57 protein-coding genes (1 of these 57 only partly in view) are annotated in these 56370 nt (G+C 72.0%); 32 read left to right on the plus strand and 25 right to left on the minus strand.

Annotated features, from left to right (window positions below; genetic code table 11):
* Nucleotides 1-1312, minus strand: a 1312-nt coding sequence (gene glyA / locus L0P92_RS03795) for a serine hydroxymethyltransferase (protein WP_234761016.1), incomplete at its 3' end; no start/stop codon positions are given.
* A gap of 96 nt (nt 1313-1408) precedes the next feature.
* On the opposite strand from glyA, the gene L0P92_RS03800 reads away from it, so the two are divergent.
* Nucleotides 1409-2104: a GntR family transcriptional regulator gene (locus L0P92_RS03800; protein WP_234761017.1), complete on the plus strand. Its 696-nt coding sequence runs from the start codon at nt 1409-1411 to the stop codon at nt 2102-2104.
* A gap of 104 nt (nt 2105-2208) precedes the next feature.
* On the opposite strand, the gene L0P92_RS03805 is transcribed toward L0P92_RS03800, so the two are convergent.
* Nucleotides 2209-2715, minus strand: a complete 507-nt coding sequence (locus L0P92_RS03805) for a hypothetical protein (protein ID WP_234761018.1) — start codon at nt 2713-2715, stop codon at nt 2209-2211.
* 89 nt (nt 2716-2804) lie between these two features.
* On the opposite strand from L0P92_RS03805, the gene L0P92_RS03810 reads away from it, so the two are divergent.
* The 8 genes from L0P92_RS03810 (at nt 2805) to acnA (ending at nt 12918) form a co-directional block, all read left to right on the plus strand.
* The gene (locus L0P92_RS03810) at nt 2805-3200 is read left to right on the plus strand and encodes a TOBE domain-containing protein (protein WP_234761019.1); all 396 of its coding nucleotides are present in this window, start codon (nt 2805-2807) and stop codon (nt 3198-3200) included.
* 270 nt (nt 3201-3470) lie between these two features.
* Nucleotides 3471-4298 carry a molybdate ABC transporter substrate-binding protein gene (modA, locus tag L0P92_RS03815; RefSeq protein WP_234761020.1) on the plus strand — a complete coding sequence of 276 codons (828 nt, stop codon included), beginning with the start codon at nt 3471-3473 and terminating at the stop codon, nt 4296-4298.
* Nucleotides 4295-5146 (plus strand): molybdate ABC transporter permease subunit, encoded by an 852-nt coding sequence (gene modB / locus L0P92_RS03820; RefSeq protein ID WP_234761021.1) that lies wholly within the window; start codon nt 4295-4297, stop codon nt 5144-5146. The genes modA and modB overlap by 4 nt, the downstream gene beginning before the upstream one ends.
* 38 nt (nt 5147-5184) lie before the next feature.
* Complete coding sequence (locus tag L0P92_RS03825) at nt 5185-6261, plus strand: ABC transporter ATP-binding protein (RefSeq protein WP_234761022.1); 1077 nt, start codon at nt 5185-5187, stop codon at nt 6259-6261.
* 112 nt (nt 6262-6373) lie between these two features.
* Complete coding sequence (locus L0P92_RS03830) at nt 6374-7708, plus strand: cytochrome P450 (protein ID WP_234761023.1); 1335 nt, start codon at nt 6374-6376, stop codon at nt 7706-7708.
* A gap of 49 nt (nt 7709-7757) precedes the next feature.
* Entirely contained in the window at nt 7758-9155 is a 1398-nt protein-coding gene (locus tag L0P92_RS03835; protein WP_234761024.1) for a M1 family metallopeptidase, read from the plus strand.
* Nucleotides 9156-9213: 58 nt separating this feature from the next.
* Nucleotides 9214-10104 carry a GntR family transcriptional regulator gene (locus L0P92_RS03840; RefSeq protein WP_234761025.1) on the plus strand — a complete coding sequence of 297 codons (891 nt, stop codon included), beginning with the start codon at nt 9214-9216 and terminating at the stop codon, nt 10102-10104.
* Nucleotides 10105-10278: 174 nt separating this feature from the next.
* Nucleotides 10279-12918: an aconitate hydratase AcnA gene (gene acnA, locus L0P92_RS03845; protein ID WP_234761026.1), complete on the plus strand. Its 2640-nt coding sequence runs from the start codon at nt 10279-10281 to the stop codon at nt 12916-12918.
* Nucleotides 12919-12936: 18 nt separating this feature from the next.
* Here the strand turns inward: acnA and L0P92_RS03850 are convergent, their stop codons facing one another.
* From L0P92_RS03850 to L0P92_RS45925, 7 genes are all read right to left on the minus strand, one after another.
* Entirely contained in the window at nt 12937-13227 is a 291-nt protein-coding gene (locus tag L0P92_RS03850) for a hypothetical protein (RefSeq protein WP_234761027.1), read from the minus strand.
* A 79-nt stretch (nt 13228-13306) separates the two neighbouring features.
* Complete coding sequence (locus L0P92_RS03855; protein ID WP_234761028.1) at nt 13307-14287, minus strand: sugar kinase; 981 nt, start codon at nt 14285-14287, stop codon at nt 13307-13309.
* The gene (locus tag L0P92_RS45395) at nt 14284-14712 is read right to left on the minus strand and encodes a hypothetical protein (RefSeq protein WP_308289612.1); all 429 of its coding nucleotides are present in this window, start codon (nt 14710-14712) and stop codon (nt 14284-14286) included. Before L0P92_RS45395 ends, L0P92_RS03855 begins: the two co-directional genes overlap by 4 nt.
* Nucleotides 14709-15341 carry a bifunctional 4-hydroxy-2-oxoglutarate aldolase/2-dehydro-3-deoxy-phosphogluconate aldolase gene (locus L0P92_RS03865; RefSeq protein WP_234761029.1) on the minus strand — a complete coding sequence of 211 codons (633 nt, stop codon included), beginning with the start codon at nt 15339-15341 and terminating at the stop codon, nt 14709-14711. The genes L0P92_RS45395 and L0P92_RS03865 overlap by 4 nt, the downstream gene beginning before the upstream one ends.
* The gene (locus tag L0P92_RS03870) at nt 15332-15493 is read right to left on the minus strand and encodes a hypothetical protein (protein ID WP_234761121.1); all 162 of its coding nucleotides are present in this window, start codon (nt 15491-15493) and stop codon (nt 15332-15334) included. Before L0P92_RS03870 ends, L0P92_RS03865 begins: the two co-directional genes overlap by 10 nt.
* Nucleotides 15490-16230 (minus strand): FadR/GntR family transcriptional regulator, encoded by a 741-nt coding sequence (locus tag L0P92_RS03875; RefSeq protein ID WP_234761030.1) that lies wholly within the window; start codon nt 16228-16230, stop codon nt 15490-15492. The genes L0P92_RS03870 and L0P92_RS03875 overlap by 4 nt, the downstream gene beginning before the upstream one ends.
* Before the next feature lie 42 nt (nt 16231-16272).
* Nucleotides 16273-16497 (minus strand): hypothetical protein, encoded by a 225-nt coding sequence (locus L0P92_RS45925; protein ID WP_505016535.1) that lies wholly within the window; start codon nt 16495-16497, stop codon nt 16273-16275.
* A gap of 416 nt (nt 16498-16913) precedes the next feature.
* Between L0P92_RS45925 and mgrA the strand changes: the two genes are divergently transcribed.
* From mgrA to L0P92_RS03895, 3 genes are all read left to right on the plus strand, one after another.
* On the plus strand, nt 16914-17957 hold the full coding sequence (mgrA, locus tag L0P92_RS03885; protein WP_234761031.1) for an L-glyceraldehyde 3-phosphate reductase: 1044 nt from the start codon (nt 16914-16916) through the stop codon (nt 17955-17957).
* Nucleotides 17958-18105: 148 nt separating this feature from the next.
* Nucleotides 18106-19266, plus strand: coding sequence for a S1 family peptidase (locus tag L0P92_RS03890; protein WP_234761032.1), 1161 nt, complete (start codon nt 18106-18108; stop codon nt 19264-19266).
* A gap of 47 nt (nt 19267-19313) precedes the next feature.
* The gene (locus L0P92_RS03895; protein ID WP_234761033.1) at nt 19314-19643 is read left to right on the plus strand and encodes an antibiotic biosynthesis monooxygenase family protein; all 330 of its coding nucleotides are present in this window, start codon (nt 19314-19316) and stop codon (nt 19641-19643) included.
* A 57-nt stretch (nt 19644-19700) separates the two neighbouring features.
* On the opposite strand, the gene L0P92_RS03900 is transcribed toward L0P92_RS03895, so the two are convergent.
* Complete coding sequence (locus L0P92_RS03900) at nt 19701-20492, minus strand: DUF817 domain-containing protein (protein WP_234761035.1); 792 nt, start codon at nt 20490-20492, stop codon at nt 19701-19703.
* A 146-nt stretch (nt 20493-20638) separates the two neighbouring features.
* On the opposite strand from L0P92_RS03900, the gene L0P92_RS03905 reads away from it, so the two are divergent.
* Nucleotides 20639-21565 carry a GNAT family N-acetyltransferase gene (locus L0P92_RS03905; RefSeq protein WP_234761037.1) on the plus strand — a complete coding sequence of 309 codons (927 nt, stop codon included), beginning with the start codon at nt 20639-20641 and terminating at the stop codon, nt 21563-21565.
* Between the two features lie 30 nt (nt 21566-21595).
* Here L0P92_RS03905 and L0P92_RS03910 read toward each other — a convergent pair whose 3' ends face one another.
* The 6 genes from L0P92_RS03910 to L0P92_RS03935 form a co-directional block, all read right to left on the minus strand.
* The gene (locus L0P92_RS03910; protein WP_234761039.1) at nt 21596-23365 is read right to left on the minus strand and encodes a PP2C family protein-serine/threonine phosphatase; all 1770 of its coding nucleotides are present in this window, start codon (nt 23363-23365) and stop codon (nt 21596-21598) included.
* Nucleotides 23362-24435, minus strand: coding sequence for an ATP-binding SpoIIE family protein phosphatase (locus L0P92_RS03915; protein ID WP_234761115.1), 1074 nt, complete (start codon nt 24433-24435; stop codon nt 23362-23364). Before L0P92_RS03915 ends, L0P92_RS03910 begins: the two co-directional genes overlap by 4 nt.
* The gene (locus L0P92_RS03920) at nt 24435-24878 is read right to left on the minus strand and encodes an anti-sigma regulatory factor (RefSeq protein ID WP_234761040.1); all 444 of its coding nucleotides are present in this window, start codon (nt 24876-24878) and stop codon (nt 24435-24437) included. The genes L0P92_RS03915 and L0P92_RS03920 overlap by 1 nt, the downstream gene beginning before the upstream one ends.
* Nucleotides 24875-25303, minus strand: coding sequence for an STAS domain-containing protein (locus L0P92_RS03925; protein WP_234761041.1), 429 nt, complete (start codon nt 25301-25303; stop codon nt 24875-24877). The genes L0P92_RS03920 and L0P92_RS03925 overlap by 4 nt, the downstream gene beginning before the upstream one ends.
* Complete coding sequence (locus L0P92_RS03930) at nt 25300-26193, minus strand: STAS domain-containing protein (protein ID WP_234761042.1); 894 nt, start codon at nt 26191-26193, stop codon at nt 25300-25302. Before L0P92_RS03930 ends, L0P92_RS03925 begins: the two co-directional genes overlap by 4 nt.
* A gap of 220 nt (nt 26194-26413) precedes the next feature.
* Complete coding sequence (locus tag L0P92_RS03935; RefSeq protein ID WP_234761043.1) at nt 26414-26815, minus strand: STAS domain-containing protein; 402 nt, start codon at nt 26813-26815, stop codon at nt 26414-26416.
* A gap of 337 nt (nt 26816-27152) precedes the next feature.
* On the opposite strand from L0P92_RS03935, the gene L0P92_RS03940 reads away from it, so the two are divergent.
* Nucleotides 27153-27623 carry an ATP-binding protein gene (locus L0P92_RS03940; protein ID WP_234761044.1) on the plus strand — a complete coding sequence of 157 codons (471 nt, stop codon included), beginning with the start codon at nt 27153-27155 and terminating at the stop codon, nt 27621-27623.
* 50 nt (nt 27624-27673) lie between these two features.
* Here L0P92_RS03940 and L0P92_RS03945 read toward each other — a convergent pair whose 3' ends face one another.
* On the minus strand, nt 27674-28552 hold the full coding sequence (locus tag L0P92_RS03945) for an RNA polymerase sigma factor SigF (RefSeq protein WP_234761045.1): 879 nt from the start codon (nt 28550-28552) through the stop codon (nt 27674-27676).
* 334 nt (nt 28553-28886) lie between these two features.
* On the opposite strand from L0P92_RS03945, the gene L0P92_RS03950 reads away from it, so the two are divergent.
* On the plus strand, nt 28887-29708 hold the full coding sequence (locus tag L0P92_RS03950) for a SigB/SigF/SigG family RNA polymerase sigma factor (RefSeq protein WP_234761046.1): 822 nt from the start codon (nt 28887-28889) through the stop codon (nt 29706-29708).
* A gap of 204 nt (nt 29709-29912) precedes the next feature.
* On the plus strand, nt 29913-30353 hold the full coding sequence (locus L0P92_RS03955) for an ATP-binding protein (RefSeq protein ID WP_234761047.1): 441 nt from the start codon (nt 29913-29915) through the stop codon (nt 30351-30353).
* 25 nt (nt 30354-30378) lie between these two features.
* Here L0P92_RS03955 and L0P92_RS03960 read toward each other — a convergent pair whose 3' ends face one another.
* Nucleotides 30379-30816, minus strand: a complete 438-nt coding sequence (locus L0P92_RS03960) for an ATP-binding protein (protein WP_234761048.1) — start codon at nt 30814-30816, stop codon at nt 30379-30381.
* 556 nt (nt 30817-31372) lie between these two features.
* Here L0P92_RS03960 and L0P92_RS03965 point away from each other — a divergent pair.
* From L0P92_RS03965 to L0P92_RS03975, 3 genes are read left to right on the plus strand one after another with little or no spacing between them, the layout of a single operon-like run.
* A complete protein-coding gene (locus tag L0P92_RS03965) occupies nt 31373-33187 on the plus strand; it encodes an ABC transporter ATP-binding protein (protein ID WP_234761050.1) in 1815 nt (604 codons plus the stop codon).
* Nucleotides 33188-33245: 58 nt separating this feature from the next.
* The gene (locus L0P92_RS03970) at nt 33246-33926 is read left to right on the plus strand and encodes a class I SAM-dependent DNA methyltransferase (protein ID WP_234761051.1); all 681 of its coding nucleotides are present in this window, start codon (nt 33246-33248) and stop codon (nt 33924-33926) included.
* 52 nt (nt 33927-33978) lie between these two features.
* A complete protein-coding gene (locus L0P92_RS03975) occupies nt 33979-35841 on the plus strand; it encodes an ATP-binding SpoIIE family protein phosphatase (RefSeq protein WP_308289613.1) in 1863 nt (620 codons plus the stop codon).
* A 1-nt stretch (nt 35842) separates the two neighbouring features.
* Here the strand turns inward: L0P92_RS03975 and L0P92_RS03980 are convergent, their stop codons facing one another.
* Nucleotides 35843-37525 (minus strand): tetratricopeptide repeat protein, encoded by a 1683-nt coding sequence (locus L0P92_RS03980; RefSeq protein WP_234761052.1) that lies wholly within the window; start codon nt 37523-37525, stop codon nt 35843-35845.
* A 280-nt stretch (nt 37526-37805) separates the two neighbouring features.
* Here L0P92_RS03980 and L0P92_RS03985 point away from each other — a divergent pair, with 280 nt between their 5' ends.
* The 11 genes from L0P92_RS03985 to tgmB all read left to right on the plus strand — a co-directional run bounded on the left by L0P92_RS03985 (nt 37806) and on the right by tgmB (nt 50685).
* Nucleotides 37806-40331, plus strand: a complete 2526-nt coding sequence (locus tag L0P92_RS03985; protein ID WP_234761053.1) for a SpoIIE family protein phosphatase — start codon at nt 37806-37808, stop codon at nt 40329-40331.
* Between the two features lie 165 nt (nt 40332-40496).
* Nucleotides 40497-43277, plus strand: a complete 2781-nt coding sequence (locus L0P92_RS03990) for a SpoIIE family protein phosphatase (protein ID WP_234761054.1) — start codon at nt 40497-40499, stop codon at nt 43275-43277.
* Between the two features lie 136 nt (nt 43278-43413).
* Complete coding sequence (locus tag L0P92_RS03995) at nt 43414-44247, plus strand: chitosanase (protein ID WP_234761055.1); 834 nt, start codon at nt 43414-43416, stop codon at nt 44245-44247.
* Nucleotides 44248-44407: 160 nt separating this feature from the next.
* Nucleotides 44408-45772: an FAD-dependent oxidoreductase gene (locus L0P92_RS04000; RefSeq protein ID WP_234761056.1), complete on the plus strand. Its 1365-nt coding sequence runs from the start codon at nt 44408-44410 to the stop codon at nt 45770-45772.
* Nucleotides 45773-45787: 15 nt separating this feature from the next.
* Complete coding sequence (locus tag L0P92_RS04005) at nt 45788-45925, plus strand: hypothetical protein (protein ID WP_234761057.1); 138 nt, start codon at nt 45788-45790, stop codon at nt 45923-45925.
* A 23-nt stretch (nt 45926-45948) separates the two neighbouring features.
* Entirely contained in the window at nt 45949-46914 is a 966-nt protein-coding gene (locus L0P92_RS04010; RefSeq protein ID WP_234761058.1) for a DUF1152 domain-containing protein, read from the plus strand.
* A gap of 102 nt (nt 46915-47016) precedes the next feature.
* On the plus strand, nt 47017-47511 hold the full coding sequence (locus L0P92_RS04015; protein ID WP_234761059.1) for a lamin tail domain-containing protein: 495 nt from the start codon (nt 47017-47019) through the stop codon (nt 47509-47511).
* Nucleotides 47512-47734: 223 nt separating this feature from the next.
* On the plus strand, nt 47735-48811 hold the full coding sequence (locus tag L0P92_RS04020; protein ID WP_234761060.1) for an HAD family hydrolase: 1077 nt from the start codon (nt 47735-47737) through the stop codon (nt 48809-48811).
* Nucleotides 48812-49088: 277 nt separating this feature from the next.
* A complete protein-coding gene (locus tag L0P92_RS04025; RefSeq protein WP_234761062.1) occupies nt 49089-49385 on the plus strand; it encodes a DUF1232 domain-containing protein in 297 nt (98 codons plus the stop codon).
* Nucleotides 49386-49502: 117 nt separating this feature from the next.
* The gene (gene tgmA, locus L0P92_RS04030; protein ID WP_217206879.1) at nt 49503-49694 is read left to right on the plus strand and encodes a putative ATP-grasp-modified RiPP; all 192 of its coding nucleotides are present in this window, start codon (nt 49503-49505) and stop codon (nt 49692-49694) included.
* 16 nt (nt 49695-49710) lie between these two features.
* Nucleotides 49711-50685, plus strand: coding sequence for an ATP-grasp ribosomal peptide maturase (gene tgmB, locus L0P92_RS04035; RefSeq protein ID WP_234761063.1), 975 nt, complete (start codon nt 49711-49713; stop codon nt 50683-50685).
* A 16-nt stretch (nt 50686-50701) separates the two neighbouring features.
* On the opposite strand, the gene L0P92_RS04040 is transcribed toward tgmB, so the two are convergent.
* Together L0P92_RS04040 and L0P92_RS04045 are read right to left on the minus strand one after the other, a co-directional pair.
* Nucleotides 50702-50932 (minus strand): hypothetical protein, encoded by a 231-nt coding sequence (locus tag L0P92_RS04040; protein ID WP_234761064.1) that lies wholly within the window; start codon nt 50930-50932, stop codon nt 50702-50704.
* Between the two features lie 157 nt (nt 50933-51089).
* Complete coding sequence (locus tag L0P92_RS04045; RefSeq protein ID WP_234761065.1) at nt 51090-51551, minus strand: DUF2269 family protein; 462 nt, start codon at nt 51549-51551, stop codon at nt 51090-51092.
* Nucleotides 51552-51708: 157 nt separating this feature from the next.
* Here L0P92_RS04045 and L0P92_RS04050 point away from each other — a divergent pair, with 157 nt between their 5' ends.
* Nucleotides 51709-52674 (plus strand): GlxA family transcriptional regulator, encoded by a 966-nt coding sequence (locus L0P92_RS04050; protein ID WP_234761066.1) that lies wholly within the window; start codon nt 51709-51711, stop codon nt 52672-52674.
* Nucleotides 52675-52747: 73 nt separating this feature from the next.
* The gene (locus L0P92_RS04055; protein ID WP_234761067.1) at nt 52748-53095 is read left to right on the plus strand and encodes a hypothetical protein; all 348 of its coding nucleotides are present in this window, start codon (nt 52748-52750) and stop codon (nt 53093-53095) included.
* 89 nt (nt 53096-53184) lie between these two features.
* Here the strand turns inward: L0P92_RS04055 and L0P92_RS04060 are convergent, their stop codons facing one another.
* The 4 genes in view from L0P92_RS04060 to L0P92_RS04075 are tightly spaced (at most 56 nt apart) and all read right to left on the minus strand, a layout consistent with a single transcriptional unit that may run on beyond the window.
* Entirely contained in the window at nt 53185-54042 is an 858-nt protein-coding gene (locus L0P92_RS04060; protein WP_234761068.1) for an NmrA family NAD(P)-binding protein, read from the minus strand.
* 56 nt (nt 54043-54098) lie between these two features.
* On the minus strand, nt 54099-54947 hold the full coding sequence (locus tag L0P92_RS04065; RefSeq protein WP_234761069.1) for a transferase: 849 nt from the start codon (nt 54945-54947) through the stop codon (nt 54099-54101).
* Nucleotides 54944-56212 (minus strand): glycosyltransferase family 4 protein, encoded by a 1269-nt coding sequence (locus L0P92_RS04070; protein WP_234761070.1) that lies wholly within the window; start codon nt 56210-56212, stop codon nt 54944-54946. Before L0P92_RS04070 ends, L0P92_RS04065 begins: the two co-directional genes overlap by 4 nt.
* 27 nt (nt 56213-56239) lie before the next feature.
* A protein-coding gene (locus tag L0P92_RS04075; RefSeq protein WP_234761071.1) for an alpha-galactosidase crosses the window boundary here: on the minus strand, nt 56240-56370 show its final stretch. 2044 nt of this gene lie beyond the right edge of the window; the window shows 131 of its 2175 coding nt (coding positions 2045-2175); the start codon falls outside the window, past its right edge; it ends in the stop codon at nt 56240-56242.

The raw sequence follows: 56370 nt of genomic DNA on the forward strand, positions 1-56370 counted from the left end.
GGTGGGACAGGGGGGACGGGGAGGGCAGGTGCGGGTAGAGGGGGAAGGCGGCGGCGAGCTTCTCGACCCGGCCGCGCAGTTCGTCGTCGGGCCGTTCGCCCTTCAGGGCCTCGGCGATGATGTCGGCGACCTCCCGGAACTCGGCCGCGCCGAAGCCGCGGGTGGCCAGCGCCGGGGTCCCGATCCGCAGGCCCGACGACACCATCGGCGGGCGCGGGTCGAACGGCACCGCGTTGCGGTTGACGGTGATGCCGATGCGGTGCAGCCGGTCCTCGGCCTGCTGCCCGTCGAGCGCGGACCGGCGCAGGTCGACGAGGACCAGGTGCACCTCGGTGCCACCGGTCAGGACGGTGATGCCCGCCTCGGCGACGTCGTCGGCCAGCAGCCGCCCGGCGAGGATGCGGGCGCCCGCCAGGGTGCGCCGCTGGCGCTCCCGGAACTCCTCCCCCGCGGCCACCTTGAAGGCGACCGCCTTCGCCGCAATGACATGCTCCAGCGGGCCGCCCTGCTGGCCGGGGAAGACCGCCGAGTTGATCTTCTTGGCGAGCTCGGCGCGGCTGAGGATCACCCCGCCGCGCGGGCCGCCGAGGGTCTTGTGGGTGGTGGTCGTGACGACGTCGGCGTACGGCACCGGGTTCGGGTGCAGCCCGGCGGCGACCAGCCCGGCGAAGTGCGCCATGTCCACCATCAGGTAGGCGCCCACCGCGTCGGCGATCCGGCGGAACGCGGCGAAGTCCAGCCGTCGCGGGTAGGCCGACCAGCCGGCGACGATCATCTTCGGCCGGTGGGCGAGGGCGAGCTGTTCGACCTCGTCCATGTCGATGCGCAGGTCGGACTCACGCACGTGGTAGGGCACGACGTTGTACAGCTTGCCGCTGTAGTTGACGCGCATGCCGTGGGTGAGGTGGCCGCCGTGCGCGAGGTCCAGGCCGAGGACGGTGTCGCCGGGGTTCAGCAGCGCGAACATGGCGGCCGCGTTGGCCTGGGCGCCCGAGTGCGGCTGGACGTTGGCGGCCTCGGCGCCGAAGAGCTCCCTCACCCGGGCGATGGCCAACTGCTCGACGACGTCGACGTGTTCGCAGCCGCCGTAGTAGCGGCGTCCCGGATAGCCCTCGGCGTACTTGTTGGTCAGCACCGAGCCCTGGGCCTCCATGACAGCGGCCGGGGCGAAGTTCTCCGAGGCGATCATCTCCAGCGTCGACTGCTGGCGGTGCAGCTCGGCGGCGACGGCGGTGGCGACGTCCGGGTCGAGTTCGCCGAGCGGGAGGGCGAGCGGGGAGGTGAGAGTGCTGGTCGACGGGCTGGTTGCCATGGGTGCACCATCCTGGGAGCCAACTAATGCGCAACTGATATATCAGACTCTGCGGTACGGTATGGGAGCTCGCCGGACAGGTCAAGGGGGCATTTCATGCAGCAGGTGGCGACCGGGCCTGAAGGCGCTGAATCGGGGCGCGGCGAACCGGGAGGCGAGGAGCTGTCTCTCGCCGAGCGCGCCTATCGCGCCATCCGCGACCGGCTCGTCATGCTCGACATCCGCCCCGGCGCGCCGATCAACGAGGAGCAGCTGGGCCAGTCGCTCGGCGTCGGGCGGACTCCGGTGCGCGAGGCGCTCAAGCGGCTCCAGTACGAGCGGCTGATCACGACCTACCCCCGGCGCGGCACCTTCGCCACCGAGGTCAACATCACCGACCTCGCCCATATCTCCGAGGTGCGCCAGGAGTTGGAGCCCCTCGCCGCCGCCCAGGCCGCACGGCGCGCCACGGCCGCCGACCGGGCGACGCTCACGGCCCTGCGGCGCAGGCTGGAGGGGGTGAACCCGCGGCGGGACGACTCCGCCGAGCTCATGCACCTGGACCTTCAGATCCACCGTGCCATCTACTCCGCCGCGCACAACCCGTATCTGGAGGACACGCTCGTCCGCCATGACAACCTGGCCACCCGCATCTGGTGCCTGTTCATCGACCGGCTGTCCGACATGGCCGGTCATGTCGGGGAACACGGGCCGTTGATCGACGCGATCGTCGCCGGTGAGCCGGAGAAGGCGGCGCGGCTGGCCCGCAGCCATGTCGAGGACTTCGAGCGGGCCGTTCGCGCGGCCATCTGACGCCGCAGCGCGAGGTGTTCAGTGCGCGGCGCGTCGCCCGGTCGTCACCGTGGAGACCTTCGCCGACGAGGACCGGACTTCGGCACCTCTGGCGCGACTCCCCTCTAGGGGACGGCCACATCATGCGGGCGTGCGCACGTGTCGTGCCGGAGGTGCAGCCGGCGGAGGTCTTGCAGGGCGGCGACGGGGAAGGGGTGCTGAACCCACTTCGCCAGATAGCCGTCCTCACCGTGCAGCCGCAGCACCGACTGGGCGGCCTCCAGGACGACGTGGCCGAGGAGACTTCGGGGCTGCCTTGAGCTCCAGACGAGGGCGCCCTCCTCGTCGGGGAGGTCGTAGCTCACGTCCACGTCGGGAAAGCGATGGATCGCCATGTCGACGTCCGGTCCCCCGCCGCGCATGACCCACCTCGCCTCGACCGGTTCGAGGTCGAAGGAGATCCGCTGCACGGACGTCGACCCGTACAGACCCGCCACGGCGTGCAGCACATCGGCAAGGGCGTTCGTGCAGTAGCTGACGACGCCCTTCCACCGCGCGTCGCCGTCCTCGACGCGACAGACCGCCCAGCCGCTGCCGCTCAGCTCCCAGCCGAACCGCAGGTCGTCCACCATCCCGCCCCTCCCGGTGATCGTCTGCGGAAACGGTACAGCCGGCGGGGTACACACCGGCGGCTCTGCCCTGATCGCCTATCTTGGCGCGCATGCAGTCCTACACGATCGGCCAGGCGGCGCGTCTGCTCGGAGTGAGCCCCGACACCGCGCGGCGGTGGGCGGACGCCGGCCGCGTCGCCACCCACCGCGACGAGAGCGGGCGCCGCGTCATCGACGGGAAGGACCTGGCCGCGTTCTCCGTGGAGCTGGCCAGGTCCGGTGACGGCGAGGAGGACCTGTCGTACACGTCCGTCCGCAACGCCTTCCCCGGCATCGTCACCGCCGTGAAGCTCGGCGACGTCGCAGCCCAGGTCGAGATCCAGGCAGGCCCGCACCGGCTCGTGTCGCTGCTGACGCGGGAGGCCGTGGAGGAGCTGGGCCTGGAGGTGGGCGTGGAGGCCACCGCCCGGGTGAAGTCGACGAACGTACACATCGACCGGACCTGAGCGGAGCCGAGTCGGCCGGCCAAGCCGAGCCGAGCCCTGGGTGAGCGTCCGGGCGTAGGGCTCAGGCAGGTCCTCCCGCCCCACCACCAGCGTCTCCCGCCGCGCCACGTACAAACGCACATGCCACCCGCCCACCTCGCATCACCGGCTCATGCAATGCCACAGGAGACTTTCACCTCGCATCTGCGGCATTATCGTCACGCATGCCCACGTGGTCCGTCAGGACCGCAAGCCAGTGCGTCCGCCAGGACCAGAGGGAGTGGACCCGTGATGACCCGTACCGCGCGCCGCAGCCGCCGCGTCTCGCAGGTGACCGGCGTGAGCGCCGCGGCGCTGCTGGCGCTGAGCGCCTGCTCGTCCGCCGACTCGGACTCCTCGGCGAGGTCGGACTCCGCCACGTCCGCCTCCGCCTCGGACGAGATCTCCGGTGAGGTGACCGTCTTCGCGGCGGCCTCGCTCCAGGAGAGCTTCGAGGCGTTGGGCAAGCGGTTCGAGAAGGAGCACCTGGGTACGAAGGTCACCTTCAGTTTCGGTGGCAGCGACTCCCTCGCCGCGAGCATCACCGGCGGCGCCCCCGCCGATGTGTTCGCCTCGGCCAGCCCGAAGACGATGAAGATCGTCACGGATGCGGGGGACGCCTCCGGCACGCCCGTCACGTTCGTCCGCAACGAACTGGAGATCGCCACCCTGCCGGGCAACCCGGACAGGATCTCCTCCCTCCAGGACCTCACCGGCTCGGACCTGAAGGTGGTGCTCTGCGACAAGCAGGTGCCGTGCGGCGCGGCCGCGCAGAAGGCCCTGGACGCGAGCAGCCTGAAGCTCACCCCCGTCTCCTACGAGCAGGACGTCAAGGCCGCCCTGACGAAGGTCGAACTGAAGGAGGCCGACGCGGCCGTCGTCTACAAGACCGATGTGCGTGCGGCAGGTGACAAGGTGGAGGGCGTGGAGTTCCCCGAGTCCGCCGACGCCGTCAACGACTACCCGATCACCCTGCTCAAGGACACGCAGAACGCCGGGGCCGCCAAGGCGTTCATCGCGCTGGTGCGCTCCGCCGAGGGCCAGAAGGTGCTGTCCGAGGCCGGGTTCCTCAAGCCGTGAGTCCGACGAGCGACAAGGCCGCTGCCGCGACCGAGAGCCTCCGGGGTGGGCCGCGGCGTCGCCGCGTCCGTTCGGGCGTTCCGCTGCCCCTGCTGTTCCCCGCGCTGATCGGCCTGGCGTTCCTGGTCGTGCCGCTGATCGCCCTGCTGGTGCGGACCCCGTGGCACAGTCTGCCCGAGCAGCTGACCAGCCCCGATGTGTGGCAGGCGCTCAGGCTGTCCCTGATCTGCGCCACCGCGGCGACCGCGGTGAGCCTGGTCCTCGGTGTGCCGCTGGCCTGGCTGCTGGCCCGGGTGGAGTTCCCCGGCCGGGGCCTCGTACGGGCCCTCGTCACCCTCCCCCTGGTCCTGCCGCCGGTCGTCGGCGGTGTGGCGCTGCTGATGGCGCTCGGCCGCAACGGCATCGTCGGGCAGTGGCTGGACTCGTGGTTCGGGATCACGCTGCCGTTCACCACGACGGGCGTCGTCATCGCGGAGGCGTTCGTGGCGATGCCGTTCCTCGTCATCAGCGTCGAGGGCACCCTGCGGGCCGCCGACCCACGCTACGAGGAGGCGGCCACCACCCTGGGCGCCTCCCGCTTCACCGCGTTCCGCCGGGTCACCCTGCCGCTCATCGCGCCCGGCATCGCGGCGGGCGCGGTGCTGGCCTGGGCCCGGGCGCTGGGCGAGTTCGGCGCGACGATCACCTTCGCGGGCAACTTCCCGGGCCGTACCCAGACCATGCCGCTGGCCGTGTACCTGGCCCTCCAGAGCGAGCCGGAGGCCGCCATCGCCCTGAGTCTGGTGCTGCTGGCCGTGTCGATCGCGGTGCTGGCCGGGCTGCGCGACCGTTGGATGAGTGCCGGATGACCCGGCCCGCACGACCGGGGACCGGGGGCGACCACCGGATGACCGAGACCTACGACGCCGACGCCGACACCGCCGTGGACGGGCTCGACGCCCGCCTCGTGGTGGTCCGCGGCGCCTTCCGCCTCGACGTGGCGCTGACCGTCGCGCCGGGCGAGGTGGTCGCGCTGCTCGGCCCGAACGGCGCGGGCAAGACCACCGCGCTGCGCGCGCTGGCCGGGCTGACCCCGCTCACCGAGGGCCATCTGCGGCTGGACGGTGCGGAGTTGGACCGTACGCCGCCCGAGTCCCGCCCGGTCGGTGTCGTCTTCCAGGACTACCTGCTCTTCCCGCACCTGACGGCCCTCGACAACGTGGCCTTCGGGCCGCGCTGCCAGGGCGCGAGCAAGGCGGAGGCGCGAGCACGGGCCGCCGAGTGGCTGGACCGCCTTGGGCTCGCGGACCACGCGGGCGCCAAGCCGCGCAAACTGTCCGGCGGCCAGGCCCAGCGTGTCGCCCTCGCCCGCGCCCTGGCCACCCGCCCGCGCCTGCTGCTCCTCGACGAACCGCTGGCAGCCCTGGACGCCCGTACCCGTCTGGAGGTCCGCGCCCAGCTCCAGCGCCATCTCGCCGAGTTCGAGGCGGTCGCCGTACTCGTCACCCACGATCCGCTGGACGCCATGGTCCTGGCCGACCGCCTGGTCGTCGTCGAGCACGGACGGGTCGTCCAGCAGGGCAGTCCTTCCGACATCGCCCGCCATCCCCGTACGGACTACATCGCCCAGCTGGTCGGCCTGAACCTCTACCGGGGCGAGGCCGACGGCCACGCGGTCCGGCTGGACGGCGGCCCCGCCATCACCACCGCCGAGCACCTGTCAGGACCAGTCTACGTGGCGTTCCCGCCCAGCGCGGTCACCCTCCACCGGGACCGCCCGACCGGTTCCAGCGCCCGCAATCTCTGGCGCTGCGAGGTGGCCGGTCTGGAGACCCACGGCGACCAGATCCGTGCCGACCTCGCGGGCGAACTCCCCCTCGCCGCGGACCTGACGACGGTCGCCGCCGCCGAGCTCGATCTGCACCCGGGCGCCGAGGTCTGGGCGACGGTGAAGGCGACGCAGACGCACGCCTATCCGGTGTGACAGCGGTGTGCTCGGCCTCGACCTCGAATGACTCCATGTGCCCGCTCCCGTACAGTCCGTGGCGTCAGTGCTTGGTCGCGGCCAAGCCCAACGGCTCACCTGGAGAAGAGACATGGACACCGAAGCCGGCCTCGACGCCCAGCCGCCCGCTCCCGGCAGGCGGCGGCCGGTCCCCGAAGCAGCGCCGGGGGTCGTCGAGCGATGGCGTTCGGGTGGGGGCGGTGAACTGGTCGAGCTGCTGGCGCGGGTGCGCGAAGACGCCGGCGGCGTCGCCGCGTTCCGGCTCGGGCCCGCCCCGACCGTGCTCGTCACCGATCCGACGGCGGTCCAGCATGTGCTCGCCCGGTACCCGGAGCGGTACGTCAAGCGCTCCCACCGTGCCCGGCTGTTGATCGGCGACGGGCTGATGGCCGCCACCGGTGCGGCGTGGAAGCGGCAACGCCGTTTGTTGCAGGGCCAGTTCACCGGCCCCGGGATGCGCCGGTACGAGCAGCGGATCACGGCGGCGGCCCGCACCACCGCAGCGCGCTGGGACGGGTACGCCCGCACGGGCCAGGTTCTCGACGTCGGGCGGGAGATGCACCGCTTCGCGCTCGACGCCATCTGGCGCTCCCTGACCGGACACCCTCTCGACGACGAGACCGAGCGCGAACTGTCCGCGATGGAGGCCGTGGCGACGGCCCTGCCGACCCTGCCCGCCGACGCCGCCGAAGCCCGCGACGCCGTGGCCGCCGATCTCGCCCGGATCGACGCCCTCGCCCGGCGCGCCGTCGAAGCCGCCCGCAGCGGCGCGCACGGTCCCGACGGCCCGGGTCTGGTGCACGTCCTCACCGAGGCCGCCGCCGAGCACCCCGAGTACACCGACGGGCTGATCCGCGACGAGTTGGTCACTCTGCTCGCTGCCGGGCACGAGACGAGCGCGACCACCCTGACCTGGCTCCATCTGCTCCTCGACCGGCATCCCGCCGCCCGCGAGGAGGCTCTCGCCGCCGGCGGCGAGGGTTCACCGGAACGCCGACAGGCCATCCAGGCCCTGATCCAGGAGACGCTCCGGCTCTACCCGTCGGCCTGGATCCTGCCCCGCCACGCCGCCGAGGACGACACCCTCGCCGGGTACTCCGTGGAGGCGGGCACCGACATCCTCGTGTGCCCGTACCTCACCCACCGCGACCCCGAACTGTGGCCGGACCCCGAGCAGTTCGACCCCCGGCGCTTCACGGCCCCGGACGGCCGACCCGCCCACCCGGGTGCCTACTTCCCCTTCGGTATCGGCCCCCGCGCCTGCGTCGGTCTCCAGTTCGCGCTCCGCGAGTCGACCGTCCTGCTGGAACACCTGCTCCCGGTCCACGTCCCGGAGTTCACCGCCACGCCCACGAAGGCGGAGTACGGCATCACGGTCCGCCCCGCCGGGCCCACTCCCGCGACCCTGGCTCCGCTGCCCGTCTGACGTGGCCGCGAGGGCCGGCGCCTCACCCGTTGTGGCAGGATCCGCTGTCATGCCGTCGATATCCGCGTGGTCGTCAACGTCCGTCCGGCGTCTGCTGGTTGTCCTGCTCGCCGTGCTCCTGGCGCAGAGCGCGGGCGGACCGGAAGCCCTCTCGGCATCCACGGCCCAGGCCGCGCCGGGCCCGGCAGCGACACCCGACCGGCCTCGCTACGACGTGACGCTGCGCGGCGACGCGGACGGCTCCCGCTGGACGGGGCGGCAGCGCGTGTCGTTCCGCAACGCCTCCGACCGCCCACTGCGTGAGGTGTTCGTACGCCTGTGGGGCAACGGGACGGACGGGTGCGGCACGCCCGGGACGCCGTCGCCGGTCAAGGTGTCCGAGGTCACCGGGGGCACGGCGGGCCGGCTGAGCGTGAACTGCACGGCGCTGCGGATCGCCCTGCCGAAGCCGCTCGCGCGGGGCGAGCGGGCCGCCGTCGCCTTCAAGGTGTCCCTCACGGTGCCCGAACGCAACAGCCGCTTCGGCCGCGAGGGTGCCTTCCGCTTCCTGGGCAACGCCCTGCCCGTGCTCGCCGTGCACGACGCCAAGGGGTGGCACCTCGATCCGTATGTGTCGACCGGGGAGAGCTTCTACGCCCTGGCGAGCGACTTCCGGGTGACCCTCGACCACCCCGCCGCCCTCAAGATCCCGGCCACCGGCCGCACCTGGACCCGTCCCGGCCTGCCCGGCCGCAGCGTCACGCACAGCGTCGCGCACTGGGTGAGGGACTTCGCGTGGGCCGCGGGCCCGTTCCGCACGGCCACCGAGACCACGCCCGGCGGGGTGCGGGTGAGGTCGTACTGGGCGCCGGACACGTCCGCGGCCGGGGTGCGTCTGACCCGTCAGGACGGCGCCGCCGCCGTCGACCGGTTCGGCGCGGAGTTCGGGCGCTACCCGTACGGCGAGATCGACCTCGTGATGACCAGCGGGTTCGGCGGCGGCATGGAGTACCCCGGCCTGGTCCTCCTCGGCACCACCGACGAAGGCAGCGCGGTCGTCCACGAGGTCGCCCACCAGTGGTGGTACGGCATCGTCGGCAACGACGAGTACGGCGCGCCCTGGCTGGACGAGAGCTTCGCCCAGTACGCCAACGCCCGCTTCTACGGCTGGGACACCGTCGGCTGCTGGTCGGAGGTCGAGTGGCCGAGCGACCGTACGGCACTGACCGACTCCATGGCCTACTGGGCCGCGCACCCGGGCGAGTACCACTTGATCTACACGGCCGGCCCCTGCGCCCTCGCGGACCTGGAGCGCACGCTCGGCGCCGGCACCATGGCCCGTCTGATGAAGCAGTACGCACGGGACCACTGGTACGGCGTCTCCACCACCGCCGCGTTCAAGAAGGCCGCGCAGTCGGTGACGAACAAGGATCTCGGTCCGTTCTGGAAGCAGCACCGGATTCGGTGATACGGATGGGGCTCTTCCCCTTCACCATCTGATTCACCACCTGAAGAGCGCGGGAGCGATGTCGACGCCCAACCTGACCACCTCCTTGGCCGCCCGGCTGGTGGACCTGATGCGTCGCGGCGACCTCAAGGAGGGCGCCCATGTCACCGAGCAGTGGGCGGCGGACGAGCTGGCGGTCTCCCGCACCCCGGTGCGCAAGGCGATGCTGTTCCTCACCGAGGTCGGCATCCTTCAGCGGCTCCCGAACCGTGGCTTCTTCCTGACCCGTGACGCGAGCACCCTCGCCCGGCCCGACCTGGGCCAGGACGAGGACGTGGTGGAGTCGGCGTACTTCGAGATCGCGGACGACCACGTGGGCGGCCGCCTCACCGGCGCTTTCACCGCGGCGGACATCGGCCGTCGCTACCGGCTGACGCCACGCCAGGCGGACCGGGTGCTGTCCCGTATGGAGGGCGAGGACCTGGTGCGGCGCAGGGCGGGCGGACGGGGCTGGGAGTTCCGGCACGTCATGGTGACCGCCGAGGCACACGACCAGAGCTACCGCTTCCGGATGATCATCGAGCCGGCCGCCCTTCTGGAACCCGGCTTCACCGTGGACACCGAGGCCTTCGACCTGCATCGGCGCCGGCAGGAGGCCCTGCTGCACGGGGACGTCGTGCTGCTGCCGCGGGCCGAGCTCTTCCAGGTCAACGCCTCGTTCCACGAGATGCTGGTGGGCTGCTCCGGCAACCAGTTCCTGCTGGACGCCGTCCGCCGCCAGAACCGGCTGCGCCGCCTCATCGAGTACCGTCACCAGCTCGATCGCTCCCGCCTCACGGGCCAGGCCCGGGAGCATCTGCGGCTGCTGGACCTCGTGGAGAGCGGGGATCTGGAGGCGGCGTCGGCGTTCCTCGCCGGGCATCTGGACAAGGTGCGGTCGATGAAGACGGGGATCGACGCGGAGCACTAGGTCCCCGCCGCTCCCGCTCCCAGGCTCGCTCTCGCCCTCCTCGCGCACGCACTGATCATGTCCGCACTGATCGCGCACACCTTGATCGCGCACGCATCGATCGATTGTATTAGTTGGCTGCTTGAGACAATATGGCCGCGTGTTCCATCGTCTCGCCCAAGACCGCAGGGGATCATGAACGCCGACCGCACCGCCGTGCTCACCGTGGAGGGCCGCTCCCACCGCTATCTGCCCCTGGAGCGGATCCTGCCGACCGCGGAGCTGGACTCGCTGCCGTACGCGATACGGGTGCTGCTCGAGAACGTGGCCCGTCGTTCGCCGGAGGCCCTCGCGGAGGTGGTGGCGCGGGCGCGCGCCGGTAGCGGTGCGTGCGAGGTGCCGGTGCACCCGAACCGGATCATGCTGCACGACACCACCTGCCTGCCCGCCCTGGCCGACTTCGCGGCGATGCGGGACAGCGTCGCCGAGCTGGGCGGCGACCCCGAGCGGCTGCAGCCGTCGATACCCGTGGACCTGACAGTGGACCACTCCGTGATCGTGGAGGAGTACGGCCGCCCCGACGCCGTCGAGCGCAACCTGCTGATCGACTTCCGGCGCAACGGCGAACGGTACGCGATGGTGAAGTGGGCCGAGCGCAGTGTCCGCGGCTTCCGTGTCGTGCCGCCCGGCACCGGCATCATCCACCAGGTCAACATGGAGGCGCTGGCCCGGGTGGTGTGGGTGACGGACGCCGAGGACGACGAGGGTCTGCCCGGCGTGCACCCGGACGTCCTGGTCGCCACCGACAGCCACACCCCGATGATCAACGCGTTGGGTGTCGTCGGCTGGGGCGTCGGCGGTCTCGAAGGGCAGGCGGCCATGCTCGGCGAACCGGTCACCATCCCCTACCCGGACGTCGTCGGCGTCCGGCTGACCGGCCGGCTGCGCCAAGGCGTCGGCGCCACGGACCTCGCGCTGACCCTGACCGAACTGCTGCGGGCCACGGGTGTGGTGAACAAGTTCGTCGAGTTCTGCGGCGACGGCGTCACGACCCTCGGCTGGGCCGAGCGCGCCGCGGTCTCCAACATGGCACCCGAGTACGGCGCGACCTGCGTCCACTTCCCCTACGACGACGAGACCGCCGCCTATCTGCGCCTCAGCGGCCGCGAGGAGGAGCACGTGCGTCTCGTCGACGCCTACCTCACCGCCCAGGGCCTCAAGCGCACCGACGACCGACCCGTGCCGCGTTACGACCGGCTCCTCGACCTCGATCTCGGCACGGTCGAGCCCAGCGTGGCGGGCCCGGAGCTGCCGCATCAGCGGCTGCCGCTGTCCGGGGTACCGGCGTCCTTCCGGCAGGCGGCGGGCCGCAGGACCGACGAACCCGGCGGCTTCGGCGAGCCGCTACCCGACGGCCCGGTCGCCATCGCCGCCATCACGAGCTGCACCAACACCGCCGATCCGGCGCTCGTCGTGCGGGCGGGTCTCCTCGCCCAGCGGGCGGTCCGGCGCGGGCTGGGAGCCAAACCGTGGGTCAAGACCTCGCTCTCCCCGGGCTCACGGGTCGTCGAGGAGTACCTGCGTGCGGCCGGGTTGCTGCCGGCGCTGGAGCGGACCGGCTTCCACATCGTCGGCTTCGGCTGCATGACCTGCATCGGCAACTCCGGCCCGCTGCACCCGCGGATGGAGCACCTCGCCGAACGGGGCACGACCGAGCCGGTCGCCGTCCTCTCCGGCAACCGCAACTTCGCGGGCCGCGTCAACCCGCGTGTCTCCCTGTCGTACCTCGCCTCCCCGCCGATGGTCGTCGCCTACGCCCTGGCCGGTTCGATCCTGCACGACTTCGAGAACGAGCCGATCGGAACGGACCGCGAAGGCATCCCGGTCCATCTCAAGGATCTCTGGCCCAGCGACGAGGAAGTCGCCGCGTGCGTCGCGGAGTTCGTGCGGCCGGAGATGTTCCGCGCCAACGCCGCGGGCATACGACGGGGCAGCGCGGCGTGGCAGGAGATCGAGGCCCCCGAGGGCACCCGCTTCCCGTGGGAACCAGGGTCGACGTACATCCGCCGTCCCCCGCACCTCACTCGCCTCTCGGCCCGGCCGCCGGCCCGGCCGCGGATCGAACGGGCCAGGGTCCTGCTCCGGCTCGGCGACGACGTCACCACCGACCACATCTCCCCCGCAGGCTCCATCCCCGCCCGCAGCGCGGCGGGTGAGTGGCTCACCGCGCGCGGGGTCGCCCGCCGTGACCTGAACCAGTACTCCACGCGCCGCAGCAACCACGAGGTGATGCTGCGCGGCGCGTTCACCAACGCGGCGGTGACGAACCTGCTGCCGGGAATCCCGCCGCTTCCGGGCGGCCACGCGTACACGGCCGACGGGACCGAAGTCCTCCCCGTGCATCGGGCGGCGCCCACCTACCGGGAGGCGGGCCACGACCTGGTGATCGTCGCCGGGCGCAACTACGGGGCGGGCTCCAGCCGGGACTGGGCGGCCAAGGCGCAGGCCCTGCTGGGGGTGCGGGCGGTGATCGCCGTGTCGTACGAGCGCATCCACCGAAGCAATCTGATCGGCATGGGTGTGCTGCCGCTGGAGTTCGCCGAGGGCGACGACGCCGGGTCCCTGCCCTTCACGGGGGACGCGGAGCTGTCGTTCGAGGGGCTCGGCGACCTGGCCGTCGGCACCAACCGGATCACCCTTCGCCTACGAGGGGCCGAGGGGGACCGCGCCACCGCCGAACTGCGGCTGCGGGTCTTCTCCCGCCAGGAGCTGGCCTATCTGCGGCACGGCGGCATCCTGCCGTACGTCGTCCGCCGCGCCCTGTCCCGGGGCTGACTCCCGCCGCCTGGTCCGCTAGGCCCCGGCGCCGCCCGTCTCCACATGCCAGGCGGCCTTGCGCACCTGCTCCTCGACGTCGCTGCGCGGCTCGCCCCGCGCTCTCGCGTACTCGACCATCGCGACCTGCGCCTCCCGGGCGAGGTCGCGCCAGGCTCGCAGGGCCGTGTTGTACGTCTCGGTCTGCCGGGCGCTCCAGCCGCCGCGCTGGGTCGGCGACCCGTACATGCCCCGCAGCTCCTCCACGCGCGTGTGCGCCTGTTCGGCCGCACGTTCCTTCTGCACCAGCTCTTCGAAGATAGTCGTCACACAAATGGAGCATAGGCGGGCAAATCGCCTCTCGCGCGGGGAGTGCGGAAGGGGGCGGGTCCAGGGCGGCACGGCCGCCTCACCGAGCCCACTCCTCCCACTCCCGGAGCGAGAGGGCGAGCAGTGCCTCCTGCTCCCGTCGGTCGGGCAGCGGGCCGTGGTCGCCCGTCACCCGAAGGGCGGAGGCGGCGGTGATGTGGCCCAGACGGAGGGCGTACGTCATGGTCGATCCCCGCAGCAGGCCCGCGAGGAAACCGGCCGCGAAGGCGTCGCCGGCGCCGACGGGCTCAACGACGGTCGTACGCGGTGCGGGCACGCAGTGCACACCCTCGTCTTCGTCGCTGAACGCGGTCGCGGCGTTCGCCCCGTCCTTGACGACGAGGACGCGAGGACCCGGGAGCTGTGCCCTCACGTCCGCGGGCGTCAGGTTCTCGCCCCACAGGGCCTGCGCCTCGTCCAGGCCGACGAAGGCGATGTCGGCCAGGTCCGCCAGGTCCCTCAGCACGGTCGAGGCCGAGCCGTCCGGCCAGAGGGCGGCTCGGTGGTTGACGTCGAAGCTCACCGCGTACGGGCGTGCGCCGGGCTCGGCGGTCAGTGCCCGGGTCACCAGCCGGCGGCACGACTCGGACAGCGCGGGTGTGATGCCGGTCAGGTGCAGCAGCGCGGCCGTGCGCAGCGGCTCGCCGTCGAGTGCCTCGGGGCCCAGGGCGGATGCGGCCGAGCCGCGCCGGTAGTACTGCACACGGGTCCCGGCCGGGCCCGGGTCCTTCACCAGCAGGCCGGTCGGCCGGCCGGGGTCGGTGCGCACATGGGAGACGTCGACACCGGCGGCGGCGACGGTGGCGCGGACGCGGTGTCCCAGGGGGTCGTCGCCGAGCGCGGAGAGCCAGGCGACCGGGATGCCGTGGTCGGCGAGATACATGGCGACGTTCGACTCAGCTCCCGCCACCGACAGCCGCAGGCGGGCGGCGTCCAGCAGAGGGTTCGGTGGGTCCGGGGCCAGGGCGGCCATGGTCTCGCCGAGGCAGACGACCGGGCCTGGAACGGGGCGCCAGGTCATACGGGATCTCCGGTGGTAGACGGGTGCGGGGCGTTGTCCAGGCGGCAGGCGGGCGTCTGGGTGCCCGGCACGGGCAGTCCGACGCAGGCGCTCGTGACGAACAGGGCGTCGTCGGCGAGGCACCCTCCCGCGGGTTGCCGTGCCGGCAGCCGCGGCGTCCGGGCGACCGTGCCGTCGGAGCGCAGCAGGCAGATGCCGGTGCCCGCGGCCGCGATCCACGCGCCGACGTGACCGGCCAGGGGTGCCACGGCGCCGAGCGGGACGGGCAGTCGGGTCACGGTGCGCAGAGGTCCGCCCGGGTCGTCCGGCACCGACAGGAGCCGGCCCGCGACGATGTCGGCGAGGGCGACGCCGGAGCCGGTCCGGCGGATGCCCTCGCCTGATTCGAGGCGGTCGGGGTGGACGGGGCGCAGGGCGGCGGTCACGGCGTCGTCTCCGCCACGACCGCGCGGAACCGGCGGGCGCGTTCCCTGAGGGCGGTGACGCTGCCGCCGTCCGCGGCGTCGCCGACGAGTGGGGATCCGACGCCGACCGCGAGCGCTCCGGCCGCGAGGCAGGCACGGGCCGCGTCGGCGTCGATTCCGCCGACCGGGACGAACGGCGCGTCGGGGAAGGGACCGCGCAGGGCCTTGAGGTAGGCCGCTCCCCCGGCCTGGGCGATCGGGAAGACCTTCAGCGCGGCGACTCCCAGGGCGCGGGCGGCGATGATCTCGGTCGGGGTCAGCACGCCCGCGAGGACCGGCATGCCGAGTTCCCGCGCCGTGGTGACTCCGTCGCCGAGCCCCGGGGTGACCGCGAAGTCGGCTCCGGCGCGGTGCGCGGCGCGGGCGTCGTCGGGGGTGAGCACGGTGCCGGCGCCGAGGGGGCGGTCCGGGCCGAGGGCCTCGCGGGCGCGTTCGATGACGCAGAGGGCGTCGGGGGCGGCGAGTGACACCTCGATCAGTTCGACGCCCTCCTCGGCCAGCGCGAGCACGGTGCGCAGGGCGGCGTCGGGGTCGCCACCGCGCACGATCGCGACCAGGCGGTGAGTGGCCAGCGCGGCAGTCAGGTCCACGGGCGATGCTCCTTCGGTGCGGGGGTCGAGGACGCGGCCGAGCATGCCTCGACGACGGGTTCGCCCCAGCCGACCACGCCGTCGTCGGTCTCGATCCGGCAGAACAGCCGGCGCGGCGGAACCAGGAAGGTCTCTGTGCGAGTGATCCTCACTTGCCGCCGATGCCTCTCGTGTCGTCCTCGGCTTCGATCCGGTCCAGGTCGCGTCCGGACTGGAGGAGCAGCGCGCGCATCGCCGTCTCCGCGGCCCGCGGGTCCTGCTCGCGCACGGCGTCCACGACGGCGCGGTGGGCGGGTACGGGGTCGTCGCTGTGCGGGTGGCTGTGGACGATGCGGTCGCGGTGGGCGAGGCCCGGCTCGATGACCATCTCCATGCGCTGGAGCAGCTCGTTGTGGGCGGCGGACAGCAGGGCACGGTGGAAGGCGAGGTCGGCCGCCACGGCCTGCCCCGGGTCGGTGCCCTGTTCCCCCATGGCCTCCAGTGCGGCTTCCAGGGCGGCCAGGTCGGCGTCGGTGCGGCGCTCGGCGGCCAGGCGTACGGCGGCCGGTTCGACGATGGCGCGCACTTCGGCGAGGTCGCGCAGCAGGGTACGGTCCGCGTCGGAGGCGAGGTCGGCGCCCTCGAACTGCCAGCGCAGTACGTCGGCGTCGAGCAGGTTCCAGTCGGCGCGGGCTCTGACGAAGGTGCCGCGTTTCTGACGGGCGTCGACCATGCCCTTGGCGGCGAGCACCTTCAGGGACTCGCGCAGGGCGGTGAGACTGACGTCCAACTCGCTCTGCAGCGCCACCAGGTCGAGCGTGGCGCCCTCGGGGATCCGCCCGCCGAGGATGCGGCGGGCGAGGGCCTCCACGGTCTGGCCGTGCACGCCGCGGCGGGCGTAGGGCGTCATGTCGTCCAGCCTTTCTGCTGAGGGTCGTGTACCGGGGTGCGGTCATGCGGAGGCCTTCATGACGCTCCAGCCCCTTGATGGCGTCGATCTTCCAGTCGGCGAACTGCCGCGCGTCCTCGGTGTGGTGGCCGCGGCTGCCGAGCCCGCAGGTCTTGCCGCCGTCGTAGGCACCGGCGTCGGTGTGGATGCCGCCTTGAGTCCGCGCTTGTGGAGGTAGGAGGCCAGGACGGGGATGCCGGAGGGGAAGCGGTCGGGGTGGGCCGCCAACCGCCCTTGCGTGTCAGGGGGGTGGCGGCCTGCCAGCCGCCTTCCAGCCAGACGACGTCGTAGCCGCTGTCGCGCAGACCGCTGCTGACCAGCTTGTCGGCGACCGCGCGGACCTCGCGGACCTCGCGGACGCGGTCAGGACCACGGAGATCGCGATTCGCGAGGGCGAGTGAAGTCACGTGCCTCTCCCGGAGGTTGGGAAGCATCAGGAGTGACGCGGGCCGCTCGGGGCCGGGCCTTCGGCGTCACGGCGAAGACTGTGGCGCGGGGCCGGAACCCTGTCAACATTAATTACTAATTTAAAGAAACATGGCTCGCCATCAGCGGCCGGGCCGTCGCGGCCCCACGGAATGGAACGATGCGCTGGAGTCCGGAACCAGACACCGGACGCCCGGATCCGACAGGAGCACCCCTCGATGACCCACCTCGCCGACCCCGAGCGCTACAACGGCACGATGCGCTACCGGCGCACCGGACGCTCGGGCCTCGACCTGCCCGCGCTGTCTCTGGGGTACTGGCACAACTTCGGTGACGACCGGCCCTTCGGGGCCCAGCGCGAGATCGCCCTGCGCGCCTTCGACCTCGGCATCACCCACCACGACCTCGCCAACAACTACGGCCCGCCCTACGGCGCCGCCGAGCTCAACTTCGGCCGGCTGATGAAGCAGGACCTCGCGCCCTACCGGGACGAGCTGGTGATCTCCACCAAGGCCGGCTGGGACATGTGGCCCGGCCCCTACGGCCAGGGCGGCGGCTCCCGCAAGTACGTGCTGGCCTCGCTGGACCAGTCGCTGAAGCGCATGGGGCTGGAGTACGTCGACATCTTCTACTCCCACCGGCTCGACGCGAGCACCCCGCTGGAGGAGACGATGGGCGCGCTCGACACCGCCGTCCGCCAGGGCAAGGCCTTGTACGTCGGCATCTCCTCGTACGACGCCGAGCGCTCCCGGCAGGCCGCCGCCATCCTCCGGGAGCTGGGCACGCCGCTGCTCATCCACCAGCCGTCGTACAGCATGCTCAACCGCTGGATCGAGAACGAGGGCCTGCTGGACGCCGCCGAGCAGGAGGGCTTCGGGGTCATCGGCTTCACCGCGCTCGCCCAGGGCCTGCTGACGGGGCGCTACCTCGAAGGCGTCCCCGCCGGTTCGCGCGCCACGCAGGGCAAGTCGTTCGACGAGGCCTGGCTGTCGGAGGACATGCTGGGCAGGCTGCGCGGGCTCAACGACATCGCGGTCCGGCGCGGGCAGACCCTCGCCCAGATGGCACTGGCCTGGGCCCTGCGCGACCGGCGGGTGACCTCGCTGGTCATCGGCGCCTCCCGCACCGAGCAGCTGGAACAGAACGTCGCCGCGCTGGAGAACCTCGACTTCACCGACGAGGAACTCGCCGAGATCGACAAGTACGCCACCGACGGCGGCGTCGACCTGTGGCAGGAGGCGCGGACGGGCAACGTGGGCTGACGCACGGCGGGGCGGTCCCGAGACCGGAGCGGCATTGGTATGGACCTGACACGCTGCCCTGGCTATGCTCTGCCCGACCCTGAATGAGAGCGCTCTCAGATTGCGGTTGTTCCACCCCACCTTGTTGGAACGACGAAGGGCAACTCCCTTGAGACGCAAGAGCACCAGACTCAGCTACGCCGGCCTCGCCGCGCTCCTCGTGTTCGGCGGCTGGACCGCGGGCGGCACCGGATCGGCCGCGGCGAGCGACACCGACCCCGCCGCCCCGTCCGCCTCCGCCGGCCTGCTGCAGGCGATGCAGCGGGACCTCGGCCTGTCGAAACCGCGGGCCGAGGCACGGCTGGCGGCGGAACGCACCGCCACGGACCTCGCCCCGAAGGCACGCGAGGCCGCCGGATCCGCCTACGGCGGCGCGTGGTTCGACGCGCGGAGCGAACGGCTCACCGTGGCCGTCACGTCCGACGCGCCGCCCACGACCGTACGGGAGGTCCGCGCCACCGGGGCGAGCGTGCGCACCGTCGAGCACAGCGCACGCGAACTCGACGCCGCCAAGGCTCGCGTCGACCGGCTCCCCGCGCCGTCGGGCGTGAGCAGCTGGCACGTCGATCCGGTGGCCAACACGGTCGTCGTGAACGTCGTCCGCGACCACCGGGCCGACAACGATGTCCGGCGCTTCGTCTCCGGCGCCCGGGCGGCCGGTCCCGTCACCGTGCGGACGGTCGCCGCCGCACCCCGCACCCTCGCGGCGGGAACGGTCGGCGGCGACCCGTACTACACCGGCAACGTCCGCTGCTCCATAGGCTTCTCGGTGCACGGCGGCTTCATCACCGCCGGGCACTGCGGCGGTCAGGGCGCCGCCGTCAGAGGCTGGGACGGCACGCACGTCGGAACGTTCCAGGGCTCCTCGTTCCCGGGCAACGACTACGCCTGGGTGAGCGTCGGCAACGGCTGGTGGACGGTGCCGGTGGTGCTCGGCTGGGGCACGGTCCCCGACCGCCTGGTGCGCGGCTCGGCCGAGGCGCCGGTCGGGGCCTCCATATGCCGGTCCGGCTCCACGACGCACTGGCACTGCGGCACCGTGCTGGCCAAGAACGAGACGGTCAACTACAGCCAGGGCGCGGTGCACCAGATGACCAAGACCAGCGTCTGCGCCGAACCCGGCGACTCCGGGGGCTCCTTCATCAGCGGCGACCAGGCGCAGGGGGTCACCTCGGGCGGCTGGGGCAACTGCTCCGGCGGCGGCGAGACGTGGTTCCAGCCAGTCAACGAGATACTCGGCCGCTACGGGCTGACCCTGCACACGGCCTGACCGAGCCGCCGCGCGTGGGCCGGTGGTCGTGCGGCAGGATGAGCAGCATGAGCGTAGTCAAGATCAACGTACTGACCGTGCCCGCCGAGCAGCGCGAGACGCTGGAGAAGCGCTTCGCCTCGCGTGCGCACGCCGTGGAGGGCTCCGACGGGTTCGAGTGGTTCGAACTGCTGCGGCCGGTCGAGGGCACCGACACCTACCTCGTGTACACGCGGTGGCGTGACGAGGAGTCCTTCCAGGCCTGGATGGAGGGTCCGATGAAGTCGGCCCACCAGGGCGGTGGCGAGGGCGCCGGCGAGCGTCCCAAGCCGGCGGCGAGCGGGTCCACCCTGTGGTCGTTCGAGGTCGTGCAGTCGGCGGGACCTAAGAGCGAGTAGCCGTGAACGAGTAGCGGTGAGCGGTCAACGGTGAGCGGCGGGGTCCGGCCCCGCCGCTCACTCGGTCCCGGTGCGCCGCGACCGGGCGACAGCCGCCAGGACGAAGGTCACGCTGATCAGCAGAGACCAGGCGCCGAACTTCTCCACACCGACGGGCTGCCAGCCGTCGAGCTGGTAGGGGTAGCGCCAGGCGCCCACATAGGTGGCGAGGTTCTCCGCGATCCAGAGGAAGAAGCCGATCAGGACGAACGACAGCGCCAGCGGCATCCGCATACGTACCCCGCGCACCGTGAAGCGCACGGACGAGCCCGCGGTGACGGCGAGGAGCAGTGCGGCCAGAACCCAGCGTGCGTCGGGCAGCCAGTGGTGGCTGAAGAAGTTCACGTAGATGGCGGCGGCGACCACGGCCGTCGACCGCGGGCGGTAGCGGACCAGCTCCAGGTCGAACAGGCGCCAGGCGCGGCAGACGTAGCTGCCGACGGCGGCGTACAGGAAACCGCCGTACAGCGGGACGCCCGCGAACTTCAGCACGGCCGGTTCCGGATAGCTCCACGAGCCCAGGGACACCTTCACCAGCTCGAAGGCCAGGCCGATGACATGGCAGACGGCGATGACGGCTATGTCCCGCCCGTTCTCCCAGCCGCGCATCCAGAACAGCAGCGTCAGCAGCACGCCGTAGACGACGAGCAGGTCGTAGCGGGCCACGGGCAGGCCGGGCAGCAGGGTGGAGGCCGCCACACCGGCCATCAGAGCGATGGCGAAGGCGCAGGACCGGGTCTGTGTCCACGCGAAGTCGAGCAGCTGGCGCACTGATGCCGCCAGGGGGCCTGGGGTGCTTGCGGTGACCATGATCCCAAGGACGATCCTGCGGCGCTCCCGGTTGCCTCCGGCGCAGGTCCGGCGCCGGGCCGGTGCCGGACCTGCGCCGGGCATCCGCGACCCGACGAGCGGAAATTGCGTTGCGGCCATGGCGCCCTCCCCCGGACCCTGTGCCCATGCCTTACGCCCTTCGCCCGGCCGGCCTCGCCGACGCGGCCGCCATCACCGAACTGCTCAACGAGGTCGACCGGATCGAGATCGGCCGCCCCGAGACCGACCTGCACACCGTGGAGGCGGATCTGAAGCGGCCCGACATCGACCTGGACCGCGACTCCTGGCTCGTCTTCGACGGCGACCGGCTCGTGGCGTACGGCCTGTTGTGGGACGAGTCGGGCGGTGAGCGGGTCGACGTCGACCACTATGTGCTGCCCGAGCACCAGCGGGCCGGGGAGCTCATATTCGACGCGCTCGAGGCCCGTGCCCTGGACAAGACCCGGGAGAACGGCGCGTCCAGGGCGGTGGTGCATCTGCACCTCAACACGGAACCCACCCTCGACACCCGGCTGATCGAGGAGCGCGGCTGGTCCGTCGTACGCCGCTATCACGTGCTGCGACGGCCGCTGGACGCCGCCGAGGACCTGGTGCCGGCGGTTCCGCCGGGCGTACGGCTGCGGCCGTGCACCGAGGAGGCGGACCGGGCGCGCGTCCACGCGCTGTACCAGTCGAGCTTCGCCCAGCACTTCGACTTCCAGCCGCGTACGTACGAGCAGTGGCTGCACGACATCGACGGGGACCGGCTCGACTGGTCGCTGGTGTGGATCGCCGCCACGGCGGACCTGGGGGACGTCGGGTTCCTGCTGGCCCGTGACGACCGGGAGGCGATGGGGTGGATCCGCAGCATCGGCGTGGTGCGTGAGGGGCGCGGTCTGGGTCTCGGTGGTCTGCTGCTGCGGCACGCCTTCGCGGCCTTCGCCGCCCGCGGACGCGACACTGTGGGGCTCGGGGTGGACACCGCCAACGCCACGGGGGCTCCCGCTCTGTACGCCCGGCACGGGATGACGGTCCACTACGCCGTCGACACCTGGGAGACGGTCGTGAAGTGACCCCGCAGTCGGCCCGCTGTCAGCCCGCAGTCAGCCTTGCGGGCCGTCAGGGGCGTACGAGGGAGTTCTCTGCGCCGGTCCGTGGCCGGCGTGCACATGGCACAGCAACAGGCATACGTCGTCGTCGTGTTCGGAGTCGTGCAGCAGCGGGTGCAGGAGCCGGTCGGCCGACGCCTCGAGTTCCTCGGCGAGTTCGGTCGGGCGGAAGCCGCCCAGTTCCTCGGCGAGGCGGTGGATGCCGGGGTCGATTCCCCGGGCGCGGCGTTCCACCAGCCCGTCGGTGTAGAGGGCCAGCGTCGAGCCGGGCGGGAGCGGCACCGTGTGGTCGCCGATCTCCTGGTCCAGCGGGATGCCCAGCATCGCGCCGGGCTTGGCGTCGAGGGTGTGCACATGGCCGTCGGGGGTGCGCAGCACCGGGGGTGGATGGCCGGCGGCGGCCCAGGTGAGGGTGGGGTCGTCGTGGTGGAGGCGCGCGATCACGGCGGTGGCGTAGAGGTCGAGGCGCAGGCGGTGCAGGAAGAGGTGCAGTCGGGTGAGGAGTTCGCCGGGGCTGCTGCCGTCGACGGCGTAGGCGCGCAGGGCGGTGCGCAGTTGGCTCATCATCACCGCGGCGTGCAGCCCGTGTCCGGTGACGTCCCCGACGACGGTGATGAGGCTGCCGTCGGGCTGGGGGAAGGCGTCGTACCAGTCGCCGCCGATGTTCAGGCCCTGGGTGGCCGGCAGATAGCGGGCGGCCAGGGTCAGGCCCGGTGTCGTGGGCAGGTCGGTGAGCAGGGCGCGTTGCAGTGTCTCGGCGATGTCCCGGTTGTGCTCGAAACGTCTGGCGTTGTCCAGGGCGATGCTGGCCCGTCTGGCCAGCTCGATCAGCATGACGGCGTCGTCCGCGTCCCAGCGCTCGTCGGGCGGCGACAGGGTGAGGACGCCCTGCGAGGCCCGACGGGTGAACAAGGGGATGCACAGCAGGGGCCGGCCGGGGTCGACGGCCGAGGGCGGCTGGTCGTCGACGCCGGGCAGGCCGCCGGGGTGGTCGGCGGCGTACTGCGGCCGGCCGCGGCGGGCGGCGAGGACGGCCGCGGCCGGGTGCGGGCCGCCGCGCAGCGCGTCGTCCACGTCGTCGAACAGCCAAACGTCGACGCTGCGCGCGTATCTCGGCACCAGCAGGGCGGGCAGCAGCCGCACGATGGCCTCGTGGTTGAGGGAGGCGGTCAGCGCGGCGCTGGCGTCGGCCAGGAAGGTCAGCCGGCCGCGGGCGTTCTCCGCCTCCTCGCGGGCCTGCTGCTCGGCGTCGAAGAGCTCGCGCTGGGCACGCCCGGCGGCGTCGAGTTCGGCGTGGAGGGCCAGTACGCCCTGGTTGGTCTGGTGGAGTTCCTCGCGGTGGAAGGCGACCAGCCCTTCCTGTTCGGCGAGCCGGTCCAGCAGCAGGGCGGCGTCCTCGTCGGCGCCGAACAGGGCGTCGGCCAGCGTCGCCGGGTCGTCGGCCGCGGGCTCGACGGCGACGGCGACGTCCGCGTCCGCGGCGCAGGGGACCGAGGCGCGCCACGGGGGCTGCCGGTCCTCCGGGCGGCGTTTCGCCAGGGCCACCTCGACGCTGAGGTCGCCGCCGGTGGACGACAGGGTCGTCGCCACGCCGACCCGCCATTCACCGCCCTTGGTGAGGCACTGCCGTAGCTGAGCGGTGAGGGCGGCCACCAGGCGGGTCCGGTCGACGGGCGGCACTCCGCACGCGGCGGCCAGCCGTGCCGTGGCGATACGGGCCCGCGCGGCGTCGGTGAGGGTGCGGACGTACCAGGTGCGGGTCATGACGTGCCGTCCGTGGGCCAGGGGCTCAGGACGGCGACGGCGGTGTCGTCGCGGACCGGCCGGGCGGGGCTGCCGGCGTCCCGCACGATCGTCGCGGCGATCACCGCGGGGTCCAGGGAGGCCGGCGCGTGGGCCGCCGGGCCGGGAGACCAGCGGCTGGGCAGGCCGTCGCTGTGCAGGATCAGAAGGCAGTCGTCCGTCCAGGCGGCCTGCTGCTGCGGCAGGTGGGCGGGGAGATGGGCGCCGACGATGCCGGGCCGGGAGACCAGGCCGTGCCAGCTGTCGCCGCGGCGCATCCGGGCGCCCACATTGCCCACTCCCGCGAACGACAACTGCCCGGCGGGGACGTCGAGTTGGGCCACGGACACCGCCGCTCCCCGCGTGTCGCGCAGGGCGCCGTTCAGGCGCCGCAGCAGGTCCGCGGGCGGCAGGTGGGGGGCGCGGCGCAGTTCCTCCACCGCTGCGGAGGAGGCACGGGCCGCGAGAGGGCCGTGGCCGAGGCCGTCGGCCAGCAGCAGCGTCACACGGTCGGCCGTGCGGACGCAGGCCCAGGCGTCGCCGGAGAACTCCCCGCCCGCGAGGGGGATGTTGACTCCGCCCGACCGCACCGGGAGCGGGGCGGGGCGCGGGCCGTCGATCCCGCCGTGCGGGCGGGCGGCGATCCTGGCCAGGACGATCGTGCCGCGCCCGGGTGCGCTGTGCAGGGCGAAGTCGTCGGCCGTGCGCAGACAGGTGCCGAGGCCGGCGCCGAGCGAGGCGGTGGTCGAGTAGCCGTCGCGCAGGGCCACTGCGGTGTCGGGCATGCCGGGGCCGTGGTCGACGGCCACGATCTGGACCAGGGCGCCGCGCTCGTCGCCGTAGGGCGGGGCGCAGGGGCCGACGAGGTCGAGGAGTATCCGTCCGCCACCGGCGTGCTTGAGCAGATTGGTGGCGAGTTCGGTGGTGACGAGCTCGGCGGCGGCGACCCGGCCCTCGGCCAGCCCGGCGTGCCGGGCCGCGGCACCGGCCGCCACGCGGACGTCGCGCACCCGGGTCGAGTCGTGCACCGGCACCTCCCACACGCGCGGCATCAGGGCGCCTCGCGCGGGCCTGGCGGCCGGGAGATCCATGACGTCACCGTAACGGTGGTGCCGCTGCCGCGGCGAGTGTCGACGGAGAAGTCGTGGACCAGGCGCCGGGCGCCGCCCAGGCCCATCCCCAGCCCCTCACCGGAGGTGTAGCCGTCGCTCATGGCCTGGTCCAGGTCCACGATGCCGGGGCCCTGGTCGCTGAAGACGAGGCGAAGTCCCCGCACCCCGCCGCTGGTGACGGCCGTGCACTCCATCTGGCCCCCGCCGCCGTGGACGAGGGCGTTGCGGGCCAGCTCACTGGCCGCGGTGACGAGTTTGGTCTGCTCCACCAGACCGAACCCGAGTCGGGCGGTCATCTGCCGCACATGCTGCCGCACCCGCACCAGGTCGAGGTCCGAGTGGATCGGCAGGCAGGCGGAGACATCGCCGGTGCTGTGGGTCACGGGCGCTCCCCGCGGGGGCGCCCGTCGCGGGACGGCACCGACACCTCGGCCCCGAGCAGGCGCAGGGCGTCCTCGGTGGTCAGAGCGGTACGCAGACCCGGCAGGGTCAGGCCGAGTTCCACCAGGGTGATGGCCACCGCGGGGCGCATCCCGGCGACCACGGTCTGGGCCGCCAGCAGCCGGGTCATGGCCGCGACGTCACTGAGCACCCGGCCCATGAAGGAGTCGACGACCTCGACACCGGAGAGGTCGATGACCACGCCGCTGACCTCGACCGCGCTGTCGGAGACGGTCTGACCGATGTCCTGCCGGAGCCGTTCCGCCGTGCTGTCGTACAGGTCGCCCTGGAGGGTGACCAGGAGGACCTCGCCGAGCCTGAGGACGGGGACGTGGCCTTCGTGGGGGAAGGCGGCGGGGCCGGTCACTCGGGCTCTCCGGCCGGGGCGGGGACGATGTGGGCGCCCTGCTGCTGAAGGGCGTAGGCCAGGGCGTCCGCGAGGCTCGCCCGGGTGAGCACGGAGCTGAGGTCGATGCCGAGATGGACGATGGTCTGCGCGATGGCGGGCCGGATCCCGGAGACTATGCACTCCGCTCCCATCAGCCGCGCCGCCGCCACGGTCTTCATCAGATGCTGCGCCACCAGGGAGTCGACCGTCGGCACTCCGGTGATGTCCAGGATCGCGATGCGGGCGTGCTGCTCGACGACGGCGTCCAGGAGCGTCTCCATCACCACCTGGCTGCGGGCGCTGTCGAGCGTGCCGATCAGCGGTACGGCGACGATGCCTTCCCACAGTTTGATGACGGGGGTGGCGATTTCCAGCAGTTCGAGTCGCTGGCGGTTGATGAGTTCCTGTCCGGCGCTCATCGCCGTCTCCATCATGACCAGGCGCAGGGTGCCCATGAGTACGGTCAGCGCGGTCGTGCACTCCCGCAGATGCTGGGCGGGTGCCTCGGAGAGCTCGTCGAGCAGCAGGTCGTTGACGGGCGGTCGCAGCGCGTCCATCTCGGCCGAGATCTGGGCGAGGGTCGCGCCGGTACGGGCCCGGGAATGCGCCGTACGCGCCAACTGCTCGCGCACGACGGCGAACCCGTCCGCCTCCGCGTCCTCCAGGCGTCCTGCGGCGGCCACCGCGGCCAGCGCCTCCACCACGGCCCGGCCGGCCTCCACCGCCTCGTCCCGGGAGACGGTGAACACGGTGCGAAAGAGCGCCGCGTCGGCCCAGCGCTGGGCGATCTGCTCCCGACTGCGCCGCAGGAACGTCCCGAGTTCCTCCACCGGGTCGGTCCGCTCTTCTGCTGTTCGCTGCTCCGGCACGTACTTCCCTCCTCATACGGTGTGCGCCGCCCGACGGTACGGGGAGCGCCGGACGGTTCGGTCCGGTCGGTGCGCCTGCCGCGCCCCCGCACCGGTCGAGACGGCCCACGAGCGCGTCGGAGTGGGGTGACGCCGTGGTCGGCCAGGAGGAAGGGGGCGGCCGTCGCCGCGGCCTGCTGGTGCGCCCATGCTCCGGTGGGCTCTCTCCGGGGAGCGGGATTCACCCGTCCGTCGAGGACGAGGGCCGCCCTGGACCCGGCTGGGAGTCCGCGGTGGCGAGCGCTTCCTCGGCGCTCCCCACGATCGGGACGGTGATGCTGACGCCGGTGAGATCCATGATCCGGCGGACGGCGGGCGTCGGGGAGATGACGTACACGCCCCCCGGAATCTCCCGTACCTCCTGATAGGCCCGCAGGACGATGTTCATGCCGGACGAGTCCATGAAGGGGACGCCCGCGATGTCGAGCAGGAAGTGCCGACGGCCGTGGTGGAGCTGGTTGGCGAGGTGGTGCTGCAACTCGGTGGCCGTATCCATGTCCAGGTCGCCCTCGACCGTCAGCAGCACGGCGTCTTCCCGGGGCACTTCCACCTTGATCGACAGGGGATTCCGGGCAACGGACACAAGTACCTCCCACAGGCGTTGACGATCGGGACGGGTGCCCCGACGAACGGATCTGATGCGTCGCGTCCCGCGCGAGCGGTGACCGTCCGTCGACGCGTTCGCCCGCCTACCCCCGAATGTCCGCAGCACACAGGGCTGGTGCGAGCGAGCGGTGCGCGTCGTTCTTCTGGCTGTTTTTGCGTACATGAGACCGATGAACGGTTTGGCGGTCGGCCAAGGGGTCACGCGACCAGAGAGAAACATCACGCGATACGGAGCGAAGGGCCGGGGCTCGGGCGGCCGGACGCGCGGAGTCCCTCCCCTTCCTCGTCGCCTCCGTCCGTCAGGGAGCGAAAGGATGAGTGAGAAGTACCTGACCGGCCCCACCAGCGCCGCGGCGGGCACGGCCCGTCTGCACGGCAGGCCGCGCAGTCCGGCCGAGGCCCGCGGAACCGTACGCCGGCTCCTGTCCGAGCAGGCACGCGCCCACGGCACCGTCTGTACCTCCGAGACGCTCTCGGACGCACTGCTGGTGGCGTCGGAACTGACGACCAACGCCATGCTGCACGGCGGCGGCATCACCGACTTCGACGTCGAGGTCGTCGGCCCGGACCTGTACCTGTCCGTCAGCGACCGGGAACGACGCCACCCGGTCACCCTCGGCCCGACCGACCCTCAGGGCCACCACCGCTGCGGCGGCCGTGGCTGGCCGATCGTCTGTCGCCTCTCCCACACGGTACGGATCGCGGACCTGCCGACCGGCGGCAAGCGTGTCACCGCGGTGATTCCTCTGAGGGGATTGGTGAGGGGTGGGCGAGACGGGACGTAGAGGGCGGGGGCGGGGTGAACCCGCACGTGGTGCCCGTCAAGACGTGCCCGTCAAGCGACCCCGGGCTCCAGCAGTCCGGTGCGCAGTCGCTTGATGATGCGGCTGATCAGGCGCGAGACGTGCATCTGGGAGACGCCGATGCGGTCGGCGATCTGGGCCTGGGTGAGTTCCTCCACGAAGCGCAGATGGATGATCCGGCGCTCGCGTTCGCCCAGTTCGGCGATCAGGGGTGCCAACGAGTGGAAGTCCTCCACGAGTTCCAGCGACGGATCCTCCTCACCGAGGAACGCGGCCAGGACGGACTCGTTGTTCTCGGCGTCGGAGGTCACGGCCGCGTCGAGGGAGGCGGACTGGTAGCAGTTGGCGGCCTTGCGCGCCTCGATGACCTCTTCCTCCGACAGGGACATCAGCTCCGAGAGCTCACGGGTGGTCGGCGTACGGCCCAGCCGGGAGCCGAGTTCCTCCGTCGCCCTGGCCAGCTCCGCACGTGCCTCCTGAAGCCGGCGCGGCACATGGACGGCCCAGCTGGTGTCGCGGAAGAAGCGCTTGATCTCGCCGACGACGTACGGCACCGCGAAGGTGGTGAACTCGACCTCCCGCGACACCTCGAAGCGGTCGATGGCCTTGATCAGCCCGATGGTTCCGACCTGGACGATGTCCTCCAGCGAGTCCCCGCGCGCGCGGAACCGCGAGGCCGCGTACCGCACGAGCGACAGGTTCATCTCGATCAGCGTGTTGCGCACGTACTGGTGGTCCTGCGTGCCCTCTTCCAGCATGACCAGTCGGTCGAAGAACTGACGCGACAGCTCGCGTGCGTCCTGTGGGCTCACCCTCGTCGGATCCTCGATCAGCGGCAGCGCCGCCGCCCCGTCCGTCGTGACCGTCTCCTGTGCCGTGGCCGTTGCCTGCGCCACCGTCACGGCTGCCATGCCGCCCTCCCCATCACCGGAACCACTTGTCCTTCCCCGCGTGCCCGAACTCGCGCGTCTCATGCGCCTTCCGACGCCGTCGTTCGCCGTGAGACGCCACAACGGCTGGTTCCGGCGGGCAGGACACCTCGCCCACCCCTCAACTCGTTTGCCTGCGCGGTCGCGGGGCATGCGGGATCTCGTGCTTCGGACCAGAGGCGCTCCGGTGTGACAGGTGTGACCGATGCAGGGCCTGGGCGTTCCCGCCCGGCCGTCCACCCGAACCGCACCCGCATCCACACCCGCACCGTTTCCACGGAGATTCCCTGAGAACGCCGTTCAGGAGCTGTTCCGCATGCTGGTTGAGACGTCCGCACAAGGTTCCGACCTGTCCGCCCGTCCCCGCGTGTCCGGTGGCCGCGTCCACGACGACGCCCCCGACACCGCCGCCGACTTCGCCCGCCTCGCCGCTCTGCCCGAGGGGCCCGAGCGCGACGCGGTCCGTGACGAACTGGCCAAGGTGTGGCTGCCCATGGCCCACCGCATCGCCGGCCGCTTCCGCAACCGCGGTGAGTCGCTGGAGGATCTGCGTCAGGTCGCGGCACTGGGACTGGTGAAGGCGATAGACCGCTACGAACCCGGCCGAGGCGCCTTCGAGAGCTACGCCGTGCCCACCGTCACCGGCGAGATCAAGCGCCACTTCCGCGACCGGATGTGGGCCCTCAGGGTCCCCCGTCGCGTCCAGGAGCTGCGCAACAAGGTACGGATCGCACGCCGCGACCTCATCGACAAGTCCGGCGGAGCCAATCCGTCGGTCGCCGAGATCGCCGCCCACGCGGGGCTCACCGAGGACGAGGTCGGCACCGGTCTGGAGGCCCTGGAGAGCTTCAGCACCCTGTCCCTCGACGCCGAGATGTCCGCGGGCGAAGGCGGCTTCAGTCTCGCCGACACCATCGGCGGCTGCGACGAGGCGTACGACGTCGTCGTCGACCGGGAGGCGGCGAAGGCGGGTCTGCGGCGCCTGCCCGAGCGTGAGCGCGCCATCTTGTACATGCGCTTCTTCGAGGACATGACGCAGAGCCGCATCGCGGAGCGGCTGGGCATCTCCCAGATGCATGTCTCCCGCCTCATCAGCCGGTGCTGCGCGCGGATCCGGGACGAGGCGACCCACGCATGACCCTGCGGTACCTCCGGCGTCCTTGCGCCCCATGATTCGGCCGCACACGGGTAAGCGCAGCACCAGGGGACCCGGACGGACGACGAGGAACGAAAGGCGACAGCGTGCGAGGAATGGTGAAGTGACAGAAGCCGCAGCCCTCTTGGTGCGCGCCCGCGACGCTCGGCGAGTGACGAGCGTTTCGCGGGCGGCGCACGAGCGACCGTGAAGCCGATCGAGCGCCGTCCGGCCGGGGACCGCCGGACGGTGTGTCCCCGACCGGTCCCGATCACCAGCGCGGCGACGGCACGGAGTTATGTGCGGTCGGTCCTGGAGGAGCACAGGGGTGCTCCGTCCGGCGCGGCGAGTGAGCGAGCCGTCATGGATCTGCTGCTCGTCGTGTCGGAGGCGGTCACCAACGCCATCCGGCACGGCGGCGGCCTCGCGGGGTTCGAGGTGGCCCTGCTGCCGGAAGGGGTGCGGCTGAGCGTGCACGACCACAGCGACACCGTCCCCTCCGCCGCCTACGGACCCGGCACACTCCCTCAGGTCCACGAGGGCAGCGGATACGGGTGGCCGCTGATCATCCGCCTGTCCCGCGAGATCCGCATCGAGCGCCGCCGCGCGGGCGGCAAGACGGTCACCGTGCTGGTGCCGCTGACCTGAGCGCCCGTCCGACGAACACCGTGGATCACCAGGGCAGGAACGCGTGCACGTCCTTGCCGTCCTCCCGCACCACCACGCTCACCTGGTCGCACAGCGTGTGGATCAGATACCAGCCGATGCCGCCGCCGCTGCCGGTGCCGGGGTGGAAGGGGCGCGGTGCGGGCGGGGTGGTGCTCGTGTCGCTGAGCGTCACATGCACACCGTCGAACGCCTTGCGCAGCGTCAGTCCGAACGGCCCCGGCGCGTACTGGATCGCGTTGGCGGCGAGTTCGGTGACCACCAGCACGATGTCGTCCCGGTACTCGGGCGTCTGCGGCGGTGCGGACCGCGCGAGTGTCGTCAGGTACTTCTCCGCGCTGAGGCGGGCTCTCGTCACATCACCGAACCCCCCGTCAAACCTGACCTCGCAGTCCTGTGTCTCTTCGGAAGGCGGTTTGCCGCCTCCCCGCGAATCGGTCGCCATCACACCTTCTCCGGCCCGGCTGCCGTCGGCCGCGGTGACTCGTCCTGGTACTTCCAACGCTGCTGGTTCCCAGGCTGAGCGCGGCTACGCGTGCGGAACGGCAGGAGCGCAAGGGCCCTGACGGAAACGAGAGGCTCCTGGGAGGCCCTCCCGGCTCGAACCCTCAGCGTCGGCTGCCGCCTCTTCGGGCGTTGTTGTACAGGCGTAGCAGGTGCTTCGCGACCGCGCACGGGACCGAGTCCGCATGGCACTGCCGACAGGTCCGCATGTGGTGCTCATAGTCGGTAAGCGCTTGCTGAAGGGCTTCGTGGGCTTCACGGGCTTCAGATGATGACATCGATGTCCTACGGGTTTTACGGCCAGAGTGAGGAGGCGGCCCGGTGGGCGCCGAGGGTGACCGTGACGGGGCACCCGAGGGGGAAGTTGATCATGTTACTGGCGGTACTGGAAAGTCGCGCCCCACGTCTCCACCGGCCCGAAAACCCTTGGACGCCGCGCCCGTCGGCACGGGACACTGCGTACTCGAACCGTAACTCCACGTAACCACAGGGGTGGGATGGGTACGTCCGAACCGCGCAGGGTCCTGCCGGGCAAGCGCTCGGTGCTTCTCGCACTTCGTTACTACGGACGGGAGTTGGCCCGTCTCCGGCGGCTGACCGTGCCGGCGATGCTGTTGTTGGCGGTGGGCAACATCGGGATCAACTACATCGCGCCGCTGATCGTCGCCAAGCTGGTCGGCGGCATCGCGAGCGACAAGGACGTCACCGTCGGCTCGACCCTGCCGTACGTCCTCGGCTTCGTCGGTGTGCTGCTGCTCGCGGAAGCGCTGTGGCGCGTCGCCCTGCACTGTCTGAACCGTCTGGACGCCCTGGGCATCGAGCATCTGTACGTGATCGGGATGGACGAGCTGTTCGCCAAGGACGCCGCGTTCTTCCACGACAACTTCGCCGGCTCGCTCACCAAGCGCGTCCTGAGCTTCGCGTCCCGTTTCGAGCAGTTCGTCGACACGCTGGCCTTCCAGATCGTGGGCAGTTTCGTGCCGTTGGTGTTCGGCGCGGTGGTGCTGTGGCGCTACGAACCGCTCCTGGTCGTAGGCCTCCTGACGATGATCGCGGTGACCGCGCTGTGCGTGGTGCCCCTGATCCGGCGCCGTCAGGCGCTCGTCGACCTGCGGGAGGAGGCCATCGCCCGGGTGTCCGGGCATGTCGCCGACAGCCTGATGAACATGGACACGGTGCGGGCGTTCGCGGCAGAGGAGCGCGAGGCCGCCGAGCACCGCTCCCGCGTCGCGGTATCACGCCGGCTCACGCTGCGGTCGTGGGACTACGGCAATCTGCGCATCGACACGCTGGTCGCGCCGATGTCGGTGCTGACCAACGCGCTGGGCCTGCTGCTCGCGGTCACGCTGGGCGGGGGCGCGCACGGCGTGGAGGCGATCGTGGTCGCGTTCACCTACTACACCAACGCGACGCGGATCATGTTCGAGTTCAACCAGATCTACCGTCGGCTGGAGAGCTCGATGACGGAGGCCGCGCAGTTCACCGAACTGCTGCTGACCCCGCCGACCGTGCTCGATCCGCCGTCCCCGGAGCCGCTGCTGCCCGGTGCGGCCGACGTCCGCTTCGAGAAGGTGACCTTCGCCCACGCGGGCGGCCGGCCGCTGTTCCAGGGCCTTGAGCTGGACGTGCCCGCCGGGGCGAAGATCGGCCTGGTCGGCCGGTCGGGCGGCGGCAAGACCACGCTCACCCGGCTGCTGCTGCGGATGACGGACATCGAGGGCGGGCGGATCCTGGTCGGCGGTCAGGACATCAGCAGACTGCGCCAGGCGGACCTGCGCGGTCTGATGGCGTACGTACCGCAGGACCCGGCGATGTTCCACCGCACCCTGCGGGACAACATCGCCTTCGCCCGGCCGGACGCCACCGACGCCGAGATCCGCCGTGCGGCCGAGGCCGCCCATGTCACGGAGTTCGCCGACGCGCTGCCCGACGGCTTCGACACCATGGTCGGCGAACGCGGCGTCAAGCTGTCCGGCGGTCAGCGCCAGCGGGTCGCCCTCGCCCGGGCGATCCTGCGCGACGCGCCGATCCTGCTGCTCGACGAGGCGACCAGCGCCCTGGACTCCGAGAGCGAGATCCTGGTCCAGGAGGCGCTGTGGCGGCTCATGGACGGGCGTACGGCACTGGTGGTGGCGCACCGGCTGAGCACGGTCGCCGGCATGGACCGGCTCGTCGTCCTCGACCGTGGACAGATCGTCGAGCAGGGCACGCACGACGGACTGCTCGCCCTGGACGGCGCCTACGCCAAGCTGTGGAAGCACCAGTCGGGCGGCTTCCTCGACGACGCCCCGGCACAGGCCGAGCTGCCCTGACCTAGATTCCTGTATGGATCGGAAGAAATGCCTCATAATGCCTCAAAGGAGACGCCTTGTGAGTAAGCCTGCCGACGAGCTCGACCACGGGAACCTACGGCCCGACCGCAAAGGTCAGGCCGAGGCCTTCGACGCCATCGGCGAGCGTTACGACGAGGCCTTTCCGCACAAGGAAGGGCAGGTCGCGGCGGCCGAGTGGATCATCGGGGCGCTGCCGGCCGGATCCCGGGCACTGGACCTGGGATGCGGCACCGGCCTCCCGACCGCGGGCCGGCTGGCGGCGGCCGGCATCGAGGTCGTCGGCGTGGATCTCTCGGACGGGATGGTGGCGCTGGCCCGCCGCAATGTCCCAGGCGGGGTGTTCCACCGGGCGGACATCGCGGATCTGCGGCCCGGCGGGCCCCTGGACCTCGGCCGCTTCGACGCGGTGACCGCCTTCTTCTCCCTGCTCATGCTGCCGCGCGACGAGATCCCCCACGCCCTGCGCACCATCCACCACCTGCTGGTTCCGCAGGGCCTTCTCGCGCTGTCGATGGTCGAGGCCGACGTGGACGACTTCGAGATCCCGTTCCTCGGCAACAGCATCCGGGTCTCCGGCTATCTGCGGGACGAACTGCGCGAGGTCGTGGAGGCGGCGGGCTTCGAGATCGTCGAGGAGTCCTCGTACAGCTACGCTCCGGCGGCCGCCGACATCCAGCCCGAGGTGCAGATCTTCCTGCGGTGCAGGCGGCCCGCCTGACGACTGCCGATCCGCCCGCTCCGACGCGGGCCGCACGGCCGGAAGGACAGGGATGACGAAGCAGCCCGGGGCGGGTGGGCACATCCGGGGACAGGCGCCCGGGGTGCGCGAGCGTGCCGCGCTCGCCTGTCGGCCGCAGCAACCCGGTCCCTCGCCCCGGCCCGCGGAAACCCCTGCTGGATCCCCGCTCGGCGACGGTCCGGCCGGCGCCGAGCCGCAGACCGACAGGCTGCGGTATCTCGACGCGGCGACCCGCCGGATCGCCCGTGGCATGGATCTCGACGAGACCCTCGACGAGCTGTGCCGGGCGGCTGTCCCGGCCTTCGCCGACACGGCGTTCGTCCACCTGTACGCCCCGCTCCCGGTCGGCGACGAGTCCGGCGCCGCCCCCGGAGTGCTGCGCCTGCACACCGTGGACCGCGCCCCGCCCCGGAACACCGCCCGGCCCCGCACCGACCCGCCGCCGGGCGCCCACCCGAGCCGGGCGGCGGACACCGTACGCCCCGCCGCCGACGGACCGCTCGCCGCACTGCTGCGGGAGGGGCGGCCGGTGTCGGGTCACACACCGGGTGCCGCCGCCGCGGCGGCCGAGCTGCTGGGAACGGCGAACGCTCCGGTGGCGGGGCCGCCCGGACGGCGGCTCGTCATCGCCCCGCTGCACGGGCGCAGCCACGTCCTGGGCAGTGTCGTCCTCGTCCGTGGCCCCGGCCGCCCGGACTTCACCGGCGACGACCTGCTCGTCGCCTCCCAGCTCGCCACGCACACCGCGCTCGGGCTCGAGAAGGCGATGCTGTACGAGCGCGAGGCGTCCATCGCGGACGCGTTGCAGCGCACGATGCTCCCGCCGTCCCTCCCGGAGCCGCCCGGCGTGCGACTGGCCAGCCGCTATCTGCCGGCGTCGCGGACCGCGCAGGTCGGCGGCGACTGGTACGACGCGATCCCTCTGCCCGGCAACCGCGTCGCCCTGGTGATCGGCGACGTGATGGGCCACTCCATGACGTCGGCCGCCATCATGGGCCAGCTGCGCACCAGCGTGCAGACCCTGGCCGGGCTCGACCTGCCCCCGGACGAGGTGCTCCACCACCTCGACGAACAGGCGGCCCGGCTGGGCAGCGAGCACACGGCGACCTGCCTGTACGCCATGTACGACCCCGTGCAGCACCGGCTGCTGCTGTCCAACGCCGGCCATCTGCCACCGGTGCTGCTGCGCCCCGACGGCGGCGTGGACGTCCTCGAGGTGCCGCCCGGGGCGCCGATCGGCGTGGGCAGCGGTGGATTCGAGTCCGTGGAGACCCACGCCCCGGCCGGGGCCGCGCTGCTGCTGTACACCGACGGTCTGGTCGAGTCCCGCGACTCCGACGTGCTGACCGGGGTGGAGCGGCTGTGCGCACGGCTGCGCGCGGCCGCCTCCGAAGCGACGCCGCCGGCCCTGGAGACACTGTGCGACGAGGCCCTCGGCACGCTCGGCTCGGGCGGCCGGGACGACGACATCGCGCTGCTCGCCGCCCGCTTCGAGGGCCTGCTGCCGGAGACCGTCGCGTACTGGTACATGGCGCCGCGCCCGCAGACCGCCGGCCAGGCCCGTCGCCTGACCCGCAGGACGCTCGCCCAATGGGGGCTCGACTCGCTCGTGGAGACCACCGAGCTCATGGTCAGCGAGGTGGTGGCCAACGCCGTACGGTTCGCGTCACGGCCGATCACGCTGCGGCTGCTCTGCACGGACGTGCTGCGCTGCGAAGTGGGGGACGACTCCCCGGTGGTGCCCAGGATGCGGCACGCGCGGCTGAGCGACGAGGGCGGCCGGGGGCTGTTCCTGGTCGACCAGCTGTCCCGGAGCTGGGGCGCGACGAGGGTGAGCACGGGCAAGATCGTCTGGTTCGAACAGCCCCTGCCCGGCCCACCCGCGGGCCGGTGAGTCAGCCGGCGCAGCAGTCCCCGTCGGCGGCCACCGCGGCGGTCGTGTCGAGTCGGCAGAAGCACGATGCCTCGATCGGTACGTCCGCGAGTGCGGTGGCCAGACGAAGCTGCTGGGCCAGCATCCGCGCCTCCCCCGTCCGGCCCAGCCGCGTCAGGCATTCGTGCAGGCCGTGCAGGGACCAGACGTTCCCGGGGTGCTGCAACGGGCGCGGGAGGGTGCCGTCGAGTCCCAGGTCGGCCCGGTAGACCGCTTCGGCCTCCGCGACGCGTCCCTGTTCCAGCAGAAGGGCGCCGTAGGCGTGCCGGGTGGGCTGCATCCAGCCCCACGGCTCGTCGTAGGGGAGGTTGTCGTCCAGTTCGATGGAGCGTTCCAGGGCGGCGAAGGCGGCGTCGTGGTTGCCCTTGCGGTACTCCAGTTCGCCGTCGAGCATCGCCGAGGCGATGGCGAGGATGTCGGCGCAGGTGTTGTTGAAGAGCATGCGGGTCTCGGGGACCCGGGCGACGGCCTCGTGGAAGAGCCGGCGTTCGGCCTCCGCCTCGGGGACGCGGTGGGTGGCGGAGAGGGCGACGCCCCGGGCGTAGTGCAGCATCGCCGTCGTCACGCAGTACAGCTCGGGGTCGGCGGGCAGCGGCAGGTCCAGGATGTCGTCCCAGCGGCCGAAGCGGATCAGGACGTGCACCCGCATGGCGACGAACGCCTCCAGCCAGTCGGCCATGGGCGGGCTCGGCACCCGCAGCAGCTCCTCCGGGATGGACGCCTCCAGCTGCGCCGCGGTGTCGAGGGCGACCTGGCTCTGGCCGAGGAACATCGCGCCGTAGATCTTGAAGTGGTAGTTGTGCGAGCGGTACAGGGTGTAGAAGTTCATCGCCCCGGCCCGGGCGTGGTACTTCTCGTCGGCCGCGATGGCCGCGGTGTTGTCGGAGACCACCCTGCGGTAGTCGCCGCACAGCACCTCCAGGTGCGAGGGCATGTGCAGCAGGTGCCCGGCGTCCGGCACCAGGCCGCGCAGCCGGTCGGCGACGGCCAGGGCCGCCTCGGGTGTCGGGGACATCTCCATCAGGTGGATGTACATATGGACCACGCCCATGTGCGCGCGTCCCGCGTCGGTGGCCAGGGCACGGTCGAGGACGGCCTTGGCCTCGGTGGTGCGGGCGCCTTCGGCCGGCGCGCCCGTCCTGAGGTCCCACAGCTGCCAGGGCGTGAGGTTCATCAGGGCGTCGGCGTACAGGGTCGCGACGTCCGGGTCGTCCGGGGCGAGCTCGTAGACCGTGCGCATGCTGTCGGCGTAGGGGGCGTTCCAGACGGAGCAGTCCTCGACGGCCTTCGCCTGCGGGTAGCGGGCGCGCAGTGCGGCGATCAGGGCCTGTTCCACGGGCGTGGCCGTCGCCGCCTTCTCGTGTGCCAGCTCGACGGCCGCGTGCGTGCGGTCGACGGTGCGGACGAGGTCCTGTTCGTCGAAGAACTCCCAGGGTTTGTTGTAGTTCGGGCCGAGGGCGTAGGCGATGCCCCAGTGGGCCATGGCGCAGTCCGGATCGGCCCGTACGGCGGCTTCGAAGCAGGCGACGGCCTCCTCGTGGTGGAAGGCGTAGGTCCAGGTCAGAGCGCGGTCGAACCAGAGCTGTGCCTGGGCGGAGGACGTGGTGACGGCGCGGGTGTGGGTGCCGAGGTCGTAGTACTCCATGGTCGGTCTCCTGCCTGTGCTGCGCCCGGCGGTCAGTTCCCGAGTCTTCCGGAGAGCCTCGGGTCTCGCACCGACAACGGGGCGGGCCGCCGCGCGGTTTCGGGCCGGGGCCGGACGGTGTCGTGGGCGGCGTCGGTCCGCGCCGTCTGGGTACCCGGCTGACCGTGCGGTGGCGGGCCGGTGGGGTGGCGCAGTGGGGCGTCCCAGGTGCGGGCGAGGGTGCTCGTGGCGCATTCTTGCTGTGTCGCGCGCGTGAAGGCGTACGGACGAGGTAGGGCCGATGACTGGGAGCGCCGAGGGCGCAGAGCGCACGCCCGGCAGGCTGGCGGCGCTGCTGATCGATGCCTCGGCGGAGGCGATCAGCGCGGCCGGTGGTCACGTCGGCGGGGTCTATCTGCGCTCCCGCACGCCCGGGCTGCTGCGGCTCGCGGTGCTGGAGGGGCTGCCCGGCCCGCTGTTCCGGCCGTGGTGGCGCGTGCACGTGGACCGGCCGTTCCCCGTGGCGGACGCCTACCGGCTCGGGGTCGAGGTCGTGCTGCCGAACGCCACGGAGGCGATGCGCCGCTATCCGCAGTACGCGGCCGGCCTGCCCTTCCCGTTCGGCTCCCTGTACGCCCCCGTCACGGGCAGGTCCAGCGTCTACGGGGTGCTGACGGCGCTGCGTCCCTCGGCGGCGGACGCCACGGAGCTGCTGCCGGTGCGCGAGCGCATGGCGCGGCTCGCCGAGGAGCTGGGCACGGCCCTGCAGAAGCTGGAGGACCAGGACCCCACGGCGGTGGCCTGGGAGGGCGGGCCGCTGTGTGTCCGGCCGCCCGCCAGCCGCCCGCCCTCCGGGCACCTCGGTCGGTTCGCCTGGGATCCGGTGACCGGCCTCCTGACGGCGGACCAGCGCCTGAACGTCGAGCTGGGTGCGGTCGCGGCGGAGGACCACGGCACGGCGGAGGCGTTCGCGGACGCGGTCGCTCCGGGCGACGCGGAGCGGATCCTGGCGGCGCTGCGGGAAGCGGCCGGTGGCCGTCCGCCCGCCCTGCCGCTGGTCGTGCGCGGCCCCGACGGCGCGCCCCGGCTGGTCGAGGTCTGGGGGCCGTACGACGACTCGGGTCTCCCCCGGGCGGCGACCGTACGGGGTGTCGTCCTGGACCCGGGGCCGGGCACGGTGGCGGACGCGGCGGCCGATCTGCTGCCGGACGGGGTGATGTGCCTGGACCGGCTGGGGACGATCGTCTACGCCAACCCGCACGCGGCCCGGCTGCTGCGCCGGCCGCGTACCGAGCTGCTGGGCCGGCCTCTGTGGGAGGGCGTGCCGTGGCTCAACCAGCCCACTCTGGAGGACCATCTGCGCGGGGCGCTGCTGTCCCCGGACCCGGTGCACTTCCATGTCCGAAGACCGTCCGCCCATGGGCGTGAGCCCGCCGCCCACGCCATCGCGGGCGACTGGCTGGCCCTGTCCGTCTATCCGGGCCCGGACCTGCTGACCTGCACGATCCGGCTGGGCCACCGGGTGGCGGACAGCCCGTCGGACCTGCCGGACGCGCTCGGCGCTCCCGAACCGGCCGGCGCTCCGTCGCTGAGCCCGCTGTACCGGCCCATCGTGCTCGCCATCGCGCTCACCGAGGCGGTCACCGCCCGTCAGGTGTCCGCCGTGGTGATGCGGGAGCTGCTGCCCGCGTTCGGCGGGCGCCGGCTGGCCATCTATCTGCTCCAGGAGCGGCATCTGTACCTGGCCTGGGAGACCGGCTTCCCCAAGGGGTTCCTCGCCCCCTTCGACGGTGTGGGCCTGGACGAGCGGCTGCCGGGGGTCGAGACGCTGACCAGCGGGCGTCCGCTGTTCTTCGACTCGATGCAGCAGCTCGCCGACGCCTACCCGGGGATCGCGCTGGACGCGACGGAGGGGGCGCGCGCCTTCCTGCCGCTGATCGCCTCCGGGCGTCCCGTCGGTTCCTGCATCCTCGGTTTCGACCGGCCGCGCAGCTTCAGCACCGAGGAACGCACGGTGCTCACCGCCATGGCCGGGCTGATCGCCCACGCCATGGAGAAGGCTCAGCGCTACGAGAGCGAGGCCGCGCTGGCCAGGGGACTGCAGCAGGCGCTGCTCCCGCGGCGGCTGTCGCAGCACCCGCTGATGGAGACCGCCGGTCGCTATCTGCCGGGCACCCAGGGCATGGAGGTCGGCGGCGACTGGTACGACGTGGTCGCGGCCGGGGACGGGCTGGCCCTGGTCATCGGCGACGTACAGGGGCACGGGGTGCAGGCGGCGGCCACCATGGGCCAGCTGCGCAGCGCCGTGCGGGCCTTCGCCCTCGGCGACCGGCCGCCCGACGAGGTCATGAGCGGCACCAACCACCTGCTCATCGACCTCGACGCCGGTCTGTTCGCGAGCTGCTGCTACATCCGGCTGGACCCCGCGACCGGCGTCGCCCAGGCCGCCGTGGCCGGGCACCCGCCGCCGCTGCTGCGCCGCCCGGACGGCCGTACGCAGGTCGTCGACCTGCCCGGCGGGGTCGTGCTCGGGGTGGACCCGCAGGCCACGTATCCGGTGGCGGAGCTGCGGATGGAGCCGGGTGCCGTGCTGGCGCTGTACACGGACGGGCTGGTGGAGCGGCCCGGTGTCGACATCGACGACGGCATCAGCGCGCTGCGGGTGGCGTTGGCCAAGGCCGGTGCCCCCGGTGCCCGTCCGGGCGGGCGCACGCTGGCGGGCGTGGCCGACCGGCTCACCGCGACCGCCCGGCACACCGCGGACCGGCCCGACGACATCGCGCTGCTGCTGGCCACGCGCCGCGCCACCGCCCCGCACCGGAAGTGACCCGACATGCGGCCCGCATCCGGCGGTGTAACCCTGTTGCGGGCACGGGAGTTGCCCGGCTGCGGCGCTTCACACCTGTGGCCGACGTGTGGGGGACACGGCAGGCCCTGTCACGTTCTGTTACGTCTCTCGCCTCCGAAGGCCCGGCAGTGTAGACATGGGCACATGGTCCGACTAAGGGGTCGCTCCGGGGCCCGGTCGGCCCGTCGTCCGAGCGGTGTGCGCACAGAGGGTGCGCCCGACCGCGCCCACGCGGTGCCCGCGAGAGGGCTGTCGCGCGCGGCGCAGGCCGAGGGGCGGCGCCAGGGGCGGTTTCCCGGGGTGCGGGCGACACTCGGTGGGCGCAGCGTCGCCGGTCAGGTGTTCGTGCTGCAAGTGGTGATCGTGCTGCTGCTGGTGGTCGCCGCGGTGGTGGCCCTGGTGCTCCAGGTGCGGTACGACACCACGGAGGAGGCCCGCAACCGTTCGGTGGCGGTCGCCGAGTCGTTCGCCAACGCTCCCGGCACCCGGGAGGCGCTGGACAGCCCGGACCCCACGGCGGTGCTGCAGCCGCGGGCCGAGGCGGCGCGCGAGGCGACGGGCGTGGACTTCATCGTCGTCATGAACACCGACGGCATCCGCTACACCCACCCGAAGCCGGACCGGATCGGGAAGAAGTTCGTCGGGAACCTGGAACCGGCTCTTCAGGGCCGGGTCGTGACCGAGCAGATCACCGGGACCATCGGTCCGCTGGTGCAGGCCGTGGTCCCGATCAAGGATCCCGACGGGAAGGTCGTCGGGCTGGTGTCGGCCGGCATCACGACGGCGACGGTGGGCGGTACGGCCGACCGGCAGCTGCCGCTCGTCCTGACCGCCGCCGCGGTCGCGCTCGCCCTGGCCACCGCGGGCACCGCGCTGGTCAGCAGGCGGCTGCTGCGGCAGACCCACGGTCTCGGGCCGGACGAGATGACCCGGATGTACGAGCACCACGACGCCGTTCTGCACGCGGTCCGGGAGGGCGTGATCATCGTCGGCACCGAGGGTCGGCTGCTGCTCGCCAACGACGAGGCGCACCGGCTGCTCGATCTTCCCGACGACGCCGAGGGCCGCCGGGTGCTGCATCTCGGCCTCGCCCCCGACACCGCCGAACTGCTGGACTCCGGCCGGATGGCCACCGACGAGGTGCACCTGGTCAAGGACCGGCTGCTGGCCGTCAACCAGCGCCCCACCACGCTCCGGGGCCGTCCGTCCGGCAGCGTCGCCACCCTGCGCGACTCGACCGAGCTGCGGGCCCTGTCCGGCCGCGCCGAGGAGGCCCGCGAGCGTCTGAACATGCTGTACGACGCCGGTGTGGGCATCGGCACCAGCCTGGACGTCACCCGGACCGCCGAGGAACTGGCGGAGCTCGCGGTGCCCCGGTTCGCGGACTTCGCCACCGTCGACCTGTTCGAGGCCGTGCTGGGCGGCGGGCAGCCGGAGGGCGTGACGCGGCTGCGCCGCACGGCGTGCGGCGGGATACACAAGGACGCGCCGCTGTACCCGGTGGGCGAGGAGATCCGGTTCGTGGACTCCTCGCCGCAGGCCCGCGCGCTCAAGGACGGGCAGGCCGTGATCGAGCCGCGGCTGGCGGACGCTCCGGGCTGGCGTGCCCAGGATCTGGAGCGGTCGGCGCAGGTGGTGGACTTCGGCATCCACTCGCTGGTCGCGGTGCCGCTGCGGGCGGGGTCGCTGGTGCTGGGTGTGGTGAGCTTCTGGCGGTCGCGGAAGGCCGGGCCGTTCGACGCGGACGAGGTGGCGCTCGCCGAGGAGCTGGTCGCCCGGGCCGCGGTGTCGATCGACAACGCCCGCCGGTACACCCGTGAGCACAGCATGGCGGTGACGCTGCAGCGCAGTCTGCTGCCGCGGAGCCTGCCCGAGCAGAACGCGCTCGACATCGCGTACCGGTATCTGCCGGCGCAGGCCGGTGTCGGCGGGGACTGGTTCGACGTGCTGCCGCTGTCCGGCGCCCGGGTCGCGCTGGTCGTCGGCGACGTCGTGGGCCACGGGCTGCACGCGGCGGCCACGATGGGTCGGCTGCGGACGGCGGTGCACAACTTCTCCGCCCTGGACCTGCCGCCCGACGAACTGCTCGCGCTCCTCGACGAACTGGTCGCCCGGATCGACCAGGACGAGACGGAGGAGGAGTCGGACACCGCCCCGGTGACCGGCGCGACCTGTCTGTACGCGGTCTACGACCCGGTGTCCCAGCGGTGCACGATCGCCCGCGCCGGCCATCCGCCGCCGGCCCTGATCCAGCCGGACGGCTCGGTCGACTTCCCGGACGTGCCCGCCGGTCCGCCGCTGGGCCTGGGCGGGCTGCCGTTCGAGACGGCGGAGCTGGAGCTGGCCGAGGACAGCCGACTGGTGCTCTACACGGACGGCCTGGTGGAGGACCGTGGCCGGGACATCGACGAGGGTCTGGAGCTGCTGCGCACCGCGCTGGCCCGGGCCGGCCGGTCACCGGAGGAGACCTGCCGGGCCGTACTGGAGGCCCGGCAGCCCGGCCGGGCGAGCGACGACATCGCGCTGATCGTGGCGCGCACCCGGGCGCTCGGGACGGACCTGGTCGCCGAGTGGCAGGTGCCGTCCGACCCGGCGGCCGTGGGCCAGGTGCGCTCGGCCGTGACCCGGACGCTTCAGGCGTGGGACCTCGAGGAGCTGTCGTTCACCACGGAGCTCATCCTGAGCGAGCTGGTCACCAACGCGATCCGGTACGGCGGTGAGCCGATCCGGGTGCGGATGCTGCGCGACCGCAGTCTGATCTGCGAGGTCTTCGACAGCAGCAGCACCTCGCCGCATCTGCGCTACGCGACCATGACGGACGAGGGCGGGCGCGGACTGTTCCTGGTCGCGCAGCTGGCCGACCGCTGGGGCACGCGCTATCTGCCCGCGGGCAAGGTGATCTGGGCGGAGCAGCCGCTGCCGTAGTCCCGGCGGCTGTTTGTACATAGGTACGAACCTTTGACGCGACCGGTGCCCCTCGCACTCCGCTTCTGGTAGGAAACTTTCCTATCAGTATCAGCTACGGCCAACTCCCCACCCCCCACCATCACTTGGAGCCGCCGTGAAGCACCCCTCGCACACCTCGCCCACCACGCGCCGACGCGCCCTCCTCGCCCTGTTCGGGGCGGCCCTGACCTCGGCCCCGCTCCTCAACCCCGCGCCCGCCGCCGCGCTCCGCGTCACCGCGGCCGGACTCGACGACCCGGCGAAGAAGGAGATCGCCATGAAGCTGGTGTCGAGCGCGGAGAACTCCTCGCTCGACTGGAAGGCGCAGTACAAGTACATCGAGGACATCGGCGACGGCCGCGGCTACACGGCCGGGATCATCGGCTTCTGCTCCGGTACGGGCGACATGCTCGACCTGGTCGAGCTGTACGCCGACCGCCGTCCCGGCAACGTCCTCGCCCCGTATCTGCCGGCCCTGCGCCGGGTGAACGGCACCGACTCGCACGACGGACTCGACCCGCACTTCCCCCGCGACTGGGCCCGGGCCGCCCAGGACCAGGAGTTCCGGCGGGCGCAGGACCACGAACGGGACCGGGTGTACTTCAACCCGGCCGTACGCCAGGGCAAGGCGGACGGGCTCGGCGTGCTCGGGCAGTTCACGTACTACGACGCCATCGTCATGCACGGCGACGGCGGCGACCCGACCAGCTTCCGCAACATCCGGGGGCGCGCCCTGAACCGGGCCCGGCCGCCGGCGCAGGGCGGCGACGAGGTCACCTATCTGCACGCCTTCCTGGACGCGCGGGTGTGGGCCATGAAGCAGGAGGAGGCCCACAGCGACACCAGCAGGGTCGACACGGCCCAGCGGGTCTTCCTGCGCGAGGGCAACCTCGACCTCGATCCGCCGCTCGACTGGAAGGTGTACGGGGACAGTTACCACATCGGCTGACGGAGAGCCGGGGTTGCCGTACCCGCGTGCACGGCAACCCCGGAATTACCCATAGAATTGATTTATGAGCTCATAGGTTGGACCCGCGTACCGACTTAGGCTTGCCTTAGTTTAGGCTTCCCGACGAGATCGCTTGTCACCACTCGAAGGGACCCTGATCATGCCCCGCCCCCTGCGGGTAGCCATCGTCGGAGCCGGCCCCGCCGGGATCTACGCCGCCGACGCCCTGCTCAAGTCCGACGTGGCCGCCGAACCCGGTGTGTCCATCGACCTCTTCGAGCGCATGCCGGCGCCGTTCGGCCTGATCCGTTACGGCGTCGCGCCCGACCACCCGCGCATCAAGGGCATCATCACGGCCCTCCACCAGGTGCTCGACAAGCCGCAGATCCGCCTCTTCGGCAACGTCGACTACCCGACCGACCTCAACCTGGACGACCTGCGCGCGTTCTACGACGCCGTGATCTTCTCGACCGGTGCGACGGCCGACCGGGCGCTGCCGATTCCCGGCATCGACCTCGACGGCTCGTACGGCGCCGCCGACTTCGTCTCCTGGTACGACGGCCACCCGGACGTACCGCGCACCTGGCCCCTGGAGGCCGAGAAGGTCGCCGTGCTCGGCGTCGGCAACGTCGCCCTCGACGTGGCCCGGATCCTCGCCAAGACGGCGGACGAGCTGCTGCCGACGGAGATCCCGCCGAACGTCTACGACGGACTGAAGGCCAACAAGGCCCTGGAGGTCCACGTGTTCGGCCGGCGCGGCCCGGCGCAGGCGAAGTTCTCGCCGATGGAGCTGCGGGAGCTGGACCACTCCCCCAACATCGAGGTCATCGTCGACCCCGAGGACATCGACTACGACGAGGGCTCGATCGAGACCCGGCGCGGCAACAAGCAGGCCGACATGGTCGCAAAGACCCTGGAGAACTGGGCCATCCGCGACGTCGGCGACCGGCCGCACAAGCTGTTCCTGCACTTCTTCGAGTCGCCCTCGGAGATCCTCGGCGAGGACGGCAGGGTCGTCGGTCTGCGCACCGAGCGCACCGCCCTCGACGGCACCGGCAACGTCAAGGGCACCGGCGAGTTCAAGGACTGGGACGTCACCGCGATCTACCGAGCGGTCGGCTACCTCTCCGACAAACTCCCCAAGCTGCCCTGGGACATCGAGTCGGGCACGGTCCCGGACGAGGGCGGCCGGGTCACACAGGAGAGCGGCGAGCACCTTCAGTCGACGTACGTCACCGGCTGGATCCGGCGCGGTCCGGTGGGTCTGATCGGCCACACCAAGGGCGACGCCAACGAGACGGTGTCGAACCTGCTGGACGACTTCGCGAACGGCCGTCTGCAGACGCCGGCCTCGCCCGAGCCGGAGGCCGTGGACGCGTTCCTCGCCGAGCGCGAGGTCCGCTTCACCACGTGGGAGGGCTGGTACAAGCTCGACGCCGCCGAGAAGGCGCTGGGCGAGCCGCAGGGCCGCGAGCGCGTGAAGCTCGTCGAGCGCGAGGACATGCTGCGGGAGAGCGGCGCCTGAGCCGCGGGCGGTGACATGCCGACGGAGAGGGCCGGGGTCGCGTACCCCGGCCCTCTCCGCACTGTCACGGCCGTCCCCGCCATCACCGCCGTCCCCGGCCTCACCGCCGTCCTCGGCTTCGCGGCCCACTTCCGGCTTCGCGCCCCGGGATGATCGCCGCCTGTTAGCGTCCCCCGGTGTTCTCACTACTGGAGCCCCCTTTCTTCACCCGGCTGCGTGACGCGCGCCGGATTCTCGTCGCCGGTGCGGGCGGCGGTTTCGACGTGTACGCCGGTGTGCCGCTGGCCCTCGCGCTGCGGGCGGCCGGCAAGGAGGTCCACCTGGCGAACCTGTCCTTCTCGGATCTGTACGGGCTGGACCTCGACGTGTGGGTCGACCACGACGTCGCGGCGATACGCCCGGACACCACGATCCGCGGCGACTACTTCCCCGAACGGGCCCTCGCCCGCTGGCTCGCCCTGAAGGACCTGCCCGACACGGTGTACGCATTCCCCCAGACCGGCGTCCGCCCCCTCAGGGCCGCCTACCGGGCACTCCTTGAGCACCTGGGCGGCGTGGACGCCATCGTGCTGGTGGACGGCGGGACGGACATCCTGATGCGCGGCGACGAGCACGGCCTCGGCACACCGGAGGAGGACATGGCGAGCCTGGCCGCCGTGTCCGGGCTCGACGAGGTCCCGGTACGGCTCGTGGCCTGTCTCGGGTTCGGCGTGGACTCCTACCACGGGGTCAGCCACTCCCTGGTGCTGGAGAACCTCGCGGCGCTGGACCGGGACGGCGGCTACCTCGGTACGTTCTCGCTGCCGCGCGAGAGCCGCGAGGGACGCCTGTTCCTCGACGCGGTCGAACACGGCAGGCGGGCCACGCCGGACCACCCGAGCATCGTCCAGGGTTCCGTCGCGGCCGCCGTACGCGGCGACTTCGGCGACGTCCGCTTCACCGAGCGCACCGGGGACAGCGAGCTGTTCATCAACCCGCTCATGGCCCTGTACTTCTGCGTCGACGCGCCCGTCCTCGCCCGGCACAACCTCTATCTGGACCGACTGGAGAACACCGCGCTCATGCGCCAGATCAGCTCGGTCATCGAGGAGTTCCGCGACGCGCTCCCGCGCCAGCGGCCACCGCGGGCGTACCCGCACTGACAGGCCTTTGTCTCATATTCCGGTGAAGTCCCCCCAGCGAGCTGCTGAGCTGCATACACTCCTGATCTTCACAGAAGCTCCATAAAGGGGGGATGTTTCTCCATGCGTATACGCACCATCGCCACAACCGCCGTCGCGGCCGGCACGCTCGCCGCCCTGTCCGCCGTCCCGGCCCAGGCCACCGAGTACTCGTCCGCGCTGAAGATCAAGGGCATCCAGTACGACGCGCCCGGCCGCGACTCCAACAACTGCCGCACGGGCAACACCGACGAGGAGTACCTGACGATCAAGAACTACTCGTCGAGCACGACGGTCAACCTCAAGGGCTACCTCGTGAAGGACAAGACCGGAAACCGGTTCAAGTTCACCGCCAACCACTACCTCCAGCCCGGCGACTCGGTGAAGCTGCGGGGCGGCAACGGCACCGACTCCGACGCGCGCAACGTCGTCTACCGCGACAACTGCAACTTCATGTGGAACAACGACAGGGACTCGATCTACCTGTACAAGCCCTCGGGCGCCGGGGCGGATTCGCACTCCTACACCAAGAGCGGCAACGACCGGGACGGCAACGGCTACATCACGTACCACAACTGAGCGGGCCCACGGCGACGAGCAGGACCCGCCCCAATGCGGATGGTGGGCGGGTCCTGCTCATCGGGTCATTCTCATGACCGGACGCGACGCGGACCACGAGTGAGCGACGCCCGGCCGGTGCGGATCGCGCACACCCCGTGTGCGGACCCCCCGCGCCGTCGGCATCCACCTGCGCCGACGATACTGGTACGCGTACGTGTGCCCCCGGCCAGCAGATGGACCCATGCCCAGCTCCTCCAGCACCCGCCCCACCGCTCCCGCCTCGGTGTGGCCGGCCCGTGGCCGCCACCTCGGGCCCGCCGCCGAAGACGTACTCCGGCTCGGTCTCCAGCAGCTCAAGGACAGCCGGACCATCGACGATTTCATGGAGCTGCCCAAGACCGAGGGGGCCGGGGAGTCGGCCTTCGAGGCACGCTGGCGTGTCGCGGGGTCGGTGACCGTGCGCGCCCGGCTGACCGTCGAACCCGACTCCGGCGACGGGCAGCAGTGGACGCTGGTCGCCGAGGCCGAAGCCCCGTGGGATCCGCGCTGGCCGTCGCCGGTCGCCATGTTCTGGCCGCAGGAGCCGGACGCGGGCTGGGACCACGAGGCGGTCACCGGCCTGCGCCTGACGGACATCAACCCCCTGCCCTCGGACGACAAGGCGGTACGGCGCATACTGCGGGACGCCGCGCGCGACGGCTGGTGCGTCCACGTCGTCGTCCACGAGGCCATGACCACCGACGAGCGCGGCCGGGTGCCGCTGGCCGGGATGCTGCCGCCGGGTCTGCGGCACCGGGTGGTCGAGCATCGCGCCGCGCCGAGCCAACTGCGCGTCGTGAACTGGGCGTTGCGGGAGTTCGGGGTGGAGGTGCCGCGTGGCGGGGCCGTGGTGCTGCCCGGGGCTCCGGTGCCGCCGGACTACGACGCGGACGACTTCGCCGTACGCAGTGTCTTCCTGGACGGCTCCGAGCCGGCCGAGCTCATCCACGCCGTGACCCGGTACGCGGCGTTGCCGCGCCCGTTGCCGGACGGCGCCGAGGAGGCCGTCACCGCGCTGCGTGAGGACTGGCGGCTGCTGACCCTGGAGGAGGAACTCGACCGGGAACGCAAGCTCGTGGCGATGTACGCCGAGGCGCTCGAAGCGATGACGAAGTCCCGCGACCTGTACCGGGAGGCCGCCGAGCAGGCGCACGCTGCGCTGGCCGCCTACCGCGAGTCCGGCGACGCCGCACCCGACGCCCGGCCCCAGCCGCCCGCCTCCCCCACGGCGTCCCCGCTCCAGCAGCTGACCCGGACCTTCCGCCTCAAGGGTCGTTAGCCCCGGCCCGGGCGGCACCGCGTGCCGCCGGAGCGGGCGTAGCAGGGCTGCGACGGATCCGTGGGCGGGGCGTACTGCGACGGGCGGGCTCGCTTCGGAGCGCGGGTGGACGGGCCGTGCGCCGGCCCGAGCAGGTGACCGGGCCGATTGTGCGTCTTCCGTCCTGACGAGTGATGGTGTGCGGCCGAGTGACGGCCGCCGTGCAATGCACCGGCCGCGAGGGGGAATCCGACCGGCAGGTGCGCATCGGTGCGCGCCGTCGGCAGGAGGAGGGTCCGTGGGGTCGACCACCGAGGTGATCGTCGTCGCCGTGGTCCTGGCGGCCGTGGTGCTCGCCGTGGCCGTCCGGTTGCTGGTGCGGCTCGTGCGGACCCGGCGCCTGATGCGGCGCGCGGGGCTGCCGACCGGGCCGCGCTGGGTGTTCTGGGGTGCCGTCCTGTACTTCGTACTGCCCGCCGATCTGGTGCCGGATCCGGTGTATCTGGACGACATCGGCGTGCTCTTGCTGGCACTGCGTACCCTGCGCCGCTCTCCCGAGGCGGGACCGCCGGACGCCGCTGGTTACAGAAAGTAAGGAAACCAACCACTCGTTCGATTCGTTTAAGTAAGAGGAGCCCAAACGCGTCGGCGCGCTGAGTGACGCCACTGGGTGACCAGGCTCGATCGGAGCAGCACCTGTGAGGGAGAGACGATGCAACCGTTCGCGCTCAACTATGCACGGCCGGCAGCGGAGTTGGAGGTCACCGCTGCGTACGTCTACGACTCCGGTCTGCAGTTGAACGTGCTGCGTGACGGGCGGATAGCCGCCCGTGATCACGCGCTCTTGCGGGAGTTGGGAACCACGACGTCCACGGCGGGCTCGAAGACCCACTTCGACGACTGAACGCAGGTCGCCGACGATGACCGTCTTGATTGTGACCAACGAAGAGGACGTGACGGCGGACATGGTGGTCGTGCACCTGAACGCGTCCGGTGTCCCGGTGGTCCGACTCGATCCCGCCGACCTGACCGGCGGGGTCGCCCTGTCGGGCGAGTTCGTGCACGGTGCCTTCCGTGGCCATCTGTCGTCCGCCGGACGCCTGGTGAGCATCAACGGGCTGCGGTCGATATGGACGCGCAGGCCCGGAGCCGCGGCGGCGCGCGCGGCCGCGCCGTCGGCCTGGCTGACGGAGGAGGCAGGGCAAGCGCTGTACGGCATGCTGCGCGGCACTGACGTGCGCTGGATGAACCACCCGGACGCGGCCGGCCGGGCGCGTTACAAACCGTGGCAGCTGCGGCTGGCCCAGCGCTGCGGCCTGCCCGTTCCGGCCACGTTGATCACGACGTTCCCGCAGGCGGCCCGCGAGTTCGCCGCGCGCTTTCCGGATCTGGTGGTCAAGCCGGTCTCCGGCGCCCACCCGCAGGATCCGCCCCGCGCGGTGCCGACCAGCAGAGTGGCCCCGGACGCGGACTTCTCCGCCGTCGCCTTCGGGCCCACCCTGCTGCAACGCCGTGTCGTCAAGCGGGCCGACATCCGGCTCACCGTGGTGGGCGAGCGGTTGCTGGCCGCCGCCAAGGTGGCCGACGCGGAGGCCGAGGTGGACGTCCGCTTCGCCGCGTCCGACGCGCCCTGGCGTCCCGTCGAGGTCGCGCCGCGCGTCGCCGAGGCGGTCCGCGCCTATATGCGGGAGGCCGAACTCGCCTACGGCGCCTTCGACTTCGTCGAGGACGCCGACGGCACGTGGTGGTTCCTGGAGTGCAACCAGTCCGGGCAGTTCGGGTTCATCGAGGTGGACACGGGCCAGCCGATATCGCTGAGCATCGCCGAGTGGCTCGCCCGGCCCGCCACCGGGGAGCAGCCGCACGCCAACGGGGCGAGCGCGAAGGTTCCCTGACCGAGGTCGCGGCCCTCTAGGGCCCGGGCGGCAGGGCGCTGCGCTGCCAAGTCGGGGCCGGTGGTGTCGGGCGTCCGGGGGCCGGTGCGGGGCCTCCGGGCTGCAGCAGCGACTGCCGGGACTGAAGCAGGGGCTGCATGGCGAACTCGACTTCCCTGCTGACGCGTTCGGCCTCCCTGCGCACCTGGAGGGGGATGTCGCCGCGCTCGGCGATGAGCCGGTCGTAAATGGGGGAATCCTGGAACACCCGTCAACGCGCCTTTCATGTCGTGGCCCTGTGTGCATTTGGGCACGGCTGTCGAGTCTAGGCGCCGACGCACACTGAAGTACGAATTCTGCCAGAGCGCTTGACGGCCGCCGCACGGGCACTACGGCATCGTCGGTGCACCGCCCCACCCGCCGGTTCAGGCACCCGTCGTCGAGCCGGGCCGGACGATCATCAGGACGGTGACGGTCGCCCACAGCAGGTTGAAGATGCCGGTGAACATGGCGAGTCGTACCGTCGCCGTGTGCTCGACGGTCTTCTCGGCGCCCAGTTGCTCCAGGAGTTCCTCCTGGCGGGGCAGGACGAAGGCGATCAGGATGCCGGCGGCCGCGGCGGTGAGGGCGATGGACGTGATGAGCCAGCCGCTGCCGAGCACGCCCATCGCCAGGGCGGTCGCCAGACCGAGGACGGGCACCGACACCCCGATGGCGGCGTAGACGCGGCAGATGCGGTGCAGCAACTGGACGGTGCCGACCGCCACGGCCCCGTCGGTCGCCGGGACGCGGCGCGCGGCCGGCGGGAACATGCTGGCCGCGACGGTGACGGGGCCGACGGCGACGATGGCGGCCAGGACGTGAAGGGTGAGGAGGATCTTGGTCACCGGCCCCACGCTAGGGACCGTACGGGTGATCGGACAGAGGCAGAAACGACAGCTTCCAACGGGTTCCCGCCAATGCAGTCTGAGCGCTTTCTCCTCGCATGCTGCTCACATGACCTGGCCTTATAGCGCTGGCGGGAATCCACCTAGGGTGTCCCTCATGCACACCGTGGCGATCCTGGTTCTCGACAACGTGGTGCCCTTCGACATGGCGGCGCCCTTCCAGATGTTCAGCTGGACCCGGCTGCCCGACGGACGCCGCCCCTATCGGGTCCGGCTGTGCGCCGAGTCGCCGGAGGTGCCCACGGAGGGCTTCGCGCTGCGTATCGACCGGGGGCTGGACGGGCTGGAGGACGCGGACACGATCATCGTGCCGGGCTGCGACGACACCGGGCCGCCCTCCCCTCGGGTGGTGGCGGCCCTGCGGGAGGCGGCGCGGGCCGGCACCCGGATCGCGTCCGTGTGCGTGGGCGCCTTCGTCCTGGCCGAGGCCGGACTGCTCGACGGGCTGCGCGCCACCACCCACTGGATGGCCACCGACGATCTGGCGCGGCGCTTCCCGGACGTCCGAGTCGAGCCGGACGTGCTGTACGTCGACAACGGCGGGATCCTCACCTCCGCCGGGGCCGCCGCGGGCCTGGACATGTGCCTGCACATGATCCGGCGCGACCTGGGCTCGGCGGTGGCCGCGCACACCGCGCGCATGTCCGTCGTACCGCTGGAACGGGAGGGCGGACAGGCGCAGTTCATCGTGCACGAGCACCCGCCGGTGCCCCGGGGTTCGGCCCTCGAACCCCTGCTGGAGTGGATCGAGGACAATCTGGCCGGGGAGATCACCCTGGGGGCGATGGCGGGACGCTCGGGCATGAGCGAGCGCACCTTCAGCCGCCGGTTCCGTGAGCAGACCGGCACCACACCCTTGCAATGGCTGCTGCGGGCGCGTGTGCGGCGGGCCCAGTATCTGCTGGAGAACAGCGACCACCCGATCGAACGCATCGCACGCCAGGCCGGGTTCGGGTCACCTACGGCGTTCCGTGAGCGCTTCCGCCGGGTGGTCGGCACCACGCCGCACGCCTATCGCGCCGCGTTCCAGGGGAAGAAAGCGCCTTCAGTCACGGTGGGATAAATCACCCGAGTCCACACGGGCCGTTAGCAGTTGGACAAGGGGTATCGATCCTCCCCAAGGACGGTGTACGCCCATGAACTGCTCCAGCCGTTTCCTCTGCGCCCTCTACATCGCCACGAGCGCGGGGCTCGCCTGGACCACGGTCCTCGAAGTCCGCTACGGCCCCGCGTGGGCCGCCTGTCTGTTCGCCGCCGCCAGTCTGGTGCCGGTCATCGCCGTCGTACGGGAGACCGTGATCGGCGAACAGCGGCGCTGGCTGCTGGAGTTGGCCGCGCGGGCGGGACGCGGGGGCGACGCCGCCGAGGCGATCGTCCGTGCGGAGATCGACTCCGCGTGCTGCGAACGCTGGTGGACGAGCCTCGGCAGCGAGCACGACGTGACCTGCCGACACGGGATGCCCCGAAGCAGCAGCGCCGCGTGAGCGTCACCACCCGCCTCGGGCCTCCGCTGGGCGCTGTCATGGCGGCGGACCGGTAGGCCCTGCCGCCACCCGGGACGACATGCACACGGCTACGACGTGGCTTCGCGCGGCTGGGCCACGAAGGCGTCCGTGTGCTCCGCGGCCCACTGGCCGAAGGTGCGGGCCGGACGGCCGGTGACCTTCTCCACGGTGTCCACGACCGTACGGCCCACCTCCGGGGTGTTGCCGTACGCCTCCAGCAGGAAGCCGATCACGTCCTCCGGGTGGCCCGCCGCCCGCCACTGGGCGACGGCCTGTTCCTCGGTCAGCTCGACCAGGGCGATCTCCCGTCCGCGCGCGGCGGCCATGGCGGCCACCTTGTCGGTGACGGTGAGCAGTTCGGGTCCGGTGATCACGTACTCCTGTCCCCCGTGCCCCTCCTCGGTGAGCGCGACCGCGGCCACGGCCCCGATGTCGCCCTCGTGGACCATGGCGCTCAGCCGCGAGACGAACGGCTCGCGGACCTCGCCCGAGGTCACGATCCCGTCGGCCCACTCCAGGGCGTTGCCCATGAACTCGACCGGCATGAGGACGGTCCAGTCCACACCGTCGTCCGCCCGCACGGCGTCCTCCAGCAAGGACGGTCCGCCGCCGTGCAGCACGGTGACCCGCCGGACACCGGCGGCGCGGGCGAGCTCCAGGATGCGCGGGCCGGTCTCCAGCGGGGCGAAGTAGGCCCCGCCGAAGGTGATCAGATGGAGCCCGCTCACGCCGTCCAGAGCCGGGATCAGGGTCGCGGGTTCGGTCAGGTCGCCCTGGACGACCTCGACCCCGGCCGGGAAGTCGGCCCTCGCGGCATCCCGGGTGAGCGCGCGGACCGCGTGGCCGCGGGCGAGGAGTTCGGCGACGACCTGGCGGCCGACGGTTCCGGTGGCACCGGTGACAAGGATCTTCTGCGTCTGAGTCATGGAACGACCGTAGGGAGGCTTGCGGTCAGCTTCTGTCCGCAAGCCTCAGCGATGCGTCACTTCACCTCCACCGACAGGTCGTTGTCGACCGTGAAGTAGGGACGCACGGCGCCGCCGCCGACCACGGCCGCGGGGTAGACGAAGACCTCCTTGCGGTCCGCCACGTCGTCCAGGAGACGACCGATCCGGACCGGAGGCGTTCCCTCTCCGGAGGACACCCGGACGCTGAGGTCCCACACGCGGTCACGGCCGTTGCCGTCGGCGACCAGCTCCGCGTAGTCCACGACGAAGGAGAACGCCCGCCCGTCGCTCTCGCCCCGCAACTCCACGATCCGCACGGTGCCGTCGCCGCCCCGCAGACGCAGCCGTACGGCGGCTCCCTCGGCGAGCGAGGTGCCGTGCAGCCGGGCCCGGACCGTCATCGAGCGGTCCGTGACGTCGATGCCCTCGACCTCCGCGTGCTCGGTGCGCAGCCAGGCCCGCACCGCGAGGTAGCCGTCCTTGGTGACGTACGGGACGCGCACCGCCACCGGTGACGGCCGGTCACGGGTGTGGCCGTCGACGAGGGCCCGCAGGTCGCGCAGGCCGGGCCGCAGGCGCTGTCGGGGCGCGTCGGGTTCGGCGAGGAGGTAGACGTCCCACCGGCCCTCGGCGAGGGCGGGCTGCTGTTCCAGGACGGCGAGGAGGCGGCCGTCGTGGGCGGGTCGCAGCTCCAGGAGGTGGACGGTCTTCTCCGGTTGGCCCTTCTTGGGGCGCAGCCGAAGCAGCAGCCGGGGCGAGCCGGCTTCGTCGGCGGCCGTCGCCGGAAGGCCGAAGACGATCCGGCCGTCCGCGTCGGCCGTGCAGTCGACACGCAGGTGCGCGCCCCGCGTCGTGTCGGGTCTCGTGTCCGGTTTCGTGTTCAACGCCGTCCCCTCCGTACGGTGCGCAGCGCGCCGGAGGCCACGGCGTACGCGGCGTCGCGTACGGCGAAGCCCTGGCTGACCAGGGCGCGTTGTATTCGGTGGCCTTCCGGGGGTGCGAGTGGCCGTCCGGTCCGGCGCGCCGACCTCGCGTCGTCGATCAGCCGCTCGGCCTGCTCCACGACGGGGGCCGGGGCGAACCTCCGGGCGTTCTCCATGGCCGTACGGCCCATCCGCCGGCGGCGTTCGTCGTCGCGGACGAGGTCGAGGAGCGCGGCGCCCAGCGCGTCCCGGTCCCCGACCGGTACCAGTCGGCCGTCGACGCCGTCCTCGATGATCTCGCCGGGGCCGTGGGGGCAGTCGGTGCTCACCACGGGCAGGCCACAGCGCATGGCCTCGACGATGGTCATGCCGAACGGCTCGAAGTTGGAGGTGCACGCGGCGATCGAGCCCTTGACCCACTCGGCCTCCATGGGGGCCGCCGCGCCCATCAGCAGGGCGTTGTCGGACAGGCCCAGGCGTTGGATGAGCTCGCGCAGCCGGGTCTGTTCGTCCCCCTTGCCGTAGATGCGCAGTTGCCAGTCCGGGTGTTCCGCGGCGACCGGGGCGAAGGCCTCGATGAGCAGGTCGTAGCGCTTCACCGGGACCAGCCGGCCGGCCGCGACCACGATCTTCGCGGTGCCGTCCGCGGCGGGCAGCACCGGATCGGGCACGCTGTTCGGCAGGGCCTCCACCCGGACCCCGGGCAGCCGCATCTTGCGCCGGTAGGCGGCGGCGTCCGCCTCGGTGACCGTGGTGAGCACGTCGAGCCGGCGGTAGGCGCGGCGCAGCGTGGTGCGCAGGCGGGGCGGGTGGTTGTCGAGGGTGAGGTGCTCCTGTCCGACGCGGACGACGTGCTCGGGCGCCTGGAGCGCGAGGTGCACGTTGAGCCCGGGCCGGGTGCCTATGACGACGTCGGCGTCGGTCGCCGCCAGGAACTCGCCGATCCGCTGGTCGGTCAACTCGCTGTACTGCCGGTAGCGGTACTCGGCGGCGGGGAACACCCGCGCCGGTCTGAGGTGCAGGGGGTGTTCCTTCTCGTGCCGCAGGTCGACCAGCGGCTGCAAGGAAACTCTCGGGTCCAGCGCGAAGTTCGGGTGTTCGCGGTGCCGCAGCACCGAGACGATCTCCACTTCGTGCCGCTCGGCCAGTGCCTGTGCCAGGTTGAAGGTGGTGGTGATCGTGCCTCCGATCCCGTAGGCGTTGTGCAGCAGGAAAGAGATCTTCATGGCGGACTAGACCGCGGCAAACCTCCTTTAGTTGCCTGTTGTTATATCTCTGTTGTCTTGCAGGTCAGGCCCGCTTGGCGAGCACGCGCGCAGCCGGACCAGCAGAACGGCGGGTGTCCGTGGCAGCGACACCCGCAGCCCGTCCCCGTCCCACACCG

Origin of the sequence: Streptomyces muensis, from assembly GCF_021474425.1 — a bacterium.
Lineage (GTDB): Bacteria > Actinomycetota > Actinomycetes > Streptomycetales > Streptomycetaceae > Streptomyces > Streptomyces muensis.

Bases quoted from the DNA above. Each gene is read 5' to 3' on its own strand.
- tgmA (WP_217206879.1), top strand. From the start codon at position 49,503: ATGCAACCGTTCGCGCTCAACTATGCACGGCCGGCAGCGGAGTTGGAG.
- L0P92_RS03990 (WP_234761054.1), top strand. From the start codon at position 40,497: ATGGTCCGACTAAGGGGTCGCTCCGGGGCCCGGTCGGCCCGTCGTCCG.
- L0P92_RS03945 (WP_234761045.1), bottom strand. From the start codon at position 28,552: ATGGCAGCCGTGACGGTGGCGCAGGCAACGGCCACGGCACAGGAGACG.
- L0P92_RS04020 (WP_234761060.1), top strand. From the start codon at position 47,735: ATGCCCAGCTCCTCCAGCACCCGCCCCACCGCTCCCGCCTCGGTGTGG.
- modA (WP_234761020.1), top strand. From the start codon at position 3,471: ATGACCCGTACCGCGCGCCGCAGCCGCCGCGTCTCGCAGGTGACCGGC.
- mgrA (WP_234761031.1), top strand. From the start codon at position 16,914: ATGACCCACCTCGCCGACCCCGAGCGCTACAACGGCACGATGCGCTAC.
- L0P92_RS04055 (WP_234761067.1), top strand. From the start codon at position 52,748: ATGAACTGCTCCAGCCGTTTCCTCTGCGCCCTCTACATCGCCACGAGC.
- L0P92_RS03900 (WP_234761035.1), bottom strand. From the start codon at position 20,492: ATGGTCACCGCAAGCACCCCAGGCCCCCTGGCGGCATCAGTGCGCCAG.
- L0P92_RS03910 (WP_234761039.1), bottom strand. From the start codon at position 23,365: ATGACCCGCACCTGGTACGTCCGCACCCTCACCGACGCCGCGCGGGCC.
- L0P92_RS03965 (WP_234761050.1), top strand. From the start codon at position 31,373: ATGGGTACGTCCGAACCGCGCAGGGTCCTGCCGGGCAAGCGCTCGGTG.
- L0P92_RS03830 (WP_234761023.1), top strand. From the start codon at position 6,374: ATGGACACCGAAGCCGGCCTCGACGCCCAGCCGCCCGCTCCCGGCAGG.
- L0P92_RS03875 (WP_234761030.1), bottom strand. From the start codon at position 16,230: ATGACGCCCTACGCCCGCCGCGGCGTGCACGGCCAGACCGTGGAGGCC.
- L0P92_RS03915 (WP_234761115.1), bottom strand. From the start codon at position 24,435: ATGCCGCGCGTGTGGGAGGTGCCGGTGCACGACTCGACCCGGGTGCGC.
- L0P92_RS03905 (WP_234761037.1), top strand. From the start codon at position 20,639: ATGCCTTACGCCCTTCGCCCGGCCGGCCTCGCCGACGCGGCCGCCATC.
- L0P92_RS03800 (WP_234761017.1), top strand. From the start codon at position 1,409: ATGCAGCAGGTGGCGACCGGGCCTGAAGGCGCTGAATCGGGGCGCGGC.
- L0P92_RS03810 (WP_234761019.1), top strand. From the start codon at position 2,805: ATGCAGTCCTACACGATCGGCCAGGCGGCGCGTCTGCTCGGAGTGAGC.
- L0P92_RS03895 (WP_234761033.1), top strand. From the start codon at position 19,314: ATGAGCGTAGTCAAGATCAACGTACTGACCGTGCCCGCCGAGCAGCGC.
- L0P92_RS03855 (WP_234761028.1), bottom strand. From the start codon at position 14,287: ATGACCTGGCGCCCCGTTCCAGGCCCGGTCGTCTGCCTCGGCGAGACC.
- tgmB (WP_234761063.1), top strand. From the start codon at position 49,711: ATGACCGTCTTGATTGTGACCAACGAAGAGGACGTGACGGCGGACATG.
- L0P92_RS04060 (WP_234761068.1), bottom strand. From the start codon at position 54,042: ATGACTCAGACGCAGAAGATCCTTGTCACCGGTGCCACCGGAACCGTC.
- L0P92_RS04005 (WP_234761057.1), top strand. From the start codon at position 45,788: ATGCCGACGGAGAGGGCCGGGGTCGCGTACCCCGGCCCTCTCCGCACT.
- L0P92_RS03975 (WP_308289613.1), top strand. From the start codon at position 33,979: ATGACGAAGCAGCCCGGGGCGGGTGGGCACATCCGGGGACAGGCGCCC.
- L0P92_RS03980 (WP_234761052.1), bottom strand. From the start codon at position 37,525: ATGGAGTACTACGACCTCGGCACCCACACCCGCGCCGTCACCACGTCC.
- L0P92_RS03840 (WP_234761025.1), top strand. From the start codon at position 9,214: ATGTCGACGCCCAACCTGACCACCTCCTTGGCCGCCCGGCTGGTGGAC.
- L0P92_RS03825 (WP_234761022.1), top strand. From the start codon at position 5,185: ATGACCGAGACCTACGACGCCGACGCCGACACCGCCGTGGACGGGCTC.
- L0P92_RS04050 (WP_234761066.1), top strand. From the start codon at position 51,709: ATGCACACCGTGGCGATCCTGGTTCTCGACAACGTGGTGCCCTTCGAC.
- L0P92_RS03950 (WP_234761046.1), top strand. From the start codon at position 28,887: ATGCTGGTTGAGACGTCCGCACAAGGTTCCGACCTGTCCGCCCGTCCC.
- L0P92_RS04070 (WP_234761070.1), bottom strand. From the start codon at position 56,212: ATGAAGATCTCTTTCCTGCTGCACAACGCCTACGGGATCGGAGGCACG.
- L0P92_RS04015 (WP_234761059.1), top strand. From the start codon at position 47,017: ATGCGTATACGCACCATCGCCACAACCGCCGTCGCGGCCGGCACGCTC.
- L0P92_RS03960 (WP_234761048.1), bottom strand. From the start codon at position 30,816: ATGGCGACCGATTCGCGGGGAGGCGGCAAACCGCCTTCCGAAGAGACA.
- L0P92_RS03805 (WP_234761018.1), bottom strand. From the start codon at position 2,715: ATGGTGGACGACCTGCGGTTCGGCTGGGAGCTGAGCGGCAGCGGCTGG.
- L0P92_RS03940 (WP_234761044.1), top strand. From the start codon at position 27,153: ATGAGTGAGAAGTACCTGACCGGCCCCACCAGCGCCGCGGCGGGCACG.
- L0P92_RS04000 (WP_234761056.1), top strand. From the start codon at position 44,408: ATGCCCCGCCCCCTGCGGGTAGCCATCGTCGGAGCCGGCCCCGCCGGG.
- acnA (WP_234761026.1), top strand. From the start codon at position 10,279: ATGAACGCCGACCGCACCGCCGTGCTCACCGTGGAGGGCCGCTCCCAC.
- L0P92_RS03835 (WP_234761024.1), top strand. From the start codon at position 7,758: ATGCCGTCGATATCCGCGTGGTCGTCAACGTCCGTCCGGCGTCTGCTG.
- L0P92_RS03985 (WP_234761053.1), top strand. From the start codon at position 37,806: ATGACTGGGAGCGCCGAGGGCGCAGAGCGCACGCCCGGCAGGCTGGCG.